We start from the raw sequence: 55,126 nt of genomic DNA on the forward strand, positions 1-55,126 counted from the left end.
GGCGGGGGCGAAGGAGATCCGTTACGACCCCAAATGCCGCTCCACGAACTCCATTTCCAACCTGACCTGCTTGATGCGCTCGTCCACGACCAGTGATCCGTGACCCGCGTCGTAGCGGTACACCTCGTGTACCGCGCCGCGCTTCTCCAGCCGCTTCACATAGTTGTCGATCTGCCGGATCGGGCAGCGCGGATCGTTCACCCCCGCCGAGATGTACACCGGCGCCCGCACCGCGTCGACATACGTCAGCGGCGACGACGCCTCGAACCGTTCCGGAACCTCCTCCGGCGTGCCACCCAGCAGCGTCCGGTCCATCGCCTTCAGCGCTTCCATCTCGTCGTGGTACGCCGTGACATAGTCAGCGACCGGCACCGCCGCGAGGCCCAGCGCCCACGCCTCGGGCTCGACGCCGAGGCCGAGCAGCGTGAGGTAGCCGCCCCAGGAACCGCCGGTCAGGATCAGCCGGTCGGGGTCCGCGAGGCCCGAGCTCACCGCCCATTCCCGGACCGCCGCGATGTCCTCCAGCTCGATCAGACCGACCCGGTGCTTGAGGGCGTCCGTCCACTCACGCCCGTACCCGGTGGAGCCCCGGTAGTTGACCCGCACCACCGCGTACCCCTGGTCGACCCAGGCCGCCGGTCCCGCCGCGAACGAGTCGCTGTCGTGCCAGGTGGGCCCGCCGTGAATGTCGAAGACCGTCGGGAGGGGTCCGGACGCTCCCGACGGTTTCTGGACCAAGGCGTGGATGCGGCCCCCGGGGCCCTCCACCCACACGTCCTCCACCGGCACCGAACCCGGCGACTTCGGCCCGGGCGGGTCCAGGACCACCGCTCCCGTCGTCGAGCGCACCGACGACGGCTGTGCCGACGACGACCACAGGTACTCCACGCTGCCGTCGGGCCGGGCCGTCGCCCCCGAGACCGTACCGGCGGGCGTCGGCACCTTCACCAGCTCGCGCGAGGCCAGGTCGTAGCGGAACAGTTCGCTGCGCGCCTCGAAGCCGTGCACGACGAGCAGCCCCGAGCCGTCCGGGTACCACTCCGCGCTCACGTCACCCGGCAGCTCGAGGGCGAGGTCCGTCTCCTCCCCGCTCGCCACGTCCCACACCAGCGGCTCCCAGCGCCCCCGGCGCTGATGCCCGACGAGCAGCCGCGCGTCGCCCTCGACGGGCGCGAAGCCGAGCACCTCGAGGCCCAGTTCCTTCGCACCCCCCTTGGTGTCGTCGAGCTCGGCGACCGTCGTACCGTCCGGGCGTACGACGCGCAGCGCCGAGTGCATCGCGTCGCCGTGCTCCGTGTGCTCGATCGCGATCAGCGAACCGTCGTGCGAGAGGTCCCCGACGCCCGCCGACTCGCGGTGCCGGTAGATCTCCACCGGGGGCGCACCGGCCACCGAGAGGTGGATCGTCGTACCGTCCTCGTCGGTCGAACGCCCCACCACCGCCGTACGGCCGTCCCGGCCCAGCGCGAGCCCCGCCGGGTAGGAGGCCTCCAGACCGGGGGTCGCGAGCTCGTCCTCGCCGCCCTCGGCCGCGCCCCCGAACGGCTGCCGGCGCCATACGCCGTACTCGTCGCCGTCCTTGTCGTCGAACCACCAGATCCACTCACCGTCGGGCGACAGCACGCCGTCCGTCGTGCCGTTCGGGCGGTCGGTCACCTGGCGCTGCTCGCCCGTGGCGCGGTCCCAGGCGTACAGCTCGTACGTCCCCGTCGCGTTGGACACGAACAGGGACCGGTCCGGCGCGTCCTCCGCCCAGTCGGGCAGCGACACCCGCGGCGCCCGGAACCGCTTCTCCCAGTCCGGCACGGCCGTGTCCGGCGGGAGGGTCTCCGGCGTGGTGGTGCTCGGCATGGACCCGTTGCTCTCAGTCATGGCCCCATATTGCCCGCCCACCACGACATTCCGCCGCCGAGGTCCCCAGCCTGTGGAAAACTCCCCGGGCGAGGCGGCCGAGATATCCACAGGCCGAAGCCGATGTCAGTGCCCGGGTGCAGACTCTGCGCATGACCGACACCACCGATCTGCGCGAGACAACCGATCTCCGCGAGACAGTCGAGAGGTTCTGGGCCACCGCCGAGAACCGCGACTGGGACGCGTTCGCCGACACCCTGACCGACGACGTCGTCTACACCATGCCCCAGACCCGCGAGCGGATCAGCGGAAAGGAGCCATTCGTCCGGTTCAACCGCGAGTACCCGAGCGACTGGCACCTGCGGACGGAACGCGTGGTCGCCGAACCGGGGCAGGTCGTCACCTGGCTGCGCTTCACCGTGGGCACGGAGGAGATGCACGCCCTGACCTTCTTCACCGGCGACGAGAAGGGGCGCATAGCCACCGTCACCGACTTCTGGCCCGAGCCCTACGAGCCCCCGGCGAGCCGGGACCACCTGGCGGCACTCACGGAACGGTACTGACGGAACCGTAGTGACCCCGCGAGCCCGGCGCCCGCCCCCGCCCCGTACCTTGGGAGGCGTGTACCGGTTTCTGCTGACGCCCCGTTGGTGGGGGATCAACGTCTTCGTGCTGCTCGCCATCCCCTTCTGTGTGTTCATGGGGTCGTGGCAGCTGAGCCGGTTCGAGGACCGGGTGCAGGACCACAGGACCGCCACCGAGGAGGTCTCCGCCGAGAAGGAGGAGGCCGCCCGGCCACTGGCCGAGCTGCTGCCCGTCGACAAGAAGACCTCCGGGGACCGCGTCACCGTCAGCGGGCGGTACGGCAAGCAGCTGCTCGTACCCGACCGGCAGCTCGACGACCGCGAGGGCTTCTACGTACTGACCCTGCTGCGCACCGACGACGGCAAGGCACTGCCCGTCGTACGCGGCTGGCTTCCCGGGAACGCCGACACCGCGAAGGCTCCCGCCCCGCCCGCCGGGGAAGTCACCGTCACCGGCGCGCTCCAGGCGTCCGAGACACCGGGGGACAACGGGGTGAGCGCGGCCGGGGGCCTGCCGGCGGGGCAGACCGGCGCGATCAGCGCGGCCTCGCTGGTGAACCTCGTGCCGTACGACGTGTACGACGCCTGGGTGACCCTCGACAAGGGCGACTCGGGGATGCGGGCCGTACCGGCGACCGCGCCCGCGGACACCGGGCTCGACCTGAAGGCGTTCCAGAACCTCGGCTACACCGGTGAGTGGTTCGTCTTCGCGGGGTTCGTCGTCTTCATGTGGTTCCGGCTGGTGCGCCGCGAGGTGGAGTTCGCCCGGGACGCGGAGCTGGGGCTCACGCCCACGGAGGAACCCACGCGGGAAGGCGCCCCCGCCTGACCCCGGTTACCTGGTCGACGGTTACCTGGTCTCCGGTTACGTGGTCTCCGCCATGACGCCGGTCTTGTACACCACGCCCGCGCACGCGTTCGCCACCGTCGCCGTCACCGTGGGCGAGCCGGCGTCCGTCGTGTAGGACACCGCCACGCTGCCGTCGGCCGGGGTGCCGTCCTCCGTGACCAACTGTGTCGTGGGGCCGCCGTCGCCGCCCTCGGTGGTCGTGGTCACGTCGGGGCTCGCGGTCGGTGTGGGGCTCGGCGACTCGGTGGGGCCGCCCGTGGTGCCGCCGTCGGTGGTGGTGCCGGTCGTGGGACACGCCTCCGAGGGCACCCAGGCGAACTGGACCGTGTAGGCGGCGCCGGGCTGCAGCACCAGTCCGCTGACCGCGAGGGACGGGTCGGGCAGGTTGGCGGCCGCGTCACCCGCCGAGTGGTCGGCGCTGCTCACCTTCGTCGGGTCGGCCGCGCCCTGCGCCGTGGTCGCCACGGTGCCGTCGCCGCTGACCGTGCAGGGGGTGGTGGAGACGTTGACGACGCGAAACGTGCCGTAGACCGCTCCGGTGGCGTCGGGGTCGCCGACCGAGCCGGTGGCCGAGCCCAGCTGGGTCGCTTCGCAGGTCGCCGGGGGGCCCGGAGTGTCCATCGGGCTGGTGGCCCCGGTCGTGCTGCCGCCGCTGCCGCCCTTGTCCGGGGTCGCCGCACCACCCGAGGGGATGCTCGACGGCTTGCTCTCGACCGAGCCGGAGGTGTTGCCCCCGGAGGTGCTCTCGCCGCCGTCCGGGCCCGTGCTGCTGTTCTTGTCCTCCTTGGTCTGCGAGCCGTGGCCCGCGATGACGGAGGGGTCGGACGCGGTGCCGGTCGCATTCGAGACGTGCAGCAAAGCCGGGACGGCCGTGCCGATGAGCAGCGCGGCGGCGGCCATACCGATGGCGGCGTGCCGCTTGCGGGCCCGGCGGGCGGGCACGGCACGTCGAAGGTGGTCCAGCACGGCGTCGGTTGGCTGAATTTGGCCTACCGCCTGGTGCAGCATCCTCCGCAGTGCCAGCTCTTCCGAGTCGAGCCCGTCCAGGCTCTGGTCGTCGGGGCCGTCGTTCACAGTTCCGTTCCCAGCGTGCGATTGCTTGTGCTCTTGCTCGTGGCGACCTGGTCCATGGACTCCGGCCGGCCAACTCCCGTTGGATCGGGCCCCGTTGGAAGAAACCCTACCGGCCCGGAATTCCCCGGTCCGGAAACCGCCGCTCCCCGCGCCGGCACCCCCGGGCCCCCGAAGCCCACCGGCTCCCGGCCCCCTGCTCCGGAGCCCATGGACCTGACCCCAACCCCGATCAGGGTCCGGGTCCTGGTCCTGACTCCAGTCCTCGCCCTGAACCTGACTTCGATCCTGGCCCTGGCCCTGACCCTGGCCCTGGCTCTCGCCCGGTTCCTGTGCGTGCTCCTGCGCCCGGTCGTGTTCCCGTTCCCGGCCCGGATCCCGCTCGTGCCCCGGCCCCGGCCCACGCTCCCGCTCCCGTTCCCGGTCCTGGTCGCTCATGCCGGTTCCTCCATGGCGATGCGCAGCGCGGCGATCCCCCGCGAGCCGTACGCCTTCACCGAGCCGAGCGATATGCCGAGCGTCTCGGCGACCTGGGCCTCGGTCATGTCCGCGAAGTAACGCAGGACGAGGACCTCGCGCTGGCGGCGCTGGAGCCCTTTCATCGCCTTGATGAGGGAGTCGCGTTCCAGCAGGTCGTACGCCCCCTCCTCGGCGCTCGCCATGTCCGGCATCGGCTTGGACAGGAGCTTCAGGCCGAGGATGCGGCGGCGCAGCGCGGAGCGGGAGAGGTTCACCACCGTCTGGCGCAGATAGGCGAGCGTCTTCTCCGGGTCACGGACGCGCTTGCGTGCCGAGTGGACCCGTATGAAGGCCTCCTGGACGACGTCCTCGCAGGAGGCGGTGTCGTCGAGGAGGAGCGCGGCGAGGCCGAGGAGAGAGCGGTAGTGGGCGCGGTACGTCTCGGTCAGGTGATCGACCGTGGTTCCCGCCGCCGCGCTGTCGTCGACGCCTTCACGCTGATTGGGTATGCGGGCCGGCCGCGCTGCGGGCATCGGCGCGATCACCGGCAGGCCGCCGGGCGCCCCGGGCACGCGGAGTCGGCGCGGTGGACGCATGGCTGTGCCGCGCGTCGCCGCTCTGAAGTCGAGTACCTCTGCCACGCATGTTGGACACGCCTACCCTCATCAGGGTTGTACGCATCCGGCATCATTCTTGCGTCATCCGACACAGCCACCCTCATGCGTCCCGCTCTTCCCCTAAATCCAAGGTGACCGTGCGTCCCCACGCATGGTCACGGCGTCCCCACGCCCCGGAAGGACGACCGCAAAGACGCTCCCCGCCCTTCGCGTGGTTGCGGAGGGCGGGGAGCAAAATTTTCGAACGCCGAAGGGCCCGGGTCCCGGATGCGGACTTTTGTCGGCCCGCACCTCAGTTCTCACATGGATCCTACAAACGTTTTATGCCACCACCAGAGCGATTTCCGCCAAGATCAACAAATCGTGACCCACCGGAGGGATTTGTCAGGCCCGCTCGGCCGCCACCAGCTCCGCGATCTGTGCGGCGTTGAGCGCTGATCCCTTGCGCAAATTGTCCCCGCACACGAACAGCTCCAGCGCCGTCGGGTCGTCCAGCGACCGCCGGACCCTGCCCACCCAGGTCGGATCCGTGCCGACGACGTCGACGGGGGTGGGGAACTCCCCCGCGTCCGGGTTGTCGAACAGGACGACTCCGGGCGCGGTCGCGATGATCTCCCGCGCACCGGCGACGGTGACCTCGCCCTGGAAGCGGGCGTGGACGGTCAGCGCGTGCGCGGTGACGACCGGCACGCGTACGCAGGTCACGGCGACGGGGAGGGCGGGCAGCCCGAGAACCTTGCGGGACTCGTCCCGCAGCTGCATCTCGTCCGACGACCAGCCGTCGGCCCGCGTCGAACCGGCCCACGGTACGACGTTCAGCGCGACCGGCTCCGGGAAGGGTCCCGTCCCCTCGCCCACCGCCCGCCGTACGTCTCCGGGGTTGGTCCCCAGTTCCGTACCGGCGACCAGGGACAGTTGCCGGCGCAGGGTGTCGACGCCGGCCCAGCCGGCCCCGCTCACCGCCTGATAGGTGGAGACCACCAGCTCACGCAGGCCGTACTCGGCGTGCAGCGCGCCCAGGGCGACGATCATGGACAGGGTCGTGCAGTGCGGGTTGGCGATGATCCCGCGAGGGCGCTGCCGGATGGCGTGCGGATTGACCTCCGGGACGACCAGGGGCACCTCCGGGTCCATCCGGAAGGCGCTCGAGTTGTCGATCACGACGACGCCCTTGGCGGCTGCGAGGGGCGCCCACCGCTCGGCGATGTCGTCCGGGACGTCGAACACAGCGATGTCGACGCCGTCGAAGGCCTCCTCCGACAAGGCCACGACCTCGACCTCCTCCCCGCGCACGGTCAGCTTGCGGCCGACGGAGCGGGGGGAGGCGACGAGGCGGATCTCGCCCCAGATATCAGCATGCTGCGACAAAATCTGCAGCATGACGGCACCAACGGTGCCGGTGGCTCCCACAACGGCAAGCGTGGGTCCGGCAGTCGGCCGCGCCCCCGCTGGTCGCGGATCGGACCAGTCGGCGGCGTCGGTGGAGCAGCCGTGCCTGGGCTGCCGGGGCGGGGCCATCAGCGGCCGGTGCCTCCGTAGACGACCGCTTCGTCGCTGTCGGAGTCGAGGCCGAAGGCCGAGTGGACCGCGCGGACGGCTTCCGGGACGTCGTCCTGGCGGGTGACGACCGAGATGCGGATCTCGGAGGTCGAGATCAGCTCGATGTTCACGCCCGCGTCGGACAGCGCCTGGAAGAAGGACGCGGTGACGCCCGGGTTGGTCTTCATGCCCGCGCCGACCAGGGAGATCTTGCCGATCTGGTCGTCGTAGCGCAGCGAGTCGAAGCCGATTCCGCCCTTCGCCTTCTCCAGGGCGTCGATGGCCTTGCGGCCCTCGGCCTTGGGAAGGGTGAAGGAGATGTCCGTGAGCCCGGTCGACGCCGCCGACACGTTCTGCACGATCATGTCGATGTTGATCTCCGCGTCCGCGATCGCGCGGAAGATCACCGCGGCCTCGCCCGGCTTGTCCGGGACGCCGACGACCGTGATCTTGGCTTCGGAGACGTCGTGGGCGACTCCGGAGATGATGGCGTGCTCCACCTGCTGGTCCCCTTGCGACTCGGGCTTCTCGTTGCTGACCCAGGTGCCCGGCAGTCCGGAGAAGGACGAGCGGACGTGGATCGGGATGTCGTAACGGCGGGCGTACTCCACACACCGGTGGAGCAGCACCTTGGAGCCGGACGCGGCCAGCTCCAGCATGTCCTCGGAGGAGATCCAGTCGATCTTCCGGGCCTTCTTCACCACACGCGGGTCGGCGGTGAACACACCGTCGACGTCCGTGTAGATCTCGCACACCTCGGCGTCCAGCGCCGCGGCGAGCGCGACGGCCGTGGTGTCGGAACCACCGCGACCCAGGGTCGTGATGTCCTTCTTGTCCTGGCTGACGCCCTGGAACCCGGCGACGATGGCGATGTTGCCCTCGTCCAGCGCGGTCCGGATACGGCCCGGCGTGACGTCGATGATCCGGGCTTTGTTGTGGACCGAGTCGGTGATGACGCCTGCCTGGCTACCGGTGAACGACTGGGCCTCGTGGCCCAGGTTTTTGATCGCCATGGCCAGCAGTGCCATGGAGATCCGCTCTCCGGCGGTCAGCAGCATGTCGAATTCACGCCCGGCAGGCATCGGAGACACCTGCTCGGCGAGATCGATCAGCTCGTCCGTCGTGTCGCCCATCGCGGAAACGACGACGACCACCTGGTGGCCGTTCTTCTTCGCTTCCACGATTCGCTTGGCGACGCGCTTGATGCCCTCGGCATCGGCTACGGATGAGCCTCCGTACTTCTGCACGACAAGGCCCACGTGCGCTCCTCGCTCAGTCCGTCTGCGGTCGGCTCAGTCTAACGAGCGACCGAATTCCCCCCTTGGGGTATCGCATGGTGAGATGTCCCGCTCACCCAGCGATCTTCGGCCGCTCAGCGAGGCTCCTGCCCACCCGCCCGCCCGATACGCGTCACCGCTGTCAATTAAGTTTCAAGGACTAAGGTTCGGCTGTGCGTGTACTCCTGGTGGAAGACGATGAACCGGTGGCCCAGTCGCTCCGTCGCGGCCTGCTGCGTTACGGCTTCGAGGTGGCGTGGGTGTCCACGGGCGGCGCGGCGCTCAGCCACACCGACCCGTACGACGTCGTCCTCCTCGACCTCGGGCTGCCCGACACCGACGGCCTGGACGTCTGCAGGGAGCTGCGTGAACGCGGCGACGTCCCGATCATCGTCATCAGCGCCCGCAGCGACGAGACGGACCGGGTCGTCGGCCTGGAACTCGGCGCCGACGACTACGTCTCCAAGCCCTTCGGCGTACGAGAGGTCATCGCGCGCATAAGAGCGGTGATGAGGCGCGTCCAGCCACGCGCCCAGGCCACCGACGCCGGCCCCGACCGGTACGGCACCCGTCTGACGATCGACCGCAAGGCGGCCCGCGTCCGGCTGGACGGCGACGAGGTCGCCCTCGCCCCCAAGGAGTACGACCTGCTGGCCTTTCTCACCGAGGAGCCGGGCGCGCTGATGTCGCGCGAGCAGATCATGGAGGCGGTCTGGGACGCGAACTGGTTCGGGCCGACGAAGACCCTCGACGTCCATGTGGCGGCGCTGCGGCGGAAGCTGAAGGGCGCGATCGCGATCGAGGCGGTCCGGGGCGTCGGCTTCCGACTGGAGATCGTCAAGGACGAGGTCACCAAGGGTGACAGTGTCAAGGACGAGACCATCAAGGACACCGAACGGGACACCGACCCCTCGTGAACCGTCAGCTCATCCGGAGTTACATCCTCCTCGTCGCGGTCGCCATCTTCCTCTTCACCGTGCCGGTCGCCTTCACGCTCACCAAGCAACTGCGCGACGACACCAAGGTGTCCGTCCAGCGCGAGGCCCAGACGATGGCCCTGCTCCTGGGCAACGGCGACACCATCTCCTGCGACGCCCTGGAGAAGGTGGCCCTGGCCTACGACGAGGAAACGCTCGGCAAGGTCCAGGCGACCACCACCGGCGACTGCGCCCCCAGCCTGCCGAGGCCCGAGTCGGACGCGGCGCTGACCCGGGCCATACGGGACAACGTGTCCACGACCGACTGGGGTTCCGACTTCATCTGGGGCGAGCATCTGACGGTCACCGTCCCCGTGAAGGGGGAATCGGCCGTACGGATCGTGTACTCGACGTCCGACATGACCAAGCGGCTGTGGAGCATCTGGGGCTTCCGGGCCGGCCTCGCCGTGCTCGTCCTGGCGGCCGCCGCCGCGATCGGCGCGTACGCCGCCCGCCGGATCACCGCTCCCCTGCGTGAACTCAACGGTATGGCGAGCAAGTTCAGCGACGGCGACCTGACCGCGCGCTCGCAGGTGACGGGCCCGCCGGAGACACAGACGCTGGCCCGCACCCTCAACCAGGGCGCGGAACGCCTGGACACGCTGGTCGCCTCGCAGCGGATCTTCGTGGCGGACGCCTCCCACCAACTCCGTACCCCCCTCACGGCGTTGCGCCTGTCGCTGGACAACATCGCGGACGGCACGGACGACGAGTTCGTACGGGAGGACGTGGAACAGGCGACCGCGGAGGTCGTCCGCATGAGCCGGCTGGTCAACGGGCTGCTGGTGCTGGCCCGGGCCGAGGCGAAGGTCACGGCGGCGGAACCGCTGTCCCTGCGGGACATCGTGGACGAACGCCTGTCGGTGTGGAGGCCGGCCGCCGACGAGCGCGGAGTCACCATCGCGCTCAGGGGGAGTGGGGTTGCCGACGGCCGGCTGCTTGTGCTGGCCAGCCCCGGTCATCTGGACCAGGTACTGGACAACGTTCTGTCGAACGCCCTGGAGGTCTCACCGGACGGCGGGACGATCACCGTACGGGCTGAGCCCCGGGGCGACGTGATGGAGTTGACGGTCTCGGACGGGGGTCCCGGCATGTCCGACGCCGAGAAGTCCCGCGCCTTCGACCGCTTCTGGCGGGGCCAGGGCCTCACCGGACGCTCCGGCTCGGGTCTCGGCCTCGCCGTCGTCAAGCAACTGGTGACGGACGACGGCGGAACGGTGACCCTGACGGACGCGCCCGGGGGCGGGCTGTGCGTGGTGATCAGCCTGCGGGCGGCGGATCGGAAGAGCGCCGGCTGAGAGTCAGCTGGTTGAATCGGGTGCTCAGCCCTCGGGCATCGCCGAGGAGTGGTGGTTGACGATCTTCCACTTGCCGTTCCGCTTCTCGTACTCGTACGTGTAGCGGGCGTCGACCCTCTTCTTCTCGCCGGTCTTCGGGTCGGTGAGGATGAAGTAGTACGAGCCGGTGTCGATCGCCGAGTTGTTGTCCAGGACGTTGATGATCGTCCTGGTCTTCGTGCCGACCGGCTTGTTCTCGAGGAAGTGGTGGAAGTAGTCCTCGATCTCGGCGTGGTTCGTCCGGATCTTGTTGGACACCGTCGGGAGCAGTACCGCGTCGTCGGCGTACCGGTTGGTGACCTTCTCGGGGTCGCCCGTCTGGAGAGCCTTGTTCCAGCCGTCGAAGAGGGCGGCTATCTCCTTCTTGGAGGGCTTCTTCGGCGCCTCGGCACCCGCCGCGCTGACCCCGACCGACACCGTGCCTGCGGTGACGAGAGCGGCGGCCGTGACGAGGGCGGCGCGTATGCGGGTCTTCCGGGTCATCGCAACTCCTGTACGTGGTGGGTGGTTTCCTCCTCCCGCATCTCCTGCGGTGGAAGTGACTCCAGCTTCGCGTTTCGCTGGTTAGCACCCGTCCAAGGGACGTACAGGGGTCGGGAAGGACGATTCCAATTCGTATAGGGCGACGATGTCGACACCCTGTGTTACAGGACGCCCGTGTCCTAACATCCGCAGGTGACAGGGCAGTTGACGACAGGACTGATACTCACCGCGACGGTGGCGCTCGCGTCGTGCGTGCAGTGGCTCACGGGCATGGGCTTCGCCCTGGTCTCGGTCCCCGTCCTGATATTGCTCCTGGGGCCCGTCGACGGTGTCGTCCTGGCCAACTGCGCGTCCGGGGCGATCTGTCTGGTGGGGCTGGCGGGAGGCTGGCGGCACGTCCGACTGCCCGCGATGGTGCCGCTGTGCGCGGCGGCGGCATGCACTGTTCCGGCGGGCACCTGGCTGGCCCGCCACCTGCCCGAGCCCGTGCTGCTCGCGGCGATGGGCGCCCTGGTGACGACGGCCGTCGTCCTGGTCCTGCGCGGCACCCGGGTGGCCGCCCTGCGCGGCAGAGCCGGAGCGGCGGCCGCGGGCGCGGCGGGCGGCTTCATGAACTCGGCGGCGGGGGTGGGCGGCCCCCCGGTGTCGCTCTACGCGGTCAACGCGGGTTGGACGGTACGGGAGTTCGTGCCGAACGCCATGTTCTACGGCGTCCTGGTGAACGCCGTCTCCGTCGCGTCGAACGGCCTCCCCCACCTGTCCCCGCCCCTGTGGGCGTCCTCGGCGGCGGCCATGGTGACGGGCGCCCTCGTCGGCAGCACCCTCGCCGGCCGCATCCCGGAACCCCGGGCCCGCCTCTTGGTCCTCCTACTGGCCCTGGCAGGCGGGCTGACGACGCTGGGGAAGGGTGTGTGGGGGATGGCCGGGAGGTGGTAGGCGGGTGGTAGGGCCCTGTCGTCGCGTCCATGAGTGATGCGCGGGTGGTGTTGATCGGCGGCACGTCGAACGTCGGGAAGTCGACCGTCGCCCAAGTCGTGGCGGAGCGGCTGGGGTTCGCGTACCGGTCGACGGACGCCCTGGCCCGGCATCCGGGACGGCCGTGGCGCAAGCCGGGGTGGGAGGTGCCGGAGCACGTGGCCGAGCACTACCGCTCACTCACCGTCGACGAGTTGATCTCCTCCGTCCTGGACCACTACGAACGGCTGTGGCCCCGGATCGAGGAGTTGATCGCCGAGCACGCGGCCGGGCCGGACGGCCTGGTCCTTGAGGGGTCTGCCCTCTGGCCCACCCGTGTCGCGGCGCTCACCGTCCCCCGCACGGCCGCCGTATGGCTCACGGCCGAGGACACCGTCGTACGCGCACGGGTGCACAAGGCGTGCGACTACGCGCGGGCGTCGGCCGAGGAACGCCACCTGGTGGACAAGTGCCTTGCCCGCAGCGCCCGTTACCAGTCCCTCATGCGAGCCGAGCTGAGCGGGCTGGGCCTGGCCACGACCCACGTCGTGGACTCGGGTGACGGACGGTCCGTGGAGGAGGTGGCCGACGCGGTCCTGCTCGCCGTGGACGCACAGGACGGAGGCCGGAGGGTCACTCCACGAACTCCTTGAGGGGCTCGGTGTCGAGGGAGATGCTCACGGGGTCGGGAAGCTTGACGGTGGCGCCGAAGGGCAGCTTCTCCTCGTGGCGATAGCGGCCGTTCTCGGGCTGGTTGAACACGACGACCGAGCCGTCGTCCCGGTCGATGAGGAGGTAGACGGGGATGCCTGCGGCGGCGTAGCCGTCGGGCTTGTCAACCCGGTCGCGCTGGTGGGTGTCGGAGTCGAACGACGTGACCTCAACCGCCATCAGGGCACCATCGGCTTCGGACCACTCACCCTGCCCCTTGAGACCGCCCACCGGGACGAGTACGCCATCGGCACGCGCACGCCCTTTGCGGTAGCGCTCCGTCTTCAGGCCGCTCTCCGCATGCAGCCACAGGTCAGGGCGGTGCTGCATGCACATTCGTTGCAGCCAGGCGATGATCTCGCGATGGTTGCCGTCCGCCATGGGCTTGACCATGACCTTTCCGTTGATGAACTCCAGCCGCACGGTCTCCGGGGCATGGCGTTCAAGCTCCTCGAAGTCCTCGACGGACATCTGCGGCCGGTGCTCGGTGGTCCTGGGGGTCATGGCGTCGCCTCCTCGACTCCATGGTGCCCTGACCGGCACGTCCTGCACACTCACCGCAGCCCCGCCGCGCGGCGCAGTGCGTCGACGCGGTCTGTGACGTCCACGACCTCGTCGGCACCCGGCAGGCCGCCGACGCGCGGGCCGGGGAGGAACGTCTCCGGGACAGGCGTGTCAGCGGATACCTCCGAGGAAACCCCGGCCTTCGGGCCGGGGTGGGGGCACCTCCCGCTTGCGGGGGAGAATCGGACTCCTGCGGAGCAGGGCCGGGAGTTGGGATTCGCCGCCAGGGCGAATCGCAGTGCCTTGACCAGCAGATTTGGCCCTCACTGTCAGGTGCTCTAGTTTGTGAGTGTGACCATGAAGCAGGTGAAGCGGGCGTTCAAGTACCGCTTCTATCCGACGGATGCGCAGGCGGCTGAACTGTCGCGCACCTTCGGATGCGTGCGGAAGGTCTACAACATGGCGCTCGACGCCCGCACCCGTGCGTGGACTCGGCAGGAACGCATCAACTACAACCAGACCTCCGCGATGCTGACCGGGTGGAAGCAGACCGAGGAACTCGCCTACCTGAACGAGGTGTCCAGCGTGCCGCTGCAGCAGGCGCTGCGGCACCTGCAGGTGGCGTTCACGAACTTCTTCGGCAAGCGGGCGAGGTACCCGCGCTTCAAGTCGCGGAAGAAGTCCCGCAGGAGCGCGGAATACACCACCAGCGGTTTTCGCTTCCGAGACGGCAGGCTGACTCTCGCCAAGATGGCCGAACCGCTGGACATCGTGTGGTCGAGGCCGCTGCCGGAGGGTGTCACGCCGTCCACGGTGACCGTGTCCCAGGACGCGGCCGGACGCTGGTTCGTGTCGATGCTCTGCGACGACACCATCGCCCCGGCCCCGCCCACCACGAACGCGGTCGGCATCGATCTGGGGATCACGTCCCTGGTGACCCTGTCCACCGGGGAGAAGATCACCAACCCGAAGCATGAACGCAGGGACCGGGCCCGGCTTGCCAAGGCCCAGCGGGAACTGTCCCGCAAGGCCAAGGGCGACGGCGCCAACCGGGCCAAAGCCCGCCGCAAGGTCGCCCGCGTCCACGCCCGGATCGCCGACCGGCGCCGGGACTTCCTCCACAAGCTGACCACCCGACTCGTCCGTGAGAACCAAACGGTCGTGATCGAGGACCTCACCGTCCGCAACATGGTCAAGAACCACACGCTCGCCCGCGCCATCAGTGATGCGGCGTGGACGGATATGCGGAGCATGCTGGAGTACAAGACCGCCTGGTACGGGCGGGAACTGGTGGTCGTCGACCGCTTCTTCCCCAGCTCGAGACTGTGCGGAGCCTGCGGCACGATCCGGGCGAAGCTGCCGCTGAACGTCCGGGAGTGGACGTGTGAGTGCGGTGCGGTCCATGACCGGGACGTGAACGCCGCGGAGAACCTTCTGGCCGCCGGGCTGGCGGTGTCTGTCTGGGGAGCCGGTGTAAGACCTCAACGGGAGTCCTCCCGGACGGGGCAGTCGGCGATGAAGCAGAAAACCCCACGGCGCGAGCCGTAGGAATCCCCCTCACTCACGAGGAGGAGGAAGTCAACTGGTTGCCGCTGTAACCAACGCCAGATGCCCGGCGACGGCTGTGAGTTGGAGTTGTACTGGACTGACACAGCGGCCACCTCCGACTGATACACCCCGGTGTGTATCACCTCAGTCACTACCGAGCGTAGCCCGGTGGTCGCCACTGTGTGACCATGACGAACGCAATCCCCCACTACCGCCCCGACTGGGTCCCCCTCGCCGGCCACCACCTCCGCCTGTCCGGCGTCCACTTCGACACGATCCGCGTCCAGGGCGTACGCGGGGAGCAGGTCGCCGCCGACCTCGTCGAGGCGGCCGACGGGGACGCGGGGCCCGTCGTCTGCGAGGTGACCGGGTTCCGCTGGATGTACTTCCTGCTCGCGCCCGGGGAGGTACGGAAGCACGACTGGCCTCTGGGCGTACAGCGGTTCGGCGAGAGGGGATCACGCACCGTGACGTACATCGGGATCCCGGCACTGGACGGCAACACGTGGCCGTTGCGGTGGTACAGCGAGCCGACGGCGACGACGCCGTTCGTGGAAGCTGGGCGGTTGCGGACGGTGCTGGAGGTGGCGGGGCTGTAGATCAGCGTTCCCGGGCACGCGTGATGGACAGACCCTCGCGGACCTCCCGTGGCCGGTGACCCAGCACATGCGCCTCGGTCGCCGTACGCGCCGCCTGCTTGCGGGACTCCCATTCGGCGTCGGACACCTCGGGCTGCTTCTCCCGCATCCGGCGCTTGACCTGTGCCCAACCGCTGTACTGGCTCATCGGGCCTTCCCGTCCTCTCCCACCTGGTCCGCGGCGGTCAGGTACTCCTGGCTACTGCGCTACTGCACCGTCCGCAGCCCCAGCGGCTCCGCGATCTCCTCCGCCATCACCTTGCCGGCCTCCTCCGCCAGGGTCTCGTCGCCGAGTTCCTGGTCGGTGTCCAGGCCGTCCAGCTCTGCCAGGGGCTGGTTCAGGCGGACGTGGGCCACCAGGGACTGGAGGGCGCGGAGGGTTGCCGAGGCTGTGGAGCCCCAGTTGGAGAAGTAGGAGAACTGCCACCACCACAGGGCCTCCGTGGTGCGGCCCGCGCGGTAGTGGGCCATGCCGTGGCGGAGGTCGGCGATGACGTCGGCGAGGTCGTCGGAGATACGCGCGGGGACCGGGGCCTTGCGCGGCTCGTACGGGTCGAAGACCTCCGAGTAGACGTCCACCGGGTCCAGCATCAGCGCCAGCCGTTCGCGGATCTCGTCCACGTCCGGTTCCGGGCCCATGTCGGGCTCGTAGCGCTCGTCCGGGAGGATGTCCTCGTGGGCGCCGAGGCGGCCGCCGGCCAGCAGGAGCTGGGAGACCTCAAGGAGGAGGAAGGGCACCGCCGAGTCCGGCTCGTCGCCCTTCGCCACCTCCGTGACGGCCACCAGGAAGCTCTCCACCTGGTCGGCGATCTGGACCGCGAAGTCGTCGGGGTCCCGCGTCGTGTCGTGCAGCGTGGCGTCAGACATCTAGGAGTCGTCTCCCCTCGAAGGCGCGGCCAAGGGTCACCTCGTCCGCGTATTCCAGGTCGCCACCCACCGGGAGGCCGCTGGCCAGGCGGGTGACCTTGAGGCCCATGGGCTTGATCATGCGGGCGAGGTACGTCGCTGTGGCCTCGCCCTCCAGGTTCGGGTCGGTGGCGAGGATCAGCTCCGTGATCGCGCCGTCCGCGAGGCGGGCCAGCAGCTCCCTTATCCGGAGGTCGTCCGGGCCCACCCCCTCGATCGGGCTGATCGCACCGCCGAGGACGTGGTACTTGCCCCGGAACTCACGCGTCCGCTCGATCGCCACGACGTCCTTGGGCTCCTCGACGACACAGATGACCGTCGTGTCCCGGCGCGGGTCGCGGCAGATGTTGCACAGCTCCTCCTGCGCCACGTTCCCGCAGGTCGCGCAGAAACGGACCTTCGCCTTCACTTCCAGGAGCGCGTGCGCGAGCCGCCGTACGTCCGTGGGCTCCGCCTGCAGGATGTGGAAGGCGATCCGCTGCGCGCTCTTGGGACCGACGCCGGGGAGTCGCCCCAGTTCGTCGATGAGGTCCTGGACCACGCCTTCGTACAACGGACTGCCTTTCCTGGGTGTTGAGTTCGTTCCTACGTACCGTAGTTGGCCGTTGCCCGCCTGAGGAAGGCGGGACGGGGGGCGCGCGAAGCGAACGTCAGAACGGCAGGCCCGGGATGCCGCTTCCGCCGCCGCCCAGACCCTGCGCCAGCGGGCCCAGCTTCTGCTGCTGGAGCTGCTGCGCGTTCTCGTTCGCCGCCTGTACGGCCGCCACGACCAGGTCGGCGAGGGTCTCGGTGTCCTCCGGGTCGACCGCCTTCGGGTCGATCACGAGGGCCCGCAGTTCGCCGGCGCCCGTCACGGTCGCCTTGACCAGACCGCCGCCCGCCTGCCCGTCGACCTCGGTACGCGCCAGCTCCTCCTGCGCGTTCGCCAGGTCCTGCTGCATCTTCTGGGCCTGCTGGAGCAGCTGCTGCATATTGGGCTGGCCACCACCGGGGATCACGATCAGCTCCTCGTCGTCCGTACGAAATTCGGCTTAAGCACGAGCCTACGTGGTCGGGTCGGCCGTCGCTCCAGCACTCTTTCGAGTGAGCCGGTCCTGTGGCCTATACCTGATCAAGGGCATCTTCCGAGCGAAAAAGTGACGAAAGCCAGGTTGCCGCCACCCATTGGGCGGTAGGAAGGGGGCGGCGCGACAGCTTTACAACAGCACCGGACATCACGCGGGACGCCCGTACGGTGTCACGCACTGTGATGGATTGTGGTCAGTCTGCTCAGGTGAGGGAGTGCCGGGTGAGCCAGCCGGAGATGCAGCCCGAGGGGCCGTCCCAGAGACCGCCGCATGATGGCGGACGGAGCGAAGGACCCATCGGGCTGGGTCCCGCCGGCCCGGGTTTCACCGGGCTGCGGCCCGGGGACCTCACCGGCCGGCCCTTCCCCCTCGGCGACTGGGGCGAGCCCGCGCCGCGCCTCGACGAGCTGTACCGGTGGGTGGAGCAGGGAGCCCTGGAGACGTCGGCCTGGTACCTCGCCGACCGGGTCTGGAAACGGCGGGGCGCCCGGGCCCTGCGCACGGGAGCCGCGCTCGGGGCGATCGCCGGGGCCTCGCTGCCGCTCCTCGATCTGACCGGGGTGATGGGCGGGGTCGCCCCCTGGGGCTATCTGGCGCTGCTGATCGCGGTGGCGTGCGTGGGCGTCGACCGGTTCTTCGGCGTCACCTCGGGCTGGATAAGGGACGTCGCCACCGCGCAGGCCGTCCAGCGGCGGCTGCAGGTGCTCCAGTTCGACTGGGCGTCGGAGAGCGTACGAGAGGTACTGGGCCCGACGGAGGGAACAGCGGGCGAGGCGGCCGACCGGTGCCTCGGGGTGCTGCGCAGGTTCTCGGAGGACGTGACGGAGCTGGTGCGGGCGGAGACGGCGGACTGGATGGTCGAGTTCCGCACGGGCTCCGCTCCCCTGGGCATCCAGTCGACGAGCCTGGGAACACCCCGCCAGGACGCGACGGTGCATCAGGGGCGCTTCGGGGTCGCCCCGGGCACCCGCCCGAACATGCCCCGGCAGCGGCCGCCGGAGGCGCGGTGAGGCGAGGTGAGGTGGGGCTCGGTGAGGCGGGGCTCGGTGAGGTGGGGCTCGGTGAGGTGGAGTGGCTCAGCCGTCCTTCTCGTACGTCAGCTGTCCGTCGCCCTTCGTCGTCTCGCGTCGTAGCCTGCCGTCGCCGAGCAGGGTGAGCGTCGAGGCTGCGCCCGGGGTGCAGGAGGAGGCCGGTTCGCCCGACGTGACCTGGGACGGGCCGATCTTCAACAGGGTTTCCCTGGTGGGGCGTTCGGCCAGGGGGGCGATGAACTCGCAGTGGTAGACGCCCTTGTCGGTGAGGCCGTCGGCGACCAGGGTCAGCACGTCGTCGCCCACCTTGCCCCGTCTGATGGTCAGTTGGCGGGTGTTGTGGCCCTCGGCGTTGTCGATCGAGGCGGTCCAGGTGCCGAGGAATCCGGACGGTACGGCATCCGCGGCAGCCGCCGACGGTGTGCCCGACCGGGCCGGCGCGCTCGTCGTGTGGCTCGGTGTCGGGGTCGGAGTCGGAGCCGGGGGATCGTCGTCGTTGTTCAGGAGGGCGACGATCGACGCTCCGGCCCCCAGGGCGACGACCAGCGCGGCGGCGCCGAGCGCCAGCGACAGCCTGGATCTCCTCCTCCGCTCCTCCACACGCTGCGCCCGCCCCACCGCATAGGGCATGGGGGTCCCCGGCGGCACCGTGCTCCACGCGACCGGTACGGCGGGCTCCTCCAGCGCCGGGTCCCCCGGCCAGACAGGGGGCCGTTGGTTGTCGCCGGGGGTGGCGGCGAAGGGCTGGGGGTCGTGCTGGGGGTGCGGCAGAGCGGGTGAGGTGTATTCGCGTGTTGTCTCGCCCGGCTTCGCCTCCGCCTCCGCCTCGAGCAACTCCACCGCGTGGCGGCCCAGTTGGGCGACCAGTTGGGCCGGCAGCCACGTGTCGCGTTCGTAACCGGTCGCCACCGCGTCCGCCGACACTCCCGTCCGTTCCAGGATCTGGGCCGGGGTGGGGCGGCGGGCCGGGTCCTTGTGGAGGCAGGCGTGGACGAGGGCGGTCATGGTCTCCGGGACGCCCGTCAGGTCGGGTTCCTCCTGGGCGATGCGGAACATCATGGCGTGGGCCCCGCTGCCGGCCGTGGCGAAGGGCAGGGTGCCCGTGGCGGCGTACGCGAGGACGGAACCGAGGCAGAAGACGTCGGCGGCGGCGGTGATCCGGTCGCCCCGCACCTGCTCGGGTGCCATGAACCCGGGCGAGCCGACGAGCGCGCCCGCGCGGGTGAGGCCGCCCTCCGCGACGGTCTCCAGGGCACGGGCGATACCGAAGTCGATGACGCGGGGCCCGTCGATGGTGACCAGCACGTTGGACGGCTTCAGGTCGCGGTGCACGATCCCGGCGGCGTGGATGTCCCGGAGGGCGTGTGCGAGCCCGGCGGCGAGGACGCGTACCGAGCGTTCGGGCAGCGGCCCGTGGTCGTACTCGACGATCTGCCGCAGGCTCGGCCCGGCCACGTACCCGGTCGCGAGCCACGGCACGTCGGCCTCGGTGTCGGCGTCGAGGACGGGTGCCGTCCAGCGCCCCCCGACGCGCCGCGCGGCGGCGACCTCCCGCCGGAACCGGTCCCGGAACTCGTCCTGCTCGGCCAGCTCCCGCCGGACGAGCTTGACGGCGACCGTGCGCCCCCGCTCGGAGCGCGCGACGTACACCTGCCCCATCCCGCCCGCACCGAGCCGCGCCACCAGCCGGTACGCCCCTATTCGCGCCGGATCCCCGTCCCGGAGCCTGTCCATGCCCGCGCCGCCTCCCCCATGCACCCCAACACCCGTCACCCCTCCCCCGCACCCCCCTACTTCCCCTCCGGGACACGCGACAACCTGTCGCACAAAGCGCCCGACCGCAGACAGTACGCCGATACCCAGCCGTCACCCGGGGCACCTACTCTCCCGGCATGACCCCTCAGCCCAGCCCGCAGACCGGTGCCGCCGTGAAGGCCGCCGACCGTGCGCACGTGTTCCATTCCTGGTCCGCGCAGGAGCTCATCGACCCGCTCGCCGTCGCCGGTGCCGAGGGGGCGTACTTCTGGGACTACGACGGCAGAAGGTATCTGGACTTCACCAGCGGGCTGGTGTTCACGAACATCGGGTACCAGCACCCGAGGGTCGTCGCGGCCATCCAGGAGCAGGCCGGGCGGATGACGACGTTCGCGCCCGCGTTCGCCGTCGAGGCGCGGTCGGAGGCGGCCCGGCTCATCGCGGAGCGGACCCCCGGCGACCTGGACAAGATCTTCTTCACCAACGGTGGCGCCGACGCCGTCGAGCACGCCGTGCGCATGGCCCGGCTGCACACCGGCCGGCCCAAGGTGCTGTCCGCCTACCGCTCCTACCACGGCGGCACCCAGCAGGCCGTGAACCTCACCGGCGACCCCCGCCGCTGGCCCTCCGACAACGGCACCGCCGGTGTCGTCCACTTCTGGGCGCCCTATCTCTACCGGTCGAGGTTCTACGCGGAGACCGAGGAGCAGGAGTGCACGCGGGCGCTCCAGCACCTCGAGGACACCATCACCTTCGAGGGGCCCGCCACCATCGCGGCGATCATCCTCGAGACCATCCCCGGCACCGCCGGCATCATGATCCCGCCGCCCGGCTATCTCGCCGGGGTGCGGGCGCTGTGCGACCAGTACGGGATCGTCTTCGTCCTGGACGAGGTCATGGCCGGGTTCGGGCGGACCGGTGAGTGGTTCGCCGCGGACCTGTTCGACGTCGTGCCCGACCTGATGACCTTCGCCAAGGGCGTCAACTCCGGCTATGTGCCCCTGGGCGGCGTCGCGATCTCGGGTGCCGTCGCCGAGTCGTTCGCCACTCGCCCCTACCCCGGCGGCCTCACCTACTCCGGGCACCCCCTCGCCTGCGCCGCAGCCGTCGCCACGCTGACCGTGATGGCGGAGGAGGACATCGTCGGGCAGGCCGCCCGCACCGGCGAGAACATCCTCGGACCGGGGCTCAGGGAGCTGGCCGCACGTCACCCGAGCGTCGGCGAAGTGCGGGGTACGGGTGTCTTCTGGGCCCTGGACCTCGTACGGAACCAGGAGACCCGGGAGCCGCTGGTGCCGTACAACGCGGCCGGGGAGGACAACGCGCCCATGGCCGCGTTCGGTGCCGCCGCGAAGGCGAACGGGCTGTGGCCGTTCATCAACATGAACCGCACCCATGTCGTCCCGCCCTGCAATGTGACCGAGGCGGAGGCCAAGGAAGGGCTCGCCGCGCTGGACGCCGCACTGGCTGTCGCGGACGAGTACACGGGGTAATCGGACACGGCGGTGAGCGGGTAAGTCGGGTAACCGCACGGGAAAGTCTGCCCGGAACCCGAACGCGTAAGGTGACGTGCTCGTAGACATATGCGAGTAGTCATCCACACGCGTGAAGGGGGAGGGCCCCGACCATGCCCGCCAGCAGCGGCAACGGTGCCGTGACCCGCAGCACCCTGCGGCAGCAGATCGCGGACGCGCTCCGCGACGAGGTGCTGGCCGGCCGTCTCCAGCCGGGCCAGGAGTTCACGGTCAAGGAGATCGCCGAGCAGTACGGCGTCTCCGCGACGCCCGTGCGCGAGGCCCTGGTCGATCTGTCGGCCCAGGGCCTGCTGGATGCCGACCAGCACCGCGGCTTCCGCGTGCACGAGTACTCGCTCGCCGACTTCCAGGGCATGATCGAGGCCCGCGGCCTGGTCACGGACGGCATGTTCCACGGCCTGGCGAAGGGGCTGGCCGCGGCCGCTCCCACGGGCAGCGGGACAGGCGGTCAGGTCTGCGGCCGGGGGGGCGGGCGGGCGGGGGGCCGGGTGGGCGGTTTCGCCAGTGACAGCCCCGGGCCGCGCGGATTCTTCGTCCGCGTCGGCGACCCCCGGGCCGCCGCCGCCCTCGCCGGTGTCCGCCGCCGGGGCGAGGAGGCGCGGCGCGCCGCGACCGCCGGTGAGCTGAACATCCTCATCGGCTACGACCTGCGCTTCTGGCGCGAACTGGGCGCCCTGTTCGGCAACCCGTACCTCACCGACTTCCTGCACCGGCTGCGCGTCCAGTCCTGGGTGTGCGCGGTGCAGCACCTGCGGCGGCTCGGCGACCTGCGCGGCCGGCTGTGGTCCGGCCACACCGAGGTCGTCGACGCGCTGACCCGCCGCGACCTCGCCGACGCCCACCGCATCGTGGACGAGTACGACGCCCACTCCCTCGCCCTCATCGAGGGCCTCGCCGCCCGTCCCGCCGACCCTCCCGGCCTCCCTCCCGACGAGAACGAGGAGAAGGGGCAGGAGAAAGAAGAGAAGGACGACAACGTCCAGGCACCCGGAGGGAACGGGAACGGGGGCACCCTCGTATGAGCACGTCCACCCGTACCACCGGCACCCTCGACCTGACCGTCGTCGTCCCCGCCTACAACGAGGAGCAGCGGCTCGGTCCCACCCTCGCCGCCATCACCGGCCACCTCCGGGAGAACGAGGGCCGCTGGGGCACCTGGGAGGTGGTGGTCGTCGACGACGGTTCCACCGACGGCACCCGTGACCTCGTCACCGAGCTCGCCGACCCCCGCGTCCAGCTCGTCACCAGCCCCCGCAACCGGGGCAAGGGCAACGCGCTGCGCCTCGGCGTCGCCGCCTCGCGCGGCGCCCGGGTCCTGGTCACGGACGCCGATCTGGCCGCGCCCATAGAGGAACTGGAAGTCCTGGACAAGGCGCTCACCGAGGGGAACGCGGCGGCGATCGGCTCCCGTTCCGTGCCCGGGTCGACGATCGAGCACCACCAGCACCGGGTGCGTGAACTCCTCGGCCGGGCCGGCAACTTCCTGATACGCCGGGTCGCGGTCCCCGGCATACGGGACACCCAGTGCGGTTTCAAACTGTTCGACGGCGACCGCGCCCGTACGGCGTTCGCCGCGTCCCGGCTCAACGGCTGGGGCATAGACGTCGAGGTCCTCCAGCACTTCCGCCGCGCGGACTGGCCGGTCGCCGAGATACCGGTCCGCTGGGCCCACCAGTCCGGCTCGAAGGTACGCCCGCTCGACTACGCCCGCGTCCTCGCCGAGCTGACCGCCCTCAAGACGCGCACGCTCCGCCCGGCGGACCTCCTCGCCCTCACCCTCTTCCTCCTCATGGCGGTCGCCCTGTACGCGGGCCGCTGGGCCGACCCGGCCCACCGCTACCTCCCCGACTCCCTCCAGGACCAGAACCAGTGGGAGTGGTTCTTCGCGGTCACCGCCGACAACATCAGCCACTTCCGCAACCCCCTCTTCACCGACCTCCAGGGCTTCCCCGACGGTGTGAACCTCATGGCCAACACGGTCATGCTCGGCCTCTCCGTCCCCTTCGCACCGGTCACGCTCCTCGCCGGCCCGGCGATCTCCCTGGCCCTGGTGATGACCCTGGGCCTCGCGGTGACCGCCGCCGCCTGGTACTGGCTGATCGTCAAAAGGGTCGTACGGCAACGGGGAGCGGCCTTCGCCGGCGCGGCCCTCGCCGCCTTCGCGCCCCCGATGATCAGTCACGCCAACGCGCACCCGAACTTCGTCATCCTCTTCATGATGCCGCTGATCATCGACCGCGCCCTCAGGCTGTGCGAGGGCGAGCGGGTCACCCGCAACGGCGTGATCCTGGGCCTGATGGCGGCGTACCAGATCTTCCTGGGCGAGGAGCCGCTGCTGCTGGCGGCGATGGGGATGGTCCTGTTCGCCCTCGCCTACGCCGTCCTGCACCGGGACGTGGCGAAGGCCGCGTGGCGTCCGCTGCTGCGCGGGCTGCTGATCGGGGGCGCGGTCTGCCTCCCGATCGTCGCCTTCCCGCTGGGCTGGCAGTTCTTCGGGCCGCAGAGCTACAAGAGCGTCCTGCACGGCGACAACGCGGGCAACAGCCCGCTCGCGCTGCTCTCCTTCGCCGAGCGTTCCCTCATCGCGGGCGACCGGGACCGGGCGAACGCGCTCTCCCTCAACCCGACCGAGCAGAACGCCTTCTACGGCTGGCCGCTGGTCCTGCTGGCCTTCGCGATCTGCGTACGGATGTGGGAGCGCACGCTGGTGAAGGCGCTCGCCTTCACGGCGGTCGCCGCCGCCTTCCTCTCCCTCGGCCCCGAGTTCCGCATCCCGCTGACCGACACCGTGCTGCCGGGACCCTGGGCGCTGCTCGCCAAGAAGCCGCTGTTCGAGTCGGTGATCGAGGGCCGGGTCGCGATGATCTGTGCCCCCGCGCTCGGCATACTCCTGGCCCTCGCGGTGGAACGGCTGGCGGCCACCCGCCGCCTGCCCACGCAGTACTTCGGCACCCTGGCGGTCCTCCTCGCCGTCCTGCCGATCATCCCGGCGCCCCTGAAGTCGGTGGAGCGCACCCCCGTGCCCGCCTTCATCGCGGACGGGGAGTGGAAGTCGTACGTCGGCAAGGGCGAGTCGCTCGTGCCGGTGCCGCTGCCCGATCCCGGCAACGCGGAGGCACTGCACTGGCAGACGGTGGCCGGCCTCGGCTTCAAACTGCCGGGCGGGTACTTCAACGGGCCGTACGGGGCCGAGCGCGTCGGCATCTACGGTGCCTCGCCGCGCTTCACCTCCAACATGCTGCGGGACGTCCGCTACACGGGCGTCGCGCCGACGATCGGCCCCAACTGGCGGGCGCAGGCCAAGAAGGACTTCGCGTACTGGAAGGCGGGCGTGCTGGTGCTGGCCCCGCAGGGCAACGACGGGGTGCTGCGCGAGACGCTGGAAAAGCTGACGGGCAAGCCGGGTAGGTGGACGGGCGGCGTGTGGGTATGGGACCTGCACGACGGGTCATGACGTGGTGACCCGGTGACCGCCCTGACGGGCCTGAGCCGATGTGCCTGCCGGGCCCGAGGGCCCGCCGACCTGATGACCTGATGACCTGTTCCTGACGGTGTCTGGCCCGCAACACAGGGGTCCGACCTGTCCCCGACCTACTACGCTGCCCTGACTACGCTGACGTCCGAGACGCGAGGAGTGCTCCTTTGGCCTGTGACCTGTGGCTGGTCCCACTCGTCGACGTGCTGTGCCACACCCCCGACAACCCCTTCGCCGAGGAACTCGCCCTCTACGACAAGGTGCTCGGCGAGGCAGGACTGCCACCGGTGCCGGTGTACTCGTACATGCCCGGTCTGTCCGGCGACGTGGGCCCCATCGCGGGCTTCGACTACGACGCGCTGCACTTCCTGCGCCGCGCCTACCTCCTCCAGGTGTGCGGGCTGCCGGTGACGCCGGTGGGCGAACTGGGCGGTGACTACGAGCAGTTGCTGGAGATGTTCGAGGCGACCGCCCAGCAGTCGCACCTGGTCTGGCACTACGACCACGCGGGCGCGTACGTCCCGGTGGACTTCCCGCACCCTCTCTCGAGCGACGAACTCCTGGCGGGGGGCGGCCCGTTGGGCTCGTCCCAAACGCTGCTGCGGGAGCTGGAGTTCGTGGCCCCCTCGATCGGCATCAACCCGGCGAACCCGCCGCTGGCCCCGGCCCCTCCGCTGACCCCCACGTCACTGGAGGAACCGGCGGCACCGGCCCCGTACGACGACAGCCCGTTCGCCCGGGAACGGCATGTGTGGCTGGGTCTGAACGCGGCGGCGACCCGGAGTCTGGCACAGGGGTCGATGATCGTCTTCAGCTGAGCGGGTTCAGCGGATCTGGGAGAGACCCTTCTGCAGGTCGTCCGTGTTCATGACGGGGGTGAACGAGACCCTGGCGTTCAGCTGGCTGAAGAACGGCTCCGCGATGACCGGGATCTGGGAGGAGTCCTCCAGGTCGATGAACAGCCAGCAGGTCCGGCACCCGTCCTCGGGGCCGAAGTACGCCGCCTCCGGCTTGAGGTGGTCCAGGGTCTCCTTCAGCATCTTCGGCATCTCGCCGCTGTGTATGCCCTCGTTGCCCTTGTCCGTGTCGAACTGTGCCTTGAACAGAACGCGCATGGCACTCACCCTCTTTGGTTGACACCCGCGAGTACACACTCGCGTCAAATCAGGATATGCCGGATACCCACGCTTGGCGGCCCGGGGCCCGTGTCCCTTGGGGGCGCGGGCCCCTCCCTGGCAGGAGTTAGCGCTGACGCGGCAGCCTGAGTGTCCGCACCAGAGGCATGTCGGCGTACAGGTCGGGGTCGACGGTCAGTACGCGCCGGCCGTTCGGCCAGTCCACCGTCGGCCGGGACAGGTGGATCGCGTGTCCGAGCCGCCACTCCACCCCGTCACGCAGCAACGCGCCCACGGTGGACGCGCCCGCGAAGTCCAACTCGACGATCTCGACGGCGGGCAGGGCGCCGATGTGCTCGGCCAGCCCCTTGCGCATGCCGTCGGCGGCGGCGAGGCAGAGGGCGGGCACGTACACATGCCGGACGGGTCCGTGTTCGGCGTTCGAGACGAACTGCGAGGCGAGCGAGTTGCCCGATCCGAGCGCCAGCAGCGCCGAATCGTCGAAGACGACACCGGTCGATCCGGGCCCTCCGGCCCCCTTGGCGGCGCTCACAGGCTCTCCACCTCCACTCCGGCTTCCAGGTCCTGCCACACCTTCTCGACCCTGTCGTGGTCCTCGTCGGTGAGCGTCACACCGAAGTGCGTCTCGCAGTACGCCTTGGTCTCCTCGTACCGCTTCCGCAGCTCCTCCTGCGTGGGCGTGGCCCCCGCAAGCTCGGCGATGAGGTCGCGCATGGTCATCCCGCGCTCACGGGCGAGCACCATGAGGCGGTCACGGACTGCGGGGTCGACCTTGACGGTGGTGTCAGCCATGACGCAAGTATACCGTCGGTATACCGTCTCGGGCCGCTCAAGCAATGCGGTCATCCTGTTTCCTTCCGGGTGGGGTGACCCGGCCGCACGGACGTACGGCCGGGAGTCTGTGTTGCGCCTACGCGGGCGCCAACCGCTGCCGCAGCGCGCGGGCCGGATTCCGAACTTCTTCGGATTCACCCGCGGGGGGCCTGCCGTCGTACAGGGTGTCGAACACCTCGCGGGTGATGGCGAATTGACCGGAGCCCTCGGCCTTGCGCACAACCCGCCGCAGATACCGGGATTCCTCCAGCTCACGCAGTGCGACGGCGACCCGGGCCCGCGTTTCCTCGCACCGCGCGGCGAGGGTACGGACGGCGACGCGGACGCCGCTCGGGAGGCTCAGGAGGTACGCCAGTACGCCTACCGCGCACCCGGAGAGGCTCCGGTCGCGGAGAAGTGCGTTGGAGAAGACCGAAAAGGCGCGCGTGGGCGCCGTACGATGAATGCGCATTGGGAGGAGCTGTCTCTCGATGTCGAGCCCCCGGGTGTTGGCGCACCGCGGGGGCATTTCTGTTGCCGTGACTCTAGGGGCACACAGAGCGACGAAAGCAAGCTGAACGGGCTTTTCCTGGGCGGAAGTTCGTGTTCTTCACTCTTCGGGGTGAAGTGCCGCCTTCAAGAGCAACGCGTGTACGAAGTGATCTCTCCCCGTCGGCCGATAACGCCAAGTCAGCGGCCATGTCTGCCCGTTGAGCGCCGGGACGGGAATGTAGGCGATACGGCCCGACCCGGACGCGAGACAGGTCACCCCGGGCGGCCAGGCTCGGTGGGAGGTCGCACCCACGGGTACGAGGAAGTAGACGGCACGACTCCCGTTCGCCTCCTCCACGACCGGCCCCGGCGTCCCGCCGGTCATCCGCGCCAGCCGGTCCGCCGCCGCTCTGCCCTCGTCGCCGTCCACGCGCACCGCGTCGAACTGGACTCCCGCCTTGCGGAGTTGGATGCCGGTGGGCGGGACCCAGTCGGGGATCTCAGGGGCGAGTGGGGGTTCGGCGAGGTTTGTCTCGTCACTTTCCGTGTTCATGGGGACAGTTTGAGCGGGCAGGTCTAGCTTCTTCCATAACTCTGCGTCGATGGTGCATAGCTGTGGGAAATCGGCGCGGGCCGGTGGTGACCAGTTGAGTTCGGTTGAGTTCGGGAGTGACCGGATGGCGAGTTCGGGCAACAAGGTGGAAGCGGGCGGCACGGCACACATGGTCGCCGCCCTGGCGAAGGCGCTGCGCGAGCAAATGGGGTACACGCAGGAGGAGTTGGGCAAGCTGATCGGCTACACGGCTTCGGCGATCAGCGCGATGGAGACGTGCGCGCAGCCCGCCAGCGACAAGATGCTCGTCAAGCTGGAGGAGGTGTTGGGGGGCGGGCTCGGGGTCTTCGAGAAGGCGCGGAAGTGGATGTTGCTGGAGAAGTATCCGGCGAGGTTTCGGGGTGTGGCGGGCTTGGAGCGGGGCGCGGTCACCGTCTCCTCGTACGCGACCTTCGTCATCGACGGGATCTTCCAGACCGAGCCGTACGCCCAGGCACTCATCAGGGGCGGCTTTCCGGCGGTCTCGGACCAGAAGCGCGAAGCACTCGTCGAGGCGCGGCTCGCCCGTCGGGCTCTCTTCGACCGCGCCCCTTCCCCGATGATCGAGCTGATCCTCGAAGAGACCGTGCTGCGGCGGCCGTTCGGCGACTGGGACATCATGCGCGGGCAACTGCGCTCGCTCGCCGAGGACGCGCAGCGGGAAAATGTGTGCCTGCAAGTACTCCCGCTGGACCGCGGGCTGCGCGGATCGCACGCCGGTGCCTGTGGCCCCATGAAACTCCTCGTCACCGAGGACCACGACCATGTCGTCTACCTGGAGATCGAGGACCAGGGCATTCTGGTCAGCGACCCACGCGAGGTGGCCCAACTCGCGCACCGCTATGCGAAGATCCGCGCACAGGCTCTGAGCCCCGACGACTCACTCAGCCTCATCGAGCGGTTGGCAGGAGAAGAACAATGAGCGACACCCGTGCACTGCGGTGGTTCAAGTCCAGCTACAGCGACAGCAGCGGCGGGGACTGCGTCGAAGTCGCCTACGCCTGGCGCAAGTCGACGTACAGCGACGGTGGCGGCGGAAACTGCGTAGAGATCGCCCCCTGCCCCCACTCCCCCACCGCCGCGATACACGTCCGCGACTCCAAGAACCCCGGCGGCCCAAACCTGACCGTCGCCGGTGAGGCCTGGGCCGCGTTCCTCTTCTACAGGTAGTAGTAGTCCACGGCCACGTCCTGGCCGCCGAGGCCGGTCGAGAGGATGGAGACGGTGATGACGGGGTTGCCCTTCTTCTTCCCGTTGACGTACCAGCACTTGATGTACTGGAAGCCGCGCTTGGTCGGGCAGCTCTGGTCGGACCGGTAGCCGACCCTTCTGCCGTTGATGGTCAGGGCACTGGCGGCGAGGAGATGCACGCCGTCCCAGTACGAGTCGGTTCCCGCGCCGTCGCAGGCGGTGAGCGCGCCCCCGGTCGAGGCGTCGCCCGTCGAGCCTGCGGCCTGCTGAGTGCCGTTGTACCAGTGGGTGGAGGCGCAGTTGGCCAGCCGCTTCACTTTCGTCGCGGCCCAGCTGAAGTCGCCGCTGTACTGCGGCGTGGCCGCCAGGGCCGTTCCGGCGGTGATGCCGAGCGCGAGCGCGACGGCGGTCAGCACCATGCCGACACGGGCCGCGATCCTTGCTCGACGGGAACGCTTGGGGGGCGTAGGCGTCATTGTCCTGTCTTTCGTTCTGGGGGAAGAACTGATGACTGGACGTGAGAATGTCCGGCTCGTCGGTCGTCGGCGTGACGTGATCATTCCTCCGCCGTAACGAACTCTCTCTTCTCCGGACGATCTTGCTGTGAGCGTCCTTTGCCACGGTCTTTACCCGCCCGCTGACCAGCGTGGCATCCCCTTTGCCCACCCCGCTGTCCGGGCCTTTAGCCTGCTCCGCAGGAGATCGATTCCGGAGGTGGCCGATGAACAACATACGGTGCACGCAGTGTGGTGCCGTGGGGTTGGAGCAGGGCTTCGTCGAGGACTCCGGGCAGGGCGCTCGCGGGTTCGCGCGGTGGATCGAGGGCGCCCTTGAGAGAGGCCCGCTGGGCGGCGCGAAGAGGATGGGGCGGCCTCGCTGGCAGATCGACGCCTTCCGCTGCCCCTACTGCGCCCACCTGGAACTGTTCGCGGCGCAGCGTGACTAGAGGGCTGGGGGGAAGGTGGGCTGCGGACGGTGCTGCGTCCACCACGAACCGCAGTACCTGACCCGAGCCGGTCTCACTCCCGCCCAGGCCCTGCGGGCTGCGGGCTGCGGGCTGCGGGCTGCGGGCTGCGGGCTGCGGCGCGAACGGAAACTCAAGCCGGCCCACGTGGTGCGGGGATACCGCACTCGTCCGCGTGCCGGGTCTTGCAGTCCTGAGGGTCGTACTTCGGAGGTCGGCCGCCGCGCGAACCGCGTTCTTGCGGTTGCGGGCCTGGTCGGCCCTGTCCGGGATGGTGCAGAGGATCCCGCGCCGCCGCAGGTAGGCGCGGTTCTTGGGGGCGGCGTACGCCTTGTCGGCGCGCTGACGCACCCGGCAACCCGGCGCTGCTGCATCTCGGCCTGTTTCGCAAGGTCCCGGCACAAGCCGTGAGGGTCCTCACCAAGCAGCAGGCGCGGGCTGCGTGCCGTGCCGCACGGCCTCCGGTATTTGACCTTGCAGTCGCCATAACGCTGAAGATGAAGCCATGTTGTCGATCCGTGATTTCAGCGAAATGTGCAATCTGCCGCCGCAGACGCTGCGGTACTACCACTCCGAGGGTCTGCTCGTTCCGGCGGCCGTCGATGAGCGGACCGGCTATCGCTCGTACACGTTCACGCAGGTCGAACAGGCCATGCTGATCACTGTCCTGCGCGGCACGGGGATGAGCGTGAAGCTGGTGGGTCGTGCCCTCGACGAGCCGGAGGCGGCCCTGGACCTGCTGCGGCAGCACACGCGGGAGGTGCGGCGGCAGCGACAGGCCCAGGACGAGGCGATCGACGACGCGCGGGAGTTCTTCACCTCGCCTCCCGAGGTGAGCCTGCGCCGGGTGGAGGAGATGACCGTGGTGTCCAGGCCGGTGCCGAGCCCGTCGGCCGGGGGCGAACGGTTCGGCTGGGACGCGGCCGACGCCGCTGTGGCTGCAACGGTTGAGGACGTGGTCAAGGCCGTGGAGTCGTCCGGAGCCGTGGTGTCGGGGAGGCCGTGGCGGACCTTGGCCGCCGAGACCCCGGAGCAGAAGAGCCGGACCCTTGCCGGTGAGGGACCGCACTGGCTGGTGGAGCTTCCCGTCACGGCGGACGAGGGAGCGCCGGCGTCTTTGCCGCGCGACGTCGAGGTGCACACCTTCGAGGCCCGGGACGAACTGTCGATCTTCATCCCGGGCAAGAGCTCCATGGCCAAGTACGCCACCGCGCTCTCACGTCTGTTCACCCACCCTCTCGACGCCGCCTACGTCGACGCCTCCCGCATGCGCCAGGTGCTGCACGACGACGGCGTCGAAACCGCCGCGGCGATCCGCAGACTCGACGAGCCGAGCGCACCCGAGTGATCCGGGAGTGGTCGCGGCACGCCAACCCTCCCTGCGCGGCGGGCTGCCGGGGGCGCGGCGCGGGCAGCGCGACCGGCCCGGTACGAAACGGACGGTTTCGCCGCCGCGCCGTGGCTACCCCGCGAGAACACCCTGCTTCTCCAGCGCCTTGCGCAGTGCCCGCACGGCGTAGAAGGCGCGGCTCTTCACGGTGCCGGGCGGGACGCCGAGGTGCTCGGCCGCCTGTGCCACGCTGCATTCCAGGTAGTACATGAGACGGATGACGGTTCGCTGCTGCTCGTTCAGTTCCCGCAGGGCCTTCAGCACCGCTTGGGTGGTGATCGTGGATTCCGTGCTGTCCCAGGAGGTGTCCAGGTCCTCGACCGGCATGAGCTCCAGCGGCCGGTTCCGCCGGGCCCGATGGTGGTCGATGACGAGGTTCCTCGCCACGGTGAACAGCCATGGCCGAACGTGGTCGCCCCGGGTGGCCAGGAACCGGCCGTGCTTCCAGGCGCGGGCCGCGGTCTCCTGGAGGATGTCCTCCGCCTTGTGCCAGTCGCCGTCGAGCAGCCGCGTGGCGTACCGGACGAGCAGAGGCCCGTACCGGTCGTAGACGTCCCGCACGAAGGTGTCGCGGTCGGCGTCCGATGTGACGTGCCGGGTGTGCGCCCGAGCCGGAGCGAGGGTGGTGGTCCCCGCTTCCATGATCCCGTTCATGGGTGGTGCCCGTTCCTGTTCAAGTGTTCCGTGGCCTGCTCTCCCGCGTGCGCGGTCGAGTGGCTCAACACTCGTCGGGGACCCTTGGCCGAACCTTGTCGTCTTCTTGTCGTGCGCCCCGGCGGCACAGGTCCGACTACGGATGCGCGGACGAGTGACCATGCGCTGAACCGCCCCGGTCGGGGTCCTTCACTGCGCAGGACCACCGCTGCGCGGAACCGGGAGGCGATGGCTTCCGGCCGCCCTCTCCGGCACGGTGGGCGTGGGGTCCGCGTCCATGTCCAGGGCGGTGATCCGGTCGCGGACCTGCTGGGCGCTGTGACGCATGGTTCGGGCCTCGGCGTTCTCAAGGGCCTTGACCCAGTCCGCTCGTGCGCCTTCCCGGTCGCCCTGGGCCAACCGGGTGTCCCCGAGTCGCATCAGCGTGCCGATGGCGTTCCTGTGGTCGCCCAGTTCCTCGAACGCCCTCGTCGCCCGCTGGTAGGTGGCGACCGATTCCTCGTAACGGCCGAGCGCACGGAGGGTGTAGCCCACGATGTCCCACCCCTGGGCCAGCTGCCACGGCGCGTCCAGGCGCTGGAACAGGGCGATGCCCTCCTCGCTGTACTGGAGGCTCTTCTCCAGCTGCCCCAGGTTGGAGTGGAACCAGGCGAGTTCGAGAAGGCACTCGGCCAGCCACAACTCCTCACCGGTCTCCCGGGACAGCTCCAGTCCCCGCTCGGAGAACGTCACGGCTTCCTGGATCCGGCCGAACAGGAACAGCGCGCACGCCATGACGTAGTGGGCTCGCGCCTGTTCGCCGGTCGCGTCGAGCCGCTCGAAGATCGTCGTGGCACGTCGCAGGTGCCGCAGGGCTTCTTCCTGGTGGCCGAGATAGCCGTGGATGCTGCCGAGATGGCGCAGGCAACGGCCCTCTTCGAGCCGGTTGCCCTGGCGCCGGGCCACTTCGAGGGCGGGGGTCAGCGCGGTGATGGCTTCGGGCCAGAACTCCTGGCGTTGGAGATGTTCCTTGAGCGACCAGGCCAGCCCTGTGGTGTGGTGGTCGAGCTTCTTGCTCACGGCGGACTGGAGCAGGCCGGTCAGCACCGAGTGCTCGGCGGTGAACCACCGGGTCGCCTGCTTGGCGCCGGTGAACTTCTCCGGGGCGACGCCCGGGCCGGGCGCCCCAAGGTCGAGTTCGGCCGTGGTGTCCTGCTTGAGGAGTTGGTTGGCCTCGTAGGCGGTGAACATGTAGTGGTCCAGGACCCGCAGGGTGGCGTGGTGGCGTTCCTGGGCGGTGTCGTGGATCTGGGTGAGTTCGCCGGCGTAGCAGCGGAGGAGGTCGTGCAGGCTGTAGCGGCCGGGCAGGGGTTGTTCCACGAGGCAGGAACTGGTCAGGGCGGCGAGTGCGCGGCGGGTCCGGGCGAGGGGGAGGCCGACGAGGCCGGCGGCGGCGTGGGCCGTGATGTGGGGGCCGGGGTGCAGGGCCAGGAAGCGGAAGAGCCGGGCGGTGTGCTCGTCCAGGGACCGGTAGGACCAGGAGAAGACGGTGCGCACGTCGGTGCTGCTGTCGAAGCCGGTGAACGCGTCGAGGTCGCCGTGGGTGTGCCGCAGGTCGTCGACTATGGCGTGCAGGGGAAAGGACGGGTCGAGTTCGGCGCGGGCGGCGACCACGGCCATGGCCAGGGGGAGTCGTCCGCACAGGCGGATGATCTCGGTTGTGGCGGTGGGCTCGGCGGCCAGTCTCTCGCTTCCCAGACGTCGTTCGAGGGCTTGGTGGGCCTCGGTCTGTGAGGGCAGCGGAAGCGTGAGGGATTTGGCGCCGTCGGTGGTGATCAGGCCGGGAAGCTGGTTACGGCTCGTGATCAGGGTGAGGCAGCCCGCTCCCGCCGGGAGCAGGGGGCGTACTTGCTGCTCGTCACGGGCGTTGTCCAGGACCAGGAGGATCCGTCGGTCGGCGAGGAGGCTGCGGAAGAGCGTGCTGCGGGCCGGGGTGTCTTCCGGGATGCGCTGCGCGGGAACGCCGAGGGCGGTGAGAAAGCCGTGCAGGACTGTGCCGGGGTCCACGGCGGGGGCGTGGGGGTGGAATCCGCACAGGTTGACGAAAAGCTGTCCGTCGGGGAAGGACGAGGCGATGCGGTGGGCGTGGTGGACGGCGAAGGTGGTCTTGCCGACACCGGGAGTGCCGCTGATGACGACGGAGGCAGCCGTCGGTCCGGGCCGGTCCGGAGCACCGCTCACGGCCGACAGCCACGCACCCTCGGCGGCCCGTCCCGCGAACACCGGGAGGCTGCCGGGCAGTTGAGCCGGACGTGTCAGGGGCGCCGGCGTGGTTTCCTCCTCCGCGGCCGGGGCACGACGTGCGTCGGACCGGTCGGCCGCGTCGGACCGGACGGCCACGTCGGCCGCATCGGACCGGTCGGCCACGTCGGACCGGACGGCCACGTCGGACCGGACGGCCACGTCGGACCGGACGGCCACGTCTGCGTCGGTTGCGTCGGCGGCGGCCGGGCCGGCGGCGGCCGGGCCGGCGGCGGTCGGGCCGGCGGGCGCGGCTGGCTCGCCCTCGTCCGGTCCTCCGGACCTGGCCGGCCCGATCGGATCGCGGCCCCGCCCGGTGCCCCCGCCGGGGTCGGATGCCGCGCCGAATCCGTTCGGCTCACCGGCTGAGTGAAGGGGTGGCAGGTCGTGGTGGAGGATGCCCTGGTGCAGGGCGCGCAGGGGCGGGCCGGGTTCGAGGCCGAGTTCGTCGGCGAGGTGCCGGCGCAGTTCGGTGTAGCGCTGAAGCGCTTCGGGGTGCCGGCCGGCGAGGTACAGGGCGCGCAGCAGCAGGGCCCAGCCGGTTTCCCGTAGGGGATGTGCCGTGGTCAACTCCTGTGCCGCGTCCAGGGCTTCGGTGATCCGTCCATGCATGAGCAGTGCGGTGGTGCGGATCTCGCGTGCGGTCTGCCGCAGTTCTTCCAGGCGGGCTGTCTCGTGGGTGGCGAACAGGTGGTGTGCCGCGTCGGCGAACGCGGTGCCACGCCACAACTCCAGGGCGTTCTGGGCCTCTTCGACGACGCGTTCGGGCCGGCCCTGGTCCATGAACAGGCGCGTCCGGGCAAGGGACCGCTCGAAGCGTACGGTGTCACGGCTCTCGGGCGGAACCCGGAGGGCGTAGCCCAGCGGCTCGGTGACCAGCAGTTCGAAGGTGCCGTGCCGACGCAGGTGCCGGGGTTCCAGGACCGCGCGCAGCTTGCTGACGTGGGCGTGCAGGGAGTTCACCGCTGCGCCCGGGGTCCGTCCCGGCTGCTGCGGCCACAGGTCCTCGCACAGCGTCCGGGGTGCGACCGCCCGGCCGTCGGCGAGCAGCAGGCGGATCAGCAGCAGCCGCTGCCTGCGCCGACCCGGATCGAGTACCGCGCCCGCCCGCCGTACCACCAGCGGACCCAGCAGCCCGAAGTCGAGCCCCTGCCCCACAGCTGTCATCGCGTCCACCCGGAATCCCGCTCGACGGCGCCACCACGGAAACCGGGCGCCGGGCCACCCGGACATCCGTCGACGTTCGCCGCCGTGAGCTGTCCGCCGAGAAAGGAGGCTGGTGCGGGTGTCCGGAGCGGCGAGGACCCCGTCGTCCGCTGCCCGCATACCGGACAAGAGATTATCAGGAGCCCATTGCGCGACGACGTCGCAGGCGGCTCCGGACGGCGGCCTGTCCATCCGTGACGCGGTGTGAACCGGCTTGAGGTCCCTGCCGTTGTGTGACCGAACGGTCGTCGTCACGAGTGGGGAAGAGTCATGGTCACAGTCGAAGGAACCAGCACCGCACGGTTCGAACCGGTCCGAGCGGCGCTGGCAGCGCACCTGGAGTCCGGCGAGGAGCTGGGGGCGTCCATCGCCGTCGACGTCGACGGAGTCATGGAAGTCGATCTGTGGGGTGGGCACACCGACGCGGCGCGGACCGTTCCGTGGCGCCAGGACACATTGGTCGGCCTGTGGTCGACCACCAAGACCCTCGCCAGTCTGGCGGCCCTCGTCCTCGTCGACCGGGGCGCACTCGATCTTCACCGCCCGGTCGCGCACTACTGGCCCGAATTCGCCGCCCAGGGCAAGCAGGACATCGAGGTACGGCATGTCCTGTCCCACACCTCGGGGCTCTCCGGCTGGCAGCAGCCCTTCACCATGGACGACCTGTACGACTGGCCGACCGCGAGCGCCCGACTGGCCGCGCAGGCGCCCTGGTGGGAGCCGGGCAGTGCCTCGGGCTACCACGTGCAGACCCAGGGGCAGCTGATAGGCGAGCTGGTCCGGCGGGTCAGCGGCCGGACCCTGACCGAGTTCGTCGACACCGAGATCGCCAAGCCGTCACAGGCGGACGTCCAGATAGGTGCTCGGCAGGCCGACTGGTCGCGCATCGCCGAACTGGTGGCCCCGTCACAGCTCTCCGGGATACCCGCCGGCCTGGATCCCGAGGGGATCTTCACCAGGACGCTGCTCGGCAGCCCCGCCCGGGACGAGCACGTCGACACCCCGCAGTGGCGCCGTGCCGAACTCGGAGCCGTCAACGGACACGGCAACGCACGGGGTATGGCCCGTGCCCTCTCCGTGATCTCACGACGCGGCCAGGTGAACGGCCGCCGGCTCCTGTCCGCGGACACGGTGGACAAGGTCCTCGACGTGCAGGCCGACGGAGTCGACCTGTTCCTGGGTGTCCCCGTGCGCTGGGGCATCGGTTTCGCGCTGTCCGACGCGAGGACGATGCCCCACATGCCCACGGGAAGGGTCTGCTTCTGGGTCGGCCGGGGCGGATCGATCGTCATGATGGATCTCGACCGGCGCGTCACGTTCTCGTACACGATGAACCGGCTGGGCGACGGCATCCTCGGCTCGGAGCGCACCCACAGCTACCTGAGGCAGGTCTACGAAGTCCTGGACTCCACGGCCTGAGCACGGCCTGAGCACGGACCAAGAACCGCCCGGTCCGCCGCGCCGTGAAGGCCGCCTGCGAAAACCGCGTCCTGCCCGCGACCGGAGGCTCGATCACATCCGCGCCGTTCCCGGGGTGAACCGAACCGGTCCCGCCGTCGTAGGACAGGACGCAGGGCACTCCACCCCGGGCGGCCGGGGTCGGTGGTGCTCCAGGCCCAGGTGGGTCCGTAGCCGGACAGCCGCCCTTCTCGCCGCTGCGACGCGTCGCCCCCCCTCTCCGGGCCGCGCCGGCCACTCGGCGCGGACCGAACACACCAACTCAGCTGTCGACAAAGGAACCCGGTGCTTCGTCTCTCGAACGCACCACCCCATTTCGCCCGGTCCGATCAGGGCCGGCGGTCAAGGAAAAGGACGTCTACGCATGCGCACCACCCTTCTCAGCCGCAGATCCGCCCTGCTCGGTGTCACGGCGGCCGTAGGGCTGTCCGTGGCCGCCGGCACCCTGCCCGGCGTAGCCGGTGCGGCGCCCCATCCGCCGGTACGTCCGACGATCGTGCTGGAGCACGGGGCGTTCGCCGACGCCGCGAGCTGGGACGGCGTGGTCACGCGGCTGCAGCGTGCGGGCTACCCCGTGGTGTCCGCCGCCAATCCGCTGCGCGGTCCGGCGACCGATGCCGCCTACCTGCGCAGCGTCGTCGACCACATCGACGGGCCCGTGGTCCTGGTCGGCCATTCCTACGGCGGTACCGTCATCAGCCAGGCCGCCGCAGGCCTGGAGGACAAGGTGAAGGCGCTGGTCTATATCGCCGCGTTCCTGCCCGACGCCGGCGAGAGCTCGCTCGGGCTGACGAACAAGTTCCCCGGCAGCACCCTCGGCCAGGCGATCGAGTCCGTCAACTACACACTGCCCGACGGCGGTCAGGGCGCAGATGTGTACATCGAGGCGGAGAAGTTCCGCGGTCAGTTCGCCGCGGACGTGCCGGCGGACAAGGCCGGGCTCATGGCGGCAGGACAGCGTCCGATCGCCGCCGCCGCGCTGGAGGAGAAGTCGACGAAGGCCGCCTGGAAGACGATCCCCTCCTGGTCCCTGGTGACCACCGAGGACCTCAACATCCCTGTGGCCGCCCAGCGTTTCATGTCGGCCCGTGCCGGGGCCCGCACCACGGTCGTCGACGCGTCGCACGCGGTGACGGTGTCCCGCCCCGACGCCGTCGCCCGCGTCGTGGAGCGCGCGGCCCGCACGGTCCGCTGAGCGGCACGGCCGCCCCCGTCGCGGCCTCGCGGAACTCCGCAGCCATGCCCGGCCGGGCACTTCACCACCCACCGCATTTCTCATGGAAAGGCAGTAACACCATGGCGTTCATCACCGTCGGCCAGGAGAACTCGACCAGCATCGAGTTGTACTACGAGGACCACGGCACCGGGCAGCCGGTCGTGCTGATCCACGGCTACCCACTCGACGGCCACTCCTGGGAGAAACAGTCCGCCGCTCTGCTGTCGGCCGGCTATCGCGTGATCACGTACGACCGGCGCGGTTTCGGCCGCTCCAGCCGGCCCACCACCGGCTACGACTACGACACCTTCGCCGCCGACCTGAACACGGTCCTCGAAACCCTCGACCTCGACGACGTCGTCCTGGTCGGCTTCTCCATGGGAACCGGCGAGGTCGGCCGCTACCTGGGCACCTACGGCTCCGCCCGGACAGCCAAGGCCGCCTTCCTCGCCTCCCTCGAACCCTTCCTCCTCAAGACCGACGACAACCCCGGCGGTGTCGACGGCGCCGTATTCAAGGACATCGAAGGGGCCGTCACCGCCGATCGCTACGCCTACTTCACCGCGTTCTACGAGGACTTCTACAACCTCGACGAGAACCTCGGCACCCGCATCAGCGAGGAAGCCGTCCGCAACAGCTGGAACGTCGCCGCAGGAGCCTCCGCGTACGCCTCCCTGGCCTGCGTGGCGACCTGGTCCACTGATTTCCGTGCCGACCTGCCCAAGATCGACGTCCCGGCGCTGATCCTGCACGGCACCGCCGACCGCATCCTGCCCATCGAGGCCACCGGCGCCCTCTTCCACCAAGCGCTCCCGCAGGCCGACTACGTCGTCATCGACGGCGCGCCCCACGGCCTGCTGTGGACCCACGCCCAGGAAGTCACTGAGGCCCTCCTGGCCTTCCTGGCCAAGTGACCGACGTCCGACGGCCCTCCCCCCGGGAGCGGGAGCGCGCCCCGTTACGCGGGGGAGGCGAGGCCGAAACCGCTCGACCGTGCGCAGGCCGCTCGTCGGCAGGACCGTGAACCGCGTGCGCCCCGCCGCCGTTCCCACGACGGCGGGGTGCACGGACGCACGCGAGGCGGCGGGACCTGACCCCGGCCGGTCGGCCGGCCGTACCCGCGGTGCCACACAGCGCGAGCGCGTCGGTTCGCGGGAACCTTCACTTCGGTGATGTCATGGCGCCTGCCCACGAACGTGTTGAACGCCGCGAAACGGGAGCCGGTCGGCGGAGCCTGTCTGCCAAGCGGTCCGGGGCCGACGGCAGCCGGTACGAGGCACGCGGTCCCGGTGCCCGACGAGCCGCGCGCCCCCACCGGGGTCGGCGGGGTCCGGTCCTCGCCGCCGGGGTTCTCCCGGCCGGAGGTCGTGGCTGGACGATGTGGGGCGTCAACCCCGCTCAAGGCCCGGCAGTAGCCGCAGTCGCTTCGATGACGCCACTCCAGGTCCGGCGGTACCCCTCTCGAAGGGGTCCGCCCACAAGGTCGAGGATCTCCGACACCGCGTCGATCAGGGGCAGGGGGTTTCCCGACTCGCACAGGGTCAGGTGCCCTTGCAGCAGGGCGGCGCCACGCTCCTCGTCCGCCGCCAGAAGACGTCGCGGCAACCACTTGCCGCCACCGATCCAGGCGTGGTGGTGGTCGCAGAGCAGTTCGGCCGCCGCGTTGAGAACGACTCCGGCCACCGCCAGACGCTCGATGCGGTCGCTCGCGTCAGCGAGGTCGTCCAGCGCGTCCGTCAGCCCGTACCTCTTCGTCTCGACCGTGTCCGGTCCCAGCGCCGGCGGCCCCTCCCGGAGGTCCGCCTCCGCCAGGGCACGCGCCCGCCCCGCCTCACCGTCCCTGTCGACCAGGACGATTCCGGCGGCGTACATGCTCTGCAGGACCGCACGCCGTGAGGCGACGTCCGCCGCGAAGAGCTCCACGAGACCGGCACGGGTGTGGACGAAGAGCTCCACGACCCGCCCCTCGAACCGCATCGTCTCCCGGTGGGTCTCCCCACCGTCGTCGACGAGAACCACCAAGTCCAGGTCACTGGTGGCAGTACCCCGCCCGGCAGCCGTCGACCCGGCAAGGATCACGGCGAGCGCATCGGGGAAACGGTCGTCGGCGAGACGCCGGGCCTGGTCGACGGGGTCGGTGTTCATGCCGGAATGCTTTCAGGAGCCTCGACTGACGGCGACCGGGTTTTTCGGCCCCTGGCTCTCCTGCACCGTGACCCGGCGGTCCTGGTCGGGCAGCCGCAGGAGTGAGGCGCCGAGTGGGGTGAGGGTGTGCAGCACAGTGTTCGCGTGGCGGTGGCTGGCGATGAGTCCCGCGTCGCGCAGCACCGTGGTGTGGTGGCTGGCGTTGGCGGTGGACACCGAGACCGCTCGGGCGATCTCCGAGTTGGTCGCTCCGTACGTCACGGCGAGCAGTACCGCGGCGCGGGTACGTCCGAGCAGTGCCGACAGCGGTGCCTCGCACGGGCCGGGCCGGGCCGCGCGGTCGGCCGGGGCCAGCGGGTAGAGCAGGACGGGCGGCAGGTCGGGGTCGGCGAAGGAGACCGGCTTCTGCCAGCAGAAGTACGAGGGGATCAGGAGCAGACCGCGACCGTCCAGACGCAGGTCACGATCGATACCGCCCACATAGTCGACTTCGAGGACGGGCGCCTTCCAGCGCATGGCCGGTCCCAGTCCCCCGAGCAGTACCTCCGCTCCGCCGTGCAGCAGAGCGCGGCCCTGGCGCGCGCCCTCGGCGTCGATTCGGGCCTGCATGGAGTCGTGGTACGGAGCGATGACAGCCTCGTGATACCTGCGCAGCGCCGTGACCAGGTCCAGGCGGGTGTCGCGGTCGGCCAGGCGGTACATCTCGCTCGGCACTTTCCGCACCTGGGCCAGCAGACCGATCTCGTGGCGGACCCGGGCGGGCGGTGTGTCGAGGATGGCGCCGAGCCCGCTTCGCAGCCCCTGGCCCGCCTCGCCCGGCGTGAGGAAGTCGGGGAAGTAGGACGCGCGGGGAAACAGCGGAAACAGCAGGGTACGTACGATGGCGCCCAGCTTCTGGGTCGCGATGGCGTCGCAGGCGTCGCGGTACCAGGCCGCGTGGGCCCAGCGCCCTTCCTTGGACTGCAACCGGTGCAGACTGGCGGTGATCTCCCATAACGGGTCCGGGCGTTCGGCCAGTCTGGTCCGGGAGAGATCCTCCGCCGTGAAATGGATCCGCAGCACGGTCCCCCCATGCGTCCCATGCGTCATTCCTGTCCGCTGGGGTTGAGAATGCCCCACCGGCCCCATGATGACAATGACGGGACCAAGACATCTTCGGCCGTGCGCGGCGGCGTCGGCGCCGTGGGGTACGGCCGAGCCGTCATCCGGGTATCAGGGCGGCAACTTCTGTGCGTATGGCGGGCAGTTGGGACCAGATCGTGCCCGGGCAGTCGGTGGCCGCCCAGTCGAGGTGACCGCCGATGACGGGCGCCGCGCGGGTGGCTCCGCTCACCGGATTGCGGTAGAGCACCTTGCCCGTCGGGACGAGCGCGTGGCGCCCCGCGAGGTCGGCCAGGAGCTGGACGAGCGCGGTGCGCGCGGCGGTCGTCGGCGGCGTGGTCGTGAACGTGCCCAGCAGGGCGATCCCGAGGTTCCCGCTGTTGTATCCCTGGACGTGCGCGCCGGTGACCATCCGTCCGGTCGCGTCGTGGGCGGGCGTGCCGTCGGTACCGGACCAACGCCCTTCGTACACCCGGCCGTTCCTGTCGATCAGGAAGTTGTACCCGATGTCGCCGTAGCCCTTGCCCACGGTGTCGTTGCGGTAGATCGCCCGCACCACCGCGGCCGGATCCGGATCGGTGCTGCCGTCGGCGGTGTGGTGCACGGTGAGCGTCTGGACCGGGTAGTACTCCGGCGGCCAGATCTCCGTACCGTCGGCGGTGTACCGCAGGGTCTCGTCCGCGCCCCAGTCCGCACGCGACAGCAAGGTGTACGTGGCGGAGGCGGCGGCGGAGGCGGGCAGCCGGGGGACGACGCTCAGCGCTCCGGCGGCTCCGAGGGCGCCCAGGAACACGCGGCGCGGCACCAGGGGCACCGGGCGGGCCGGGCGGGCCGGGCGTCGGGAATCTGCGGGGTTCGGGTCCGTCATCGCGGGATTCCTCCTGTGGGGGCCGGGCCGGTCGAAGCTGTCCGCTCCCTCGAATCCCTCGAACGGAAGCGGACAGCTGGTGGAACGGAGGAGCGCCGTACGGGCCTACAGCGCGCAGGCGGCCTTGGGGCTGTAGAGACGGGACCAGGTGCTGGGACCCACGATGCCGTCGGCACCGCCCGTGGTGCCGTTACAGGTCTGCACGTAGAAGATGCCGGCCGCGGTGTTCTGGCCGTAGTCCCCGTCCACCGTGAGGTAGTCGGAGTAGTTGCTGTAGAAGTTGATGAGGCACTGCACCTGGCGGACGTTGTTGCCCTTGTCGCCGGGGTGAACCGTGGGCCTGGCGCTGTCGGCGATGTAGTTGCAGTTGCTCTCGGCGGCGGCGGCGCCGGCGGAGGGCGCTCCCGCGAGGACTCCTCCGGCGGCGAGTACGAGAGTGCCGAGCACGAGGGCTGAACGGTTGGTGCGCATGTCGTCTCTCCCGATGTGTGCGTTTCCTGTGACGGAAGTAAAGATTGCTCGGTGGGACGACGCCGGTCCACGAGTTTCGAACAGGCCGAAAGAACGCAGGTCAGGGCAGTCGAGGAACCCGGCTTGACCCGATTCGGCCATGCCCGCCGACGCCGCCGTGGACCGGGTGCCGCAACGCCCCTGAGCGGTCGCCGATGTTCGGGGAGGGCCCAGTAGATTTGCCCTCATGCCCTCTGCCCTTGTTGTCGGTTACGACCCGCAGGCGATACCCGGCGTCGACGGGGAGGCTCTGCGCGCCGCTCTCGACGCGGAGTTGACCCGGTTCGGCGCCCACGGCATCGACGCGGCCATGACTCTGGTCGTGTTCGACGAGTCGGCCGAACCCACCCTCGTCGCGTCGTTGACAGAGCGTCCCTGGGACGTAGTGGTCGTCGGAGGCGGGATCCGCAAGGCCGAGCAGCTGCTCCCCCTCTTCGAGCAGATCGTGAACCTGATTCACCGCCACGCGCCCCAGGCCGCCATCGCCTTCAACACCAGCGGCGGGGACAGCGTCGAGGCGGCGCAACGCCGGCTCTGAGGTCCGTTCACGAGAGTGAGGCGAGGAGGCCGGTCCCTTCCGCCAGCATTCCGGGCTGCCCGAGGGTGCGGAAGTCGGCCTCGACCTCTGCCAGTTCGAGGACACCGGCCCGTACGGCGCAGTATCGGACGACCGACCACAGGAAGACGTCGACGTTGTCGAACTGCGTGTCGGCCTCTATGACCTCCTCCTCGTGGAACCACACCGCGACCCGGCCGTTGGTGAGCACGACGTAGTAGTTGCCTCCTCCGTCGGCGCCGAGGGACCACACGTCGTCGTCGGAAAGCTCCGTCTCATAGTCGGAGTCGAGGATCCGGCAGTCGTTGGCCTCGAAGTCGAAGCCGTACGACCAGTCGTATATGTCAAGAAACCCTGCCGGCACGGTTCCCGATCGGACCCTGCGGTCGAAGCCGGCCAACGCGGTCGCGGCGTCGCCTGGGAGCCTGGCGAGGAACGGTTCGACCGGGCGGGTCGACGCCGGGATGTCGGCCCCCGGCGCGTCGGGAAACCATCGTGCCAGGTCGGCGTCCAGGTCCCGGTCCACATATCCGGCCAACTGCTCAATGGTGATAGGCATGCGGTGAGGCTAGCCAGTGGAGATCGAGCATGGGCGCCCGGCTCATCAGTTGCGTAGTCGATTGCGTGGTTTCACTGATATCTCCCGGGGACGCGTCCGGGTGAGGTCACGGGTGCCTTCGATCTCCTTCTCGACTCGTCAGCCACGCGCTCGCGTCCGGCCCCAGGGCCACCTCACGCGGGCCGCGGAACCCGAGGGACCTCAGCTGGTCCCCGTGCCGGGGCGACATCGTGATCGCTACGGCGGTCACGGCGTCGTCGTCCACGGCACGCAGGCCCGGGGCCAGCAGATCGGCGGCCACGGTGTGGTCCCAGGCGCTCGTGTCGTCCAGCGCGCCGACGACGAACACCTTCCAGTGCGGCTGCTCGGGCCCCACGTCCTTCAGCCACATCGGCAGGGCCGGGCAGTCATCCGGGGCGATCGCGAGCTCACGGGCGAGCAGGCTGCTGAAGCGGGTGTCGGGAGGCTCGGACCCGACACCGGGCGGCAGCCACACCGCAGCCGCGAGAAGCCCGCCGTCCGGCCGCTCGGCCACCCAGATCCGGCCCTCCTCGAGGGCGTAGTGGGCCAGCACCAGCCGCATGGCACTGCGCGTCCGCTCCCAGTCCGAAGCGGACGTCGGCGTGGGCGAGGGCATGGGTGACGCGATCATGCGTACCAGTGCCGGTACGTCCACGAGTCCCGCCGCACGTATGACAGCCGAAGGCCGCAACTGAACGATCGTCGCGGGCATCGCGGGCATCGCGGGCACTGCGGGCATCGCGGAAATCGCGGGCGCCATGGTCGTCGTCGTCATCATCTTCGTGTTCTCCATTTCAGGCCGCCCGGCCGGTGCCGACGCCGGTTCCGGGGCCGGTGAGGATCGGGGCGGGACGCAGGTGCGAGACGCGCGCCTCGCGGCGGACGGGACGTTCGTGCTGGGGCCTGCTGAGCAGGACCACCCCCCGGCCGGCCATCCCCGCGCCCGCGAGGGCGAGCAGGGTGCCGGTCGCGCCGTACTGGAACCCCTCGCCGAGCAGCGCGACACCGATGGCGGAGGCCGCGACCGGGTTGACGAGGGTGAGCAGCGCGAGGGGGGCGCCGAGGCCGCTGCCGTACGCCTTCTGGGAGAGCAGCAGCCCGCCCGCGGCGAACCCGACGGTGAGCGCCGCGACCAGCGCCGCGTCCCACGACAGCGTCGTCCCGACGGCGAGTTTCTGGGCGAAGGTGGAGCCGACCGCGGAGGCGATGCCCGAGGCCGCCGCGAAGGCCAGGCCGGCCTGGGAGGAGGGGCCCGAGGCCACGCGTACCAGCGCCGCGATGACGAAGGCGGCGGCGAGCGCGACGACCAGGAGGCCGGTCGTGCTCAGGGTGTGGGGCGTGCCGCCCGAGGCCGTCACCGTCAGCAGCGCGGTCAGGCCGGCGAGCGTGAGGGCCGTGCCGCGCCACTGCGTGCCCGAGGTCCGGCGGCGGGCGACCAGCGAGCCCAGGGGCACCGCGACCACGAGGGTCAGTACACCCAGCGACTGTACGAGGCTCAGCGGCCCGTACCGCAGGGCAACCACGTGCAGCAGCGCACCGCCGCCGTTGAGGAGGACCGCTCCCCACCACGACCCCCGGGCGAGCGCGCCGCGCAGGTTCGCCGTTTTGGCGGCGGTCCGCTCCTGGACCACGGCGGCGGTGGCGTAGCAGAGCGCGGAAACGAGGGAGAGGGCGACGGCCAGGAGCACTGGTGAGGTCGTCATCGCGTATTCCCATCGATACGAAACGGTTTCGTACCGACAAGCTACGTCGCGCCTGATCGAAACGCAAGCGTTTCTCTAGCGGGGATCAGCGACGGGCGGACGGGAGGCCGTCCTCGGGAGAGGCCGGCGGGCAGCGTTCATGACCCGGAGGGCAGCCATCGAAGCTTTGACGTTCTCGCAGGCAGGAGCGCTGCGATGCTGGCGGCTCGGCACCGAAGAAGCCCACAGAGGCCTGAAGAACCATGGAGGAACCGCGCATGACGACGACCACCCGAATGTCGACCCTGCGAACGTTCGCGCGTCGCGGATCAGCGGCAGCTCTCGCTCTCGGCACCTCCCTGGGAATCTCCCTCACCGGCGCCGGTAGCGCGTCCGCCCTGTCATCGGGTGAGGTCATCGGAACGAACGTCCTGCGCAACTGGGAGACTGGCCGCTGTCTGGACGCCGCCGCGGGCGACGAGGGTGGAGTGGGCCGCGTCTACACAAATCCCTGTCAGACCGGAAACGCCCACCAGAACTGGCGGGTCATCTATGAGTCCCACTCCACCTACGACGTCGTCCAGGTCAAGAACGTGGCGACCGGCCTGTGCCTGAGCACCTTCGGAGGGGGCAGCACCCTCCGGACCGACGCCTGCAGTGATTCCTTCAACGACTACTGGTACGGCGTCGGGTCGAGCTGGGACCAGGTGAGCTTCCGGAACCTGGTGACGGGCACCTGCGCCGACAGCGACTACAACGGATCCGCCTACGCCATCGGCTGCAACGACGGCGGCTTCCAGAAGTGGAAGCTGGGCTTCTGAGGCCCTCCGAGCGGGAGAGCCTCAGAGCAGGAGGTCGGTTTCAGCCCGCGAACACCGGCGTCCCGCCCTGCGTCAGCTTCCAGTTGGTGACGGCGAAGTCGGCGGGGTCCAAGGCCCCCTTGGTCGTCACGTAGTCGATCATCAGCTGGCGGATCTCGTTCGTCGAGCTGTACGCGATGTCGGCGGCGGCGATGTGCGGGTAGCCGCTGCCGCCGTTGGCGCGGTAGTTGTTCACCGCGACGACGAAGACCTGGTCGGCCGCCACCGGGGCACCCTTGTAGGAGAGGTTCTTGATCCGGGAGCCCTCGGCCGCGGCGATGTCGATGTCGTAGTCGACGCCCGCGGCGGTGTCGTACATGTAGTCCCAGAAGTTGTTGGCGTTGGTCAGCGTGGCGGTGTCGACGGCCGTGCCCGCCGGCACCTGGTGGTAGTACTTCGCCGCGTACTCCAGGTAGTCCTTGAGCTGGGCGCCCGTCAGCTTCTTGCCGTACAGGGTGTTGTCGTAGATGTAGAGCCCGGCGACATCGCGGATGGTGACGTCACCCTTGGGAATGTCCGCGCTGCGGCTGAAGGGCGCGGCGACGGAGATGAGGGGGAGGGCCGCGTCGGCGGTGGACAGGCCGGTGGCGACGGTCGCCATCTGGACCTGGTGGATGAAGTCCATGACGGGTACGTCCTTCCAGCACGCCTCCGCCGCGGACAGGCCCGCCGTACACGTACCGACGGGCGTGTTGACGTACTTCACCACCAGGTCGTGGTCGGCCTTGAGCAGCCGGGTGATGTTCTGGTCCTCCTCGACGCCCTTCGGGTCGAGGGTCTTCGCCTTCGTGCTGGTCACCTTCCACTGGCCGCGCTCGAGTTCGAGCTCGAAGTCGAAGACGGTCAGGCGCATGCCGTAGCAGTACGGCTCGGAGAGGACCACGTCCTTGCCGGTCGCCTCGTTCGTCACCGTGTACGACGACACCTCGGTGTGCGTGTGCCCGACGAGGATCGCGTCGATCCCGGGCACCTGCTCCGCGACCAGGTTCGACGCGTTCTCGACGTACGGCAGCTCCTTCCCGTACGACGAACTGCCGTCCAGGCCCGAGTGGTCGGTGAGGAAGACGACGTCACAGCCGAGGGCGCGCATGCGCGGGACGTACTTCTTCGCCTGCTCGACGAGCCCCGTGAACGCCATCTTCCCGGCGACGTTGTCCTTGTCCCACAGGGCGATCCCGGGGTTGGTGAGGCCGAGGATGCCGACCTTGATGTCCGGTGCGCCGGGGACCCGGATGCGCTTGACGGTGTACGGCTGGAAGGCGGGCCGCAGGGTCTTCGCGTCGAGCGCGTTCGCGCCGAGCAGCGGGAAACGGCACTGGCTCTCGAACTTGCGGAGGGTGTCGATGCCGTAGTTGAACTCGTGGTTGCCGAGGGCGGCGGCGTCGTAGCGCATGGCGTTCATGGCGACGGCCATGGGGTGTTCGGGGCCGCGCTTGCCCTTGTCGCCCGTGATGGGGTCCACGCGCGCGTAGTAGTACGCCAGTGACGTGCCCTGGATGATGTCGCCCGCGTCGACGAGCAGCACGCGGTCCTCGCCCTTCGCCGCTCGCTGCTGCTTGATGAGCGTGGCCACACGGGCGACGCCCACCGAATTGCCGGCCTTGTCGGTGTAGGCGGCGTCCGTGTAGTAGTCCCAGTCGAAGACGTGGCTGTGCAGGTCGGTGGTGCCCAGGATGGAGAACGACCAGGTGCGGGGCGGCTTGCAGTGCGCGCCGTCGACCCGGTCGGCGGCCTGCGCGGGCCCCGCCGCGACGGTCCCGGCAGCGGCCACGGCGGCACCGGTGACCGCCGACTTGTGCATGAACTGGCGGCGGTTCATGGGCGAGATGGGCATGGGGGAACTCCTGAGCAGTCGGTGGCTACACGCGTAGATCGTGGCCGCACACCGCCCGTCCAGGAACCAAGAGCAGCCCATGACAGGCCATGTCCCGGTCAATTCGAGAGGACTGTCGCACAGCTCCGGGCCGTTCCTGTACGTGTTTCCCGACCAGGAACGCGCCTACGGCCCTGGCATCCGCGCTCTGCCCACCGGAGCATTCACCGCACCAGGAGCAGTCGTCCGGACGGCGAGGGACTGTCCTTCGTGGCCGAGCTGGTCACTCTCCTCCCGGCTCGACGACCTCACCGACAAGGCCGAGGCCTACGGCACGGCGGGCGTCCCCGTCTACTTGGCCCTCGACATGCAGGAGGAGCGGGCCAGCGTGCTCTGGCGCCCGTACGACAAGGGCTACCGGTCCTGTCTCACCCAGCCGTTCGGGGAGAAGTTCCACATCCCCGACCCCTTCGGTTGCGAACTCGACACCGCGGGGTTCCAGGCCCCCTCGGCCGGGAGCTCACTCTGGAGGTGAGTACGCCTTTCGACGAGCTTGGAGGGCGTCCCCGTCATCCCACCCCCCGACCTCACCGCCGAGCACAAGGTCGATGCGCGCAATATCAAGCGGGTCAGTGTCGGGACGGCAGCCAGCTTCGGGGGGACGCTTGGACGGCGGGCTCTCATCGGCCCCACAGAGGCCACCTGGCTCTTCGGCGCCGCATGTCTGCGTGCAAGGCCCAGATCTCTCCCCTCCCGGGCACTGGCCACGGCGCCCATCTTCGTTCCTCCGCTGCAACGGCAGCAAGCCATCGCCAGAGCGCTGAACGAGATCGGCGTACAGATCGAGGCTCACAGCCAACTGATCGCGAAGCATCAGGCGTTCCGGCTGTGTCTCCTGACGGACCTGCTTCCGGGCTCATCCGTTCCAGACGATGTTGCAGATGTAGACGCACTCGTGCCGGGGAACGGCGAGGAACTGGATGAAGCCACGTCCACCGAAGAGGGGGAAGTTCCGCAAGCCTCCGGGCTTGTCCTCGGGACGACCGCCCACCGTCTCGACGTCACGTCCGAGCGCGGCCAGTTCGGTGGCAATCCGCTCCACCTCGGCGATCACACCGATGGGAAGGCCGTTGGTCAGGTACTCCTCGCTCGGGTTGTAGTCCCACTTCCAGTCCGTCACAGCCCGGCCTCGGCCTCGGCGTCCACATGGATCTTCCTGATCTCGACGATGGCATCCGTCGGGTCCTCCACCCCGGCACTCACCATCTCCTCCAGATGCCGCAGGCGGGCAGCAAGTGAGGGATACCGCTGGATCGCCACGAACACTCCCCAGGTATGGACGAACGTACGGAGCGGCGCGAGTGACTGGAGCTCCTGGGCGCTGGTGGTCGCATCGACAAGATCGCTTATGAACGTCGGCATCCGGCTCGGCGTCAGGCTTTCGACGGCGGCGCGCAGGGCCCCAGGGGTGAGCGCGGGCATAGGGATGAGCGGCTCGTCGATCTGCGGATCCGCGGGAAGGGCGGTCACGGTGTGCTCCTGGTCGGTGGACGTTCGCTGCGTTCTCGACGGTACCCGGAAGCACCCGCCAGACGAAGGTGACGAGGCGACTGCGGCCGTGTGGGCGGCACATCCATTTTCGTGCCGCCCACAGGCAGAGAATCTGGCCCTACGGCCAGTGGACTCCCTGACTGCCCACAGCGGACTTACCCACCCGGAATCTCAGCAGCATCCTGGCTCCTTCATGGCGGAGATTAGTCACACCGTCTGGTCTGCGGGACGGATGCGCGCCCCTCGTACGCGTCCGGCGGCCGGCCCTGGAGCAGGCTGGCCACCGGAAGGGGTGCGGAGCGGTCAGATGAACGAGTTGATCTCGATCGTCTCCGTGCGGCCCGGGCCGACGCCGATCGCCGAGATCGGCGCGCCGGACATCTCCTCCAGGGCCTTCACGTACGCCTGGGCGTTCTTCGGGAGGTCCGAGAACGACTTGGCCTTCGTGATGTCCTCCGACCAGCCGGGGAGGGTCTCGTAGATCGGCTTCGCGTGGTGGAAGTCGCTCTGCGAGTACGGGAGTTCCTCGACGCGCTTGCCGTCGATCTCGTACGCCACGCAGACCGGGATCTGCTCCCAGCCCGTCAGGACGTCGAGCTTGGTGAGGAAGAAGTCGGTCAGGCCGTTCACGCGGGTCGCGTAGCGGGCGATGACCGCGTCGAACCAGCCGCAGCGGCGGTCACGGCCGGTGGTGACGCCCCGCTCGCGGCCGATGCGGCGCAGCGCTTCGCCGTCCTCGTCGAAGAGCTCGGTCGGGAAGGGGCCGGCGCCGACGCGGGTCGTGTACGCCTTGAGGATGCCGATGACCCGGTTGATCTTCGTCGGGCCGACGCCCGAGCCCGTGCAGGCGCCGCCCGCGGTCGGGTTGGACGAGGTGACGAAGGGGTACGTGCCGTGGTCGATGTCCAGGAGCGTGCCCTGGCCGCCCTCGAAGAGGACCACCTTGTCGTCGTCGAGGGCCTTGTTGAGGACCAGGACGGTGTCGGCGACGTACGGCTTGAGCCGGTCCGCGTAGGTGAGGAGCTCCTCGACGACCTGGGCAGCCTCGATCGCCCGGCGGTTGAAGACCTTGGTGAGGAGCTGGTTCTTGCCGTCCAGCGCCGCCTCGACCTTCTGCGTCAGGATCGACTCGTCGTAGAGGTCCTGGACGCGGATGCCGACGCGGTTGATCTTGTCGGCGTAGGTCGGGCCGATACCGCGGCCGGTCGTGCCGATCTTCCGCTTCCCGAGGAAGCGTTCCGTCACCTTGTCCACCGTCACGTTGTAAGGCGTGATGATGTGAGCGTTACCGCTGATCAGGAGCTTGGACGTGTCGACGCCTCGCTCGTTCAGCCCGTTCAGCTCGGAGAACAGGACCGACGGGTCGACGACGACGCCGTTGCCGATGACGGGTGTGCATTCAGGTGTGAGGATTCCGGAAGGGAGGAGGTGCAGGGCGTACTTCTGGTCGCCCACGACTACCGTGTGGCCGGCGTTGTTGCCGCCCTGGTAGCGCACCACATAGTCCACAGACCCACCAAGCAGGTCCGTGGCCTTCCCCTTGCCTTCGTCACCCCACTGAGCACCGAGCAGCACAAGTGCGGGCACGCGCGTACACCCCTTCCGGGCGGGGCATGTCCAGGGTCAGGGGCGTACGCGGCCGAACTGTTCGGCTCGTGCCTCGTACACCGGCGGCCCTCGTCGGCCGCAACTCGTCGGACCCCGGGTACCCCGGAATAGACCAAGCCCCTGGCGCAATAGCGCAAGGGGCTCTTGCACAAAGATGCTACCCGAGGAAGCGAGGCATGACCGAGGTGGCGACTTCCGACCAGCTTTTCGTGGTCATCGACCCGGTCGCCCGGCGGACGGACGGCGAGTCTGTACGAATCGCGAAAGACGTGCTCAGCGCGGGTGCGAGGACAAAGGTGTGCCTCCCGGACGGGCCCGAGGAATTCGCTCGGGCGCTGGCCAGGAGGGGTTCCCGCAGGCCGGTGGTGATAGGCGACGACAGGGCGCTCCTGCGTACGGTCGCCCTGCTGCACCGGCAGCGGGAACTGGCCGGATGCGCACTGTCCGTCGTCCCGGTGGGGGCGTCCGGTGTGCTGTCCCTCACGCGTTCGCTGGGGGTGCCCACGGGCGCGGTGGCCGCGGCGCGGGCCGTCCTCGAGGGCGCCGAACGCCGGCTGGACCTTCTCGTCGACGACAGCGACGGGGTCGTGGTGGGCGCGGTGCGGATTCCGGCGGTACGGGGGCCGGGCGGCGGCGCGGTGGATGTGGACGCGGTGGACTCGGGGGAGGCGTCCCATCCCTGGCTGCGGAGCTGCCGGTCCCTGGTGCGGACGCTGGCGGTACGGCCGGTCCGGGGGGCGCGCGGAGCACGGGTGGCCCCGCCGGTGGGCGGCCCCGGGCCTTCACGGCTGCGGGTCGAGGTGGACGGGGTGACTCTCGTGGACCTCGACCAGCCGGTGCAGGGGGTGACGCTGACACCCGGGGCGGCGGGGGGTGCGCGGGTGGAAGTGCGGCCGGTGTCGGTGGGGGCGGAGGCGTCGCCATTGGGGGCGGTGGGGGTGCGGGTGACTGTGTCGGGGGCGGATTTTCGGTATCGGGCGGATGCGGGGGTGGTGAGTGGGCCTGTGCGGAGGCGGACGTGGGTGGTGCGGGAGGGGGCTTGGGGGCTGACGTTGCCGGGGTAGCGCCAAGGCGGTGAAGGTGCCCGGGCCGTTGATCGAGCCGTTGATCGGGCCCTTTAACCCACGCCCCGAAGGATCTCAACACCTTCCCCGATTACGGCTTGATATCACCTGTACCAGACTGTCGAAATATCGCACGCTGTTCGAAAGTCGAAACTTGTCATGTTCGCGCCCTAATAGGGAGGCTGACTGATGGAACGATGTACGTTCACGCGGCGCGCGGTATTGGCTGCGACGGCAGGCGGGATCGCGGCGCTCGGGTCCGGGGCGCTCAGCGGTACCGCTCGGGCGGCGACCGGTTCGGAAGAGCGGCTGGCCGCCGACCCGCCGACCGGGACGGTGCGGGTGTTCTGGCTCAGGCCCACGGACGTGGCGAACGACTCCCGGTACCCCAACGGCATCACCGGGGTGATGCAGGAGTCGCAGCGCTACTACCGTCAGGAACTCGGCACGACGTTCAAGCTGAACAACCCCGCCGTGGAGGTCGTCCAGGGAAACCATCCCCGGTCCTGGTACGAGAACACGGCGAACGGCGGCGAGCAGTACTGGTGGGTGGTCTTCAACATGCAGCAGGAACTGATGGCCAGGTTAGGTCTCAGATCCCCGGACCCGCGCTGGCTGTGCGTCGGCGAGATCAGCGCGGAGAAGGCGGGCGTCTCCGGTGGCGGTGGAGGCGGCGGCTGGGTGATCCTCAGCGGCCATGACGCCGACGGTGCCGCCGGGACCAACGGTGCGATGAACCGGTGGTACGGCGGCATGGTGCACGAGTTGGGCCACGCCTTCGGCCTGCCCGACTCCTCACGCACCGACGGCACACCGATGTCCGCCTCGTTCTACGACTACCCGAACTGCCACTTCGACCAGCAGCAGAAGAACGGGATACGAAACGGCCCCTACGGCCGCTTCCTGTCCTGAGACACGGCACCGAACCCGGCCGCCTCCCGCCCGTCACGCTCCCGCCCGTCACGCTCCCGCCCGTCACGGTCTCGTGCGTCACGGTCTCGTCCGTCATGCCTCTGCCGGGCCCTCTTCCACATGCGGCACGCGTGTGCCCAGCGTGCCGCTCATGGATCACCGATAGCCCCCGCCCGTACGCTCGTCCGACCACTTCGACCACTGCCCCTGGCTGTTCGAGCGGCTGGGCGACGACTCGTACATCGCTGCCCACGCCTACGTCACCGCCACCCTTACGACGGGCACGGACTGCACGCTGAACCCGTTCGCCGTGGCCCGCGGCACCGTTTCCCTGGGCGCCGGCGTACGCGTCGGCGCCCATACCTCGGCTGCAACCACTCGACGGCCCCCGACCGGCCGGTCTTCCGGCAGGCCCGCACCAGCCGGGGCATCACCGTGGGCGACGACGTGCGGATCGGCTCCCATGTGGTGGTCCCCGACGGCGTCACGATCGGCGACCACTGTGTGATCGGCGCCGGGGCGGTGGTGACGAAGGACCTGCCGGCGTGGACGATGGCGGCGGGCAATCCGGCGCGGCGCATCCGGGACCGGCGCGAGAGCGGGGGCCGGAAGCGGCCGACCACGCCGGGCGACGTCGTCGGTCGTGGCGATGTCGGTCGTAGCAGTGACGGCCGTGGCGATGACGGTGTCGGCGAGGCCCTGGCCCGCTTCGCCGAGACCGCCCGGGGCCAGGCCGCCGACATCCTGGCCCGCTGCTGGAACGGCGACCGCTACACCGACCGCCCCGGCGCCGCACCCACCGTACGGGCACACTGCGACGCCGTGGAGATCGCCGACCTGCTGCTGTCGTCCGCCCCCGGGCAACTGGACAGGACGGAACACATCGACCGCCTGGAGGAGTTGCCCTGGCGGGACAACGCGTGGGGCGCGGGTGCCTGGATCGACTCCTGGGCCACAGCCGCCCATGGGAACCTGCGGCACCCCACCACCGCCGGTCTCGCTCCTGGCGCGATGGAGGCCCTCTTCGGCTCGGGGCCGCCTCCAGGTGGTGAACGGCGACTACCGGCTCACCCGGGGATCCTTCGCGCAGTTCGGGATGCCCATACCTCATCCGGAGCGGGTCGTGGAGACCGGGGCCTGCAGGGCACGGAGATGTGGCTGGCTGCCGCGACTGTCGCGAACCCCTGACCGTCCCCGGCCGCTCGGCGATCCCGCCGGTGACAACAACTTCTAAAGGTCTGGTTGACAAACATTTAACGTCCCGCCACCCTTGACCGACTCATTCGGGCGACAGAGTTCCACCCCACCGGCAGCA

Annotated in this window: 56 protein-coding genes and 1 pseudogene; 26 read left to right on the plus strand and 31 right to left on the minus strand. The window is 69.9% G+C overall.

Annotated elements, in window-relative coordinates; translation table 11 throughout:
- Window positions 1-21: 21 nt before the first annotated feature.
- The gene (locus PV396_RS17215) at window positions 22-1,872 is read right to left on the minus strand and encodes a prolyl oligopeptidase family serine peptidase (protein WP_416071427.1); all 1,851 of its coding nucleotides are present in this window, start codon (window positions 1,870-1,872) and stop codon (window positions 22-24) included.
- Between the two features lie 131 nt (window positions 1,873-2,003).
- On the opposite strand from PV396_RS17215, the gene PV396_RS17220 reads away from it, so the two are divergent.
- A complete protein-coding gene (locus PV396_RS17220) occupies window positions 2,004-2,414 on the plus strand; it encodes a nuclear transport factor 2 family protein (protein WP_319205593.1) in 411 nt (136 codons plus the stop codon).
- A 58-nt stretch (window positions 2,415-2,472) separates the two neighbouring features.
- A complete protein-coding gene (locus tag PV396_RS17225) occupies window positions 2,473-3,264 on the plus strand; it encodes an SURF1 family protein (protein WP_319205595.1) in 792 nt (263 codons plus the stop codon).
- A gap of 36 nt (window positions 3,265-3,300) precedes the next feature.
- Here the strand turns inward: PV396_RS17225 and PV396_RS17230 are convergent, their stop codons facing one another.
- From PV396_RS17230 to PV396_RS17245, 4 genes are all read right to left on the minus strand, one after another.
- The gene (locus tag PV396_RS17230) at window positions 3,301-4,359 is read right to left on the minus strand and encodes a hypothetical protein (RefSeq protein ID WP_319205597.1); all 1,059 of its coding nucleotides are present in this window, start codon (window positions 4,357-4,359) and stop codon (window positions 3,301-3,303) included.
- A 431-nt stretch (window positions 4,360-4,790) separates the two neighbouring features.
- Window positions 4,791-5,456, minus strand: a complete 666-nt coding sequence (locus PV396_RS17235) for a SigE family RNA polymerase sigma factor (protein ID WP_319205599.1) — start codon at window positions 5,454-5,456, stop codon at window positions 4,791-4,793.
- Between the two features lie 360 nt (window positions 5,457-5,816).
- Window positions 5,817-6,950, minus strand: coding sequence for an aspartate-semialdehyde dehydrogenase (locus PV396_RS17240; RefSeq protein ID WP_416071428.1), 1,134 nt, complete (start codon window positions 6,948-6,950; stop codon window positions 5,817-5,819).
- Window positions 6,950-8,230, minus strand: a complete 1,281-nt coding sequence (locus PV396_RS17245) for an aspartate kinase (protein WP_319205603.1) — start codon at window positions 8,228-8,230, stop codon at window positions 6,950-6,952. Before PV396_RS17245 ends, PV396_RS17240 begins: the two co-directional genes overlap by 1 nt.
- Before the next feature lie 191 nt (window positions 8,231-8,421).
- Between PV396_RS17245 and PV396_RS17250 the strand changes: the two genes are divergently transcribed.
- Both PV396_RS17250 and PV396_RS17255 read left to right on the plus strand, forming a co-directional pair.
- Window positions 8,422-9,165, plus strand: a complete 744-nt coding sequence (locus PV396_RS17250; protein ID WP_319205605.1) for a response regulator transcription factor — start codon at window positions 8,422-8,424, stop codon at window positions 9,163-9,165.
- Window positions 9,162-10,523, plus strand: a complete 1,362-nt coding sequence (locus PV396_RS17255) for a HAMP domain-containing sensor histidine kinase (protein ID WP_319205607.1) — start codon at window positions 9,162-9,164, stop codon at window positions 10,521-10,523. The genes PV396_RS17250 and PV396_RS17255 overlap by 4 nt, the downstream gene beginning before the upstream one ends.
- A 24-nt stretch (window positions 10,524-10,547) precedes the next feature.
- Here the strand turns inward: PV396_RS17255 and PV396_RS17260 are convergent, their stop codons facing one another.
- Window positions 10,548-11,045 carry an SgcJ/EcaC family oxidoreductase gene (locus PV396_RS17260; RefSeq protein WP_319205609.1) on the minus strand — a complete coding sequence of 166 codons (498 nt, stop codon included), beginning with the start codon at window positions 11,043-11,045 and terminating at the stop codon, window positions 10,548-10,550.
- 216 nt (window positions 11,046-11,261) lie between these two features.
- On the opposite strand from PV396_RS17260, the gene PV396_RS17265 reads away from it, so the two are divergent.
- A complete protein-coding gene (locus PV396_RS17265) occupies window positions 11,262-11,981 on the plus strand; it encodes a sulfite exporter TauE/SafE family protein (RefSeq protein WP_416071437.1) in 720 nt (239 codons plus the stop codon).
- Between the two features lie 29 nt (window positions 11,982-12,010).
- Window positions 12,011-12,652 carry an AAA family ATPase gene (locus PV396_RS17270; RefSeq protein ID WP_319205613.1) on the plus strand — a complete coding sequence of 214 codons (642 nt, stop codon included), beginning with the start codon at window positions 12,011-12,013 and terminating at the stop codon, window positions 12,650-12,652.
- Here PV396_RS17270 and PV396_RS17275 read toward each other — a convergent pair.
- Complete coding sequence (locus PV396_RS17275; protein WP_319205615.1) at window positions 12,633-13,214, minus strand: Uma2 family endonuclease; 582 nt, start codon at window positions 13,212-13,214, stop codon at window positions 12,633-12,635. The two genes, PV396_RS17270 and PV396_RS17275, sit on opposite strands and share 20 nt — an antisense overlap.
- A 357-nt stretch (window positions 13,215-13,571) precedes the next feature.
- Here PV396_RS17275 and PV396_RS17280 point away from each other — a divergent pair, with 357 nt between their 5' ends.
- Together PV396_RS17280 and PV396_RS17285 are read left to right on the plus strand one after the other, a co-directional pair.
- Complete coding sequence (locus PV396_RS17280) at window positions 13,572-14,762, plus strand: RNA-guided endonuclease TnpB family protein (protein ID WP_319206330.1); 1,191 nt, start codon at window positions 13,572-13,574, stop codon at window positions 14,760-14,762.
- 188 nt (window positions 14,763-14,950) lie between these two features.
- The gene (locus PV396_RS17285; RefSeq protein ID WP_319205617.1) at window positions 14,951-15,361 is read left to right on the plus strand and encodes a hypothetical protein; all 411 of its coding nucleotides are present in this window, start codon (window positions 14,951-14,953) and stop codon (window positions 15,359-15,361) included.
- 1 nt (window position 15,362) lies between these two features.
- On the opposite strand, the gene PV396_RS17290 is transcribed toward PV396_RS17285, so the two are convergent.
- From PV396_RS17290 to PV396_RS17305, 4 genes are all read right to left on the minus strand, one after another.
- The gene (locus PV396_RS17290; RefSeq protein ID WP_319205619.1) at window positions 15,363-15,548 is read right to left on the minus strand and encodes a hypothetical protein; all 186 of its coding nucleotides are present in this window, start codon (window positions 15,546-15,548) and stop codon (window positions 15,363-15,365) included.
- 59 nt (window positions 15,549-15,607) lie between these two features.
- On the minus strand, window positions 15,608-16,267 hold the full coding sequence (locus PV396_RS17295; protein WP_319205620.1) for a DUF5063 domain-containing protein: 660 nt from the start codon (window positions 16,265-16,267) through the stop codon (window positions 15,608-15,610).
- Entirely contained in the window at window positions 16,260-16,859 is a 600-nt protein-coding gene (recR, locus tag PV396_RS17300; RefSeq protein WP_319205622.1) for a recombination mediator RecR, read from the minus strand. The genes PV396_RS17295 and recR overlap by 8 nt, the downstream gene beginning before the upstream one ends.
- Before the next feature lie 97 nt (window positions 16,860-16,956).
- Window positions 16,957-17,304 (minus strand): YbaB/EbfC family nucleoid-associated protein, encoded by a 348-nt coding sequence (locus PV396_RS17305; protein ID WP_319205625.1) that lies wholly within the window; start codon window positions 17,302-17,304, stop codon window positions 16,957-16,959.
- A gap of 290 nt (window positions 17,305-17,594) precedes the next feature.
- On the opposite strand from PV396_RS17305, the gene PV396_RS17310 reads away from it, so the two are divergent.
- A complete protein-coding gene (locus PV396_RS17310; RefSeq protein WP_319205627.1) occupies window positions 17,595-18,383 on the plus strand; it encodes an SLATT domain-containing protein in 789 nt (262 codons plus the stop codon).
- Window positions 18,384-18,449: 66 nt separating this feature from the next.
- On the opposite strand, the gene PV396_RS17315 is transcribed toward PV396_RS17310, so the two are convergent.
- The gene (locus PV396_RS17315) at window positions 18,450-20,138 is read right to left on the minus strand and encodes a serine/threonine-protein kinase (protein ID WP_319205629.1); all 1,689 of its coding nucleotides are present in this window, start codon (window positions 20,136-20,138) and stop codon (window positions 18,450-18,452) included.
- Window positions 20,139-20,296: 158 nt separating this feature from the next.
- Here PV396_RS17315 and PV396_RS17320 point away from each other — a divergent pair, with 158 nt between their 5' ends.
- The 4 genes from PV396_RS17320 (at window position 20,297) to PV396_RS17335 (ending at window position 25,987) form a co-directional block, all read left to right on the plus strand.
- A complete protein-coding gene (locus PV396_RS17320; protein ID WP_319205631.1) occupies window positions 20,297-21,652 on the plus strand; it encodes an aspartate aminotransferase family protein in 1,356 nt (451 codons plus the stop codon).
- A 134-nt stretch (window positions 21,653-21,786) separates the two neighbouring features.
- Window positions 21,787-22,716, plus strand: coding sequence for a GntR family transcriptional regulator (locus PV396_RS17325; protein ID WP_319205633.1), 930 nt, complete (start codon window positions 21,787-21,789; stop codon window positions 22,714-22,716).
- A complete protein-coding gene (locus PV396_RS17330) occupies window positions 22,713-25,148 on the plus strand; it encodes a glycosyltransferase family 2 protein (protein ID WP_319205635.1) in 2,436 nt (811 codons plus the stop codon). The genes PV396_RS17325 and PV396_RS17330 overlap by 4 nt, the downstream gene beginning before the upstream one ends.
- A gap of 188 nt (window positions 25,149-25,336) precedes the next feature.
- A complete protein-coding gene (locus tag PV396_RS17335; RefSeq protein ID WP_319205637.1) occupies window positions 25,337-25,987 on the plus strand; it encodes a hypothetical protein in 651 nt (216 codons plus the stop codon).
- 6 nt (window positions 25,988-25,993) lie between these two features.
- On the opposite strand, the gene PV396_RS17340 is transcribed toward PV396_RS17335, so the two are convergent.
- The 5 genes from PV396_RS17340 to PV396_RS17360 all read right to left on the minus strand — a co-directional run bounded on the left by PV396_RS17340 (window position 25,994) and on the right by PV396_RS17360 (window position 28,163).
- Window positions 25,994-26,284, minus strand: a complete 291-nt coding sequence (locus PV396_RS17340) for a hypothetical protein (RefSeq protein WP_319205639.1) — start codon at window positions 26,282-26,284, stop codon at window positions 25,994-25,996.
- 127 nt (window positions 26,285-26,411) lie between these two features.
- A complete protein-coding gene (locus tag PV396_RS17345; RefSeq protein WP_319205640.1) occupies window positions 26,412-26,837 on the minus strand; it encodes a hypothetical protein in 426 nt (141 codons plus the stop codon).
- On the minus strand, window positions 26,834-27,097 hold the full coding sequence (locus tag PV396_RS17350) for a hypothetical protein (RefSeq protein WP_319205642.1): 264 nt from the start codon (window positions 27,095-27,097) through the stop codon (window positions 26,834-26,836). The genes PV396_RS17345 and PV396_RS17350 overlap by 4 nt, the downstream gene beginning before the upstream one ends.
- 118 nt (window positions 27,098-27,215) lie before the next feature.
- Window positions 27,216-27,590: a hypothetical protein gene (locus tag PV396_RS17355; protein ID WP_319205644.1), complete on the minus strand. Its 375-nt coding sequence runs from the start codon at window positions 27,588-27,590 to the stop codon at window positions 27,216-27,218.
- A 138-nt stretch (window positions 27,591-27,728) separates the two neighbouring features.
- Window positions 27,729-28,163 carry a hypothetical protein gene (locus PV396_RS17360; protein ID WP_319205646.1) on the minus strand — a complete coding sequence of 145 codons (435 nt, stop codon included), beginning with the start codon at window positions 28,161-28,163 and terminating at the stop codon, window positions 27,729-27,731.
- Between the two features lie 124 nt (window positions 28,164-28,287).
- On the opposite strand from PV396_RS17360, the gene PV396_RS17365 reads away from it, so the two are divergent.
- Together PV396_RS17365 and PV396_RS17370 are read left to right on the plus strand one after the other, a co-directional pair.
- Window positions 28,288-29,124, plus strand: coding sequence for a helix-turn-helix domain-containing protein (locus PV396_RS17365; protein ID WP_319205648.1), 837 nt, complete (start codon window positions 28,288-28,290; stop codon window positions 29,122-29,124).
- The gene (locus PV396_RS17370) at window positions 29,121-29,372 is read left to right on the plus strand and encodes a DUF397 domain-containing protein (protein WP_319205649.1); all 252 of its coding nucleotides are present in this window, start codon (window positions 29,121-29,123) and stop codon (window positions 29,370-29,372) included. Before PV396_RS17365 ends, PV396_RS17370 begins: the two co-directional genes overlap by 4 nt.
- Here PV396_RS17370 and PV396_RS17375 read toward each other — a convergent pair.
- Window positions 29,363-29,812 carry a hypothetical protein gene (locus PV396_RS17375; protein ID WP_319205651.1) on the minus strand — a complete coding sequence of 150 codons (450 nt, stop codon included), beginning with the start codon at window positions 29,810-29,812 and terminating at the stop codon, window positions 29,363-29,365. The two genes, PV396_RS17370 and PV396_RS17375, sit on opposite strands and share 10 nt — an antisense overlap.
- Before the next feature lie 302 nt (window positions 29,813-30,114).
- Here PV396_RS17375 and PV396_RS17380 point away from each other — a divergent pair, with 302 nt between their 5' ends.
- Together PV396_RS17380 and PV396_RS17390 are read left to right on the plus strand one after the other, a co-directional pair.
- Entirely contained in the window at window positions 30,115-30,339 is a 225-nt protein-coding gene (locus tag PV396_RS17380; protein ID WP_319205653.1) for a hypothetical protein, read from the plus strand.
- 523 nt (window positions 30,340-30,862) lie between these two features.
- On the plus strand, window positions 30,863-31,705 hold the full coding sequence (locus PV396_RS17390) for a MerR family transcriptional regulator (RefSeq protein ID WP_319205654.1): 843 nt from the start codon (window positions 30,863-30,865) through the stop codon (window positions 31,703-31,705).
- 114 nt (window positions 31,706-31,819) lie between these two features.
- Here the strand turns inward: PV396_RS17390 and PV396_RS17395 are convergent, their stop codons facing one another.
- A complete protein-coding gene (locus PV396_RS17395) occupies window positions 31,820-32,401 on the minus strand; it encodes a sigma-70 family RNA polymerase sigma factor (protein WP_319205656.1) in 582 nt (193 codons plus the stop codon).
- Between the two features lie 189 nt (window positions 32,402-32,590).
- Complete coding sequence (locus tag PV396_RS17400) at window positions 32,591-35,848, minus strand: AfsR/SARP family transcriptional regulator (RefSeq protein WP_319205658.1); 3,258 nt, start codon at window positions 35,846-35,848, stop codon at window positions 32,591-32,593.
- A 309-nt stretch (window positions 35,849-36,157) separates the two neighbouring features.
- Here PV396_RS17400 and PV396_RS17405 point away from each other — a divergent pair, with 309 nt between their 5' ends.
- The 3 genes from PV396_RS17405 to PV396_RS17415 all read left to right on the plus strand — a co-directional run bounded on the left by PV396_RS17405 (window position 36,158) and on the right by PV396_RS17415 (window position 39,475).
- On the plus strand, window positions 36,158-37,306 hold the full coding sequence (locus PV396_RS17405; protein ID WP_319205660.1) for a serine hydrolase domain-containing protein: 1,149 nt from the start codon (window positions 36,158-36,160) through the stop codon (window positions 37,304-37,306).
- A gap of 403 nt (window positions 37,307-37,709) precedes the next feature.
- Window positions 37,710-38,540, plus strand: coding sequence for an alpha/beta hydrolase (locus PV396_RS17410; RefSeq protein ID WP_319205662.1), 831 nt, complete (start codon window positions 37,710-37,712; stop codon window positions 38,538-38,540).
- A 101-nt stretch (window positions 38,541-38,641) separates the two neighbouring features.
- The gene (locus PV396_RS17415; RefSeq protein ID WP_319205664.1) at window positions 38,642-39,475 is read left to right on the plus strand and encodes an alpha/beta hydrolase; all 834 of its coding nucleotides are present in this window, start codon (window positions 38,642-38,644) and stop codon (window positions 39,473-39,475) included.
- A 484-nt stretch (window positions 39,476-39,959) separates the two neighbouring features.
- Here the strand turns inward: PV396_RS17415 and PV396_RS17420 are convergent, their stop codons facing one another.
- The 4 genes from PV396_RS17420 to PV396_RS17435 all read right to left on the minus strand — a co-directional run bounded on the left by PV396_RS17420 (window position 39,960) and on the right by PV396_RS17435 (window position 43,146).
- Window positions 39,960-40,706: a nucleotidyltransferase domain-containing protein gene (locus PV396_RS17420; protein ID WP_319205666.1), complete on the minus strand. Its 747-nt coding sequence runs from the start codon at window positions 40,704-40,706 to the stop codon at window positions 39,960-39,962.
- A gap of 12 nt (window positions 40,707-40,718) precedes the next feature.
- Window positions 40,719-41,768 carry a winged helix-turn-helix domain-containing protein gene (locus PV396_RS17425; protein ID WP_319205668.1) on the minus strand — a complete coding sequence of 350 codons (1,050 nt, stop codon included), beginning with the start codon at window positions 41,766-41,768 and terminating at the stop codon, window positions 40,719-40,721.
- A 139-nt stretch (window positions 41,769-41,907) separates the two neighbouring features.
- Window positions 41,908-42,675: an N-acetylmuramoyl-L-alanine amidase gene (locus tag PV396_RS17430; protein ID WP_319205670.1), complete on the minus strand. Its 768-nt coding sequence runs from the start codon at window positions 42,673-42,675 to the stop codon at window positions 41,908-41,910.
- 105 nt (window positions 42,676-42,780) lie between these two features.
- Window positions 42,781-43,146 (minus strand): peptidoglycan-binding domain-containing protein, encoded by a 366-nt coding sequence (locus PV396_RS17435; protein ID WP_319205672.1) that lies wholly within the window; start codon window positions 43,144-43,146, stop codon window positions 42,781-42,783.
- A gap of 226 nt (window positions 43,147-43,372) precedes the next feature.
- On the opposite strand from PV396_RS17435, the gene PV396_RS17440 reads away from it, so the two are divergent.
- Window positions 43,373-43,723 (plus strand): hypothetical protein, encoded by a 351-nt coding sequence (locus PV396_RS17440; RefSeq protein ID WP_319205674.1) that lies wholly within the window; start codon window positions 43,373-43,375, stop codon window positions 43,721-43,723.
- Window positions 43,724-43,730: 7 nt separating this feature from the next.
- Here the strand turns inward: PV396_RS17440 and PV396_RS17445 are convergent, their stop codons facing one another.
- The 3 genes from PV396_RS17445 to PV396_RS17455 all read right to left on the minus strand — a co-directional run bounded on the left by PV396_RS17445 (window position 43,731) and on the right by PV396_RS17455 (window position 46,024).
- Window positions 43,731-44,300: a hypothetical protein gene (locus PV396_RS17445; protein WP_319205676.1), complete on the minus strand. Its 570-nt coding sequence runs from the start codon at window positions 44,298-44,300 to the stop codon at window positions 43,731-43,733.
- Window positions 44,301-44,406: 106 nt separating this feature from the next.
- Complete coding sequence (locus PV396_RS17450; RefSeq protein WP_319205678.1) at window positions 44,407-45,114, minus strand: hypothetical protein; 708 nt, start codon at window positions 45,112-45,114, stop codon at window positions 44,407-44,409.
- A gap of 1 nt (window position 45,115) precedes the next feature.
- Window positions 45,116-46,024 (minus strand): hypothetical protein, encoded by a 909-nt coding sequence (locus PV396_RS17455; protein WP_319205680.1) that lies wholly within the window; start codon window positions 46,022-46,024, stop codon window positions 45,116-45,118.
- Between the two features lie 257 nt (window positions 46,025-46,281).
- Between PV396_RS17455 and PV396_RS17460 the strand changes: the two genes are divergently transcribed.
- The gene (locus PV396_RS17460; protein WP_319205682.1) at window positions 46,282-46,824 is read left to right on the plus strand and encodes an RICIN domain-containing protein; all 543 of its coding nucleotides are present in this window, start codon (window positions 46,282-46,284) and stop codon (window positions 46,822-46,824) included.
- Between the two features lie 40 nt (window positions 46,825-46,864).
- Here PV396_RS17460 and PV396_RS17465 read toward each other — a convergent pair whose 3' ends face one another.
- A complete protein-coding gene (locus PV396_RS17465) occupies window positions 46,865-48,697 on the minus strand; it encodes a bifunctional metallophosphatase/5'-nucleotidase (protein ID WP_319205684.1) in 1,833 nt (610 codons plus the stop codon).
- A gap of 79 nt (window positions 48,698-48,776) precedes the next feature.
- On the opposite strand from PV396_RS17465, the gene PV396_RS17470 reads away from it, so the two are divergent.
- Window positions 48,777-49,211, plus strand: coding sequence for a Uma2 family endonuclease (locus tag PV396_RS17470; protein WP_319205686.1), 435 nt, complete (start codon window positions 48,777-48,779; stop codon window positions 49,209-49,211).
- A gap of 381 nt (window positions 49,212-49,592) precedes the next feature.
- Here the strand turns inward: PV396_RS17470 and PV396_RS17475 are convergent, their stop codons facing one another.
- The 3 genes from PV396_RS17475 to PV396_RS17485 all read right to left on the minus strand — a co-directional run bounded on the left by PV396_RS17475 (window position 49,593) and on the right by PV396_RS17485 (window position 51,814).
- The gene (locus PV396_RS17475) at window positions 49,593-49,856 is read right to left on the minus strand and encodes a hypothetical protein (protein WP_319205687.1); all 264 of its coding nucleotides are present in this window, start codon (window positions 49,854-49,856) and stop codon (window positions 49,593-49,595) included.
- Window positions 49,853-50,206 carry a DUF6247 family protein gene (locus PV396_RS17480; protein WP_319205688.1) on the minus strand — a complete coding sequence of 118 codons (354 nt, stop codon included), beginning with the start codon at window positions 50,204-50,206 and terminating at the stop codon, window positions 49,853-49,855. The genes PV396_RS17475 and PV396_RS17480 overlap by 4 nt, the downstream gene beginning before the upstream one ends.
- A gap of 324 nt (window positions 50,207-50,530) precedes the next feature.
- On the minus strand, window positions 50,531-51,814 hold the full coding sequence (locus tag PV396_RS17485) for an adenylosuccinate synthase (protein ID WP_319205689.1): 1,284 nt from the start codon (window positions 51,812-51,814) through the stop codon (window positions 50,531-50,533).
- Between the two features lie 197 nt (window positions 51,815-52,011).
- Here PV396_RS17485 and PV396_RS17490 point away from each other — a divergent pair, with 197 nt between their 5' ends.
- From PV396_RS17490 to PV396_RS17500, 3 genes and pseudogenes are all read left to right on the plus strand, one after another.
- Window positions 52,012-52,899: a diacylglycerol kinase gene (locus PV396_RS17490; protein WP_319205690.1), complete on the plus strand. Its 888-nt coding sequence runs from the start codon at window positions 52,012-52,014 to the stop codon at window positions 52,897-52,899.
- 189 nt (window positions 52,900-53,088) lie between these two features.
- Complete coding sequence (locus PV396_RS17495) at window positions 53,089-53,811, plus strand: hypothetical protein (RefSeq protein WP_319205691.1); 723 nt, start codon at window positions 53,089-53,091, stop codon at window positions 53,809-53,811.
- Between the two features lie 220 nt (window positions 53,812-54,031).
- Window positions 54,032-54,961, plus strand: a pseudogene (locus PV396_RS17500) (acyltransferase); the annotation flags it as partial.
- Between the last annotated feature and the right edge of the window lie 165 nt (window positions 54,962-55,126).

The organism is Streptomyces sp. ME02-8801-2C (assembly GCF_033793965.1).
Lineage (GTDB): Bacteria > Actinomycetota > Actinomycetes > Streptomycetales > Streptomycetaceae > Streptomyces.

Excerpts from the sequence above, each read along its gene's own strand:
- PV396_RS17215 (WP_416071427.1), bottom strand. The coding sequence starts at position 1,872 with ATGACTGAGAGCAACGGGTCCATGCCGAGCACCACCACGCCGGAGACC.
- PV396_RS17220 (WP_319205593.1), top strand. The coding sequence starts at position 2,004 with ATGACCGACACCACCGATCTGCGCGAGACAACCGATCTCCGCGAGACA.
- PV396_RS17240 (WP_416071428.1), bottom strand. The coding sequence starts at position 6,950 with ATGGCCCCGCCCCGGCAGCCCAGGCACGGCTGCTCCACCGACGCCGCC.
- PV396_RS17260 (WP_319205609.1), bottom strand. The coding sequence starts at position 11,045 with ATGACCCGGAAGACCCGCATACGCGCCGCCCTCGTCACGGCCGCCGCT.
- PV396_RS17270 (WP_319205613.1), top strand. The coding sequence starts at position 12,011 with ATGAGTGATGCGCGGGTGGTGTTGATCGGCGGCACGTCGAACGTCGGG.
- PV396_RS17275 (WP_319205615.1), bottom strand. The coding sequence starts at position 13,214 with ATGACCCCCAGGACCACCGAGCACCGGCCGCAGATGTCCGTCGAGGAC.
- PV396_RS17280 (WP_319206330.1), top strand. The coding sequence starts at position 13,572 with ATGAAGCAGGTGAAGCGGGCGTTCAAGTACCGCTTCTATCCGACGGAT.
- PV396_RS17285 (WP_319205617.1), top strand. The coding sequence starts at position 14,951 with ATGACGAACGCAATCCCCCACTACCGCCCCGACTGGGTCCCCCTCGCC.
- PV396_RS17290 (WP_319205619.1), bottom strand. The coding sequence starts at position 15,548 with ATGAGCCAGTACAGCGGTTGGGCACAGGTCAAGCGCCGGATGCGGGAG.
- PV396_RS17295 (WP_319205620.1), bottom strand. The coding sequence starts at position 16,267 with ATGTCTGACGCCACGCTGCACGACACGACGCGGGACCCCGACGACTTC.
- PV396_RS17315 (WP_319205629.1), bottom strand. The coding sequence starts at position 20,138 with ATGGACAGGCTCCGGGACGGGGATCCGGCGCGAATAGGGGCGTACCGG.
- PV396_RS17320 (WP_319205631.1), top strand. The coding sequence starts at position 20,297 with ATGACCCCTCAGCCCAGCCCGCAGACCGGTGCCGCCGTGAAGGCCGCC.
- PV396_RS17325 (WP_319205633.1), top strand. The coding sequence starts at position 21,787 with ATGCCCGCCAGCAGCGGCAACGGTGCCGTGACCCGCAGCACCCTGCGG.
- PV396_RS17330 (WP_319205635.1), top strand. The coding sequence starts at position 22,713 with ATGAGCACGTCCACCCGTACCACCGGCACCCTCGACCTGACCGTCGTC.
- PV396_RS17340 (WP_319205639.1), bottom strand. The coding sequence starts at position 26,284 with ATGCGCGTTCTGTTCAAGGCACAGTTCGACACGGACAAGGGCAACGAG.
- PV396_RS17350 (WP_319205642.1), bottom strand. The coding sequence starts at position 27,097 with ATGGCTGACACCACCGTCAAGGTCGACCCCGCAGTCCGTGACCGCCTC.
- PV396_RS17355 (WP_319205644.1), bottom strand. The coding sequence starts at position 27,590 with ATGCGCATTCATCGTACGGCGCCCACGCGCGCCTTTTCGGTCTTCTCC.
- PV396_RS17360 (WP_319205646.1), bottom strand. The coding sequence starts at position 28,163 with ATGAACACGGAAAGTGACGAGACAAACCTCGCCGAACCCCCACTCGCC.
- PV396_RS17365 (WP_319205648.1), top strand. The coding sequence starts at position 28,288 with ATGGCGAGTTCGGGCAACAAGGTGGAAGCGGGCGGCACGGCACACATG.
- PV396_RS17370 (WP_319205649.1), top strand. The coding sequence starts at position 29,121 with ATGAGCGACACCCGTGCACTGCGGTGGTTCAAGTCCAGCTACAGCGAC.
- PV396_RS17375 (WP_319205651.1), bottom strand. The coding sequence starts at position 29,812 with ATGGTGCTGACCGCCGTCGCGCTCGCGCTCGGCATCACCGCCGGAACG.
- PV396_RS17380 (WP_319205653.1), top strand. The coding sequence starts at position 30,115 with ATGAACAACATACGGTGCACGCAGTGTGGTGCCGTGGGGTTGGAGCAG.
- PV396_RS17390 (WP_319205654.1), top strand. The coding sequence starts at position 30,863 with ATGTTGTCGATCCGTGATTTCAGCGAAATGTGCAATCTGCCGCCGCAG.
- PV396_RS17395 (WP_319205656.1), bottom strand. The coding sequence starts at position 32,401 with ATGAACGGGATCATGGAAGCGGGGACCACCACCCTCGCTCCGGCTCGG.
- PV396_RS17400 (WP_319205658.1), bottom strand. The coding sequence starts at position 35,848 with ATGACAGCTGTGGGGCAGGGGCTCGACTTCGGGCTGCTGGGTCCGCTG.
- PV396_RS17405 (WP_319205660.1), top strand. The coding sequence starts at position 36,158 with ATGGTCACAGTCGAAGGAACCAGCACCGCACGGTTCGAACCGGTCCGA.
- PV396_RS17410 (WP_319205662.1), top strand. The coding sequence starts at position 37,710 with ATGCGCACCACCCTTCTCAGCCGCAGATCCGCCCTGCTCGGTGTCACG.
- PV396_RS17415 (WP_319205664.1), top strand. The coding sequence starts at position 38,642 with ATGGCGTTCATCACCGTCGGCCAGGAGAACTCGACCAGCATCGAGTTG.
- PV396_RS17420 (WP_319205666.1), bottom strand. The coding sequence starts at position 40,706 with ATGAACACCGACCCCGTCGACCAGGCCCGGCGTCTCGCCGACGACCGT.
- PV396_RS17430 (WP_319205670.1), bottom strand. The coding sequence starts at position 42,675 with ATGACGGACCCGAACCCCGCAGATTCCCGACGCCCGGCCCGCCCGGCC.
- PV396_RS17435 (WP_319205672.1), bottom strand. The coding sequence starts at position 43,146 with ATGCGCACCAACCGTTCAGCCCTCGTGCTCGGCACTCTCGTACTCGCC.
- PV396_RS17440 (WP_319205674.1), top strand. The coding sequence starts at position 43,373 with ATGCCCTCTGCCCTTGTTGTCGGTTACGACCCGCAGGCGATACCCGGC.
- PV396_RS17445 (WP_319205676.1), bottom strand. The coding sequence starts at position 44,300 with ATGCCTATCACCATTGAGCAGTTGGCCGGATATGTGGACCGGGACCTG.
- PV396_RS17450 (WP_319205678.1), bottom strand. The coding sequence starts at position 45,114 with ATGGAGAACACGAAGATGATGACGACGACGACCATGGCGCCCGCGATT.
- PV396_RS17455 (WP_319205680.1), bottom strand. The coding sequence starts at position 46,024 with ATGACGACCTCACCAGTGCTCCTGGCCGTCGCCCTCTCCCTCGTTTCC.
- PV396_RS17460 (WP_319205682.1), top strand. The coding sequence starts at position 46,282 with ATGACGACGACCACCCGAATGTCGACCCTGCGAACGTTCGCGCGTCGC.
- PV396_RS17465 (WP_319205684.1), bottom strand. The coding sequence starts at position 48,697 with ATGCCCATCTCGCCCATGAACCGCCGCCAGTTCATGCACAAGTCGGCG.
- PV396_RS17470 (WP_319205686.1), top strand. The coding sequence starts at position 48,777 with ATGACAGGCCATGTCCCGGTCAATTCGAGAGGACTGTCGCACAGCTCC.
- PV396_RS17490 (WP_319205690.1), top strand. The coding sequence starts at position 52,012 with ATGACCGAGGTGGCGACTTCCGACCAGCTTTTCGTGGTCATCGACCCG.
- PV396_RS17495 (WP_319205691.1), top strand. The coding sequence starts at position 53,089 with ATGGAACGATGTACGTTCACGCGGCGCGCGGTATTGGCTGCGACGGCA.